55 protein-coding genes (1 of these 55 cut by a window edge) are annotated in these 56,307 nt (G+C 62.8%); 29 read left to right on the forward strand and 26 right to left on the reverse strand.

Annotated features, from left to right (window positions below; genetic code table 11):
• Positions 1-12: 12 nt before the first annotated feature.
• From ATC00_RS25400 to ATC00_RS25410, 4 genes are all read right to left on the reverse strand, one after another.
• Positions 13-1,305 carry an amidohydrolase family protein gene (locus tag ATC00_RS25400; protein WP_064254890.1) on the reverse strand — a complete coding sequence of 431 codons (1,293 nt, stop codon included), beginning with the start codon at positions 1,303-1,305 and terminating at the stop codon, positions 13-15.
• A 226-nt stretch (positions 1,306-1,531) separates the two neighbouring features.
• Positions 1,532-1,675, reverse strand: a complete 144-nt coding sequence (locus ATC00_RS33090; protein WP_037380209.1) for a hypothetical protein — start codon at positions 1,673-1,675, stop codon at positions 1,532-1,534.
• Positions 1,676-1,772: 97 nt separating this feature from the next.
• On the reverse strand, positions 1,773-2,855 hold the full coding sequence (locus ATC00_RS25405; RefSeq protein ID WP_064254891.1) for an ROK family protein: 1,083 nt from the start codon (positions 2,853-2,855) through the stop codon (positions 1,773-1,775).
• Positions 2,856-3,190: 335 nt separating this feature from the next.
• Positions 3,191-4,222 (reverse strand): LacI family DNA-binding transcriptional regulator, encoded by a 1,032-nt coding sequence (locus tag ATC00_RS25410; protein ID WP_064254892.1) that lies wholly within the window; start codon positions 4,220-4,222, stop codon positions 3,191-3,193.
• Between the two features lie 157 nt (positions 4,223-4,379).
• Here ATC00_RS25410 and ATC00_RS25415 point away from each other — a divergent pair, with 157 nt between their 5' ends.
• The 15 genes from ATC00_RS25415 to ATC00_RS25485 all read left to right on the forward strand — a co-directional run bounded on the left by ATC00_RS25415 (position 4,380) and on the right by ATC00_RS25485 (position 18,290).
• The gene (locus ATC00_RS25415; RefSeq protein WP_064254965.1) at positions 4,380-5,465 is read left to right on the forward strand and encodes a fatty acid desaturase family protein; all 1,086 of its coding nucleotides are present in this window, start codon (positions 4,380-4,382) and stop codon (positions 5,463-5,465) included.
• Positions 5,466-5,514: 49 nt separating this feature from the next.
• Positions 5,515-5,832 carry a MocE family 2Fe-2S type ferredoxin gene (locus ATC00_RS25420; protein WP_018238317.1) on the forward strand — a complete coding sequence of 106 codons (318 nt, stop codon included), beginning with the start codon at positions 5,515-5,517 and terminating at the stop codon, positions 5,830-5,832.
• A gap of 38 nt (positions 5,833-5,870) precedes the next feature.
• Positions 5,871-7,097, forward strand: coding sequence for an NAD(P)/FAD-dependent oxidoreductase (locus tag ATC00_RS25425; protein ID WP_064254893.1), 1,227 nt, complete (start codon positions 5,871-5,873; stop codon positions 7,095-7,097).
• Between the two features lie 48 nt (positions 7,098-7,145).
• Positions 7,146-7,967: a 3-methyl-2-oxobutanoate hydroxymethyltransferase gene (locus ATC00_RS25430; RefSeq protein WP_064254894.1), complete on the forward strand. Its 822-nt coding sequence runs from the start codon at positions 7,146-7,148 to the stop codon at positions 7,965-7,967.
• Between the two features lie 142 nt (positions 7,968-8,109).
• A complete protein-coding gene (purU, locus tag ATC00_RS25435) occupies positions 8,110-8,994 on the forward strand; it encodes a formyltetrahydrofolate deformylase (RefSeq protein WP_037380733.1) in 885 nt (294 codons plus the stop codon).
• Between the two features lie 168 nt (positions 8,995-9,162).
• Complete coding sequence (locus ATC00_RS25440) at positions 9,163-9,765, forward strand: amino acid synthesis family protein (RefSeq protein ID WP_037380199.1); 603 nt, start codon at positions 9,163-9,165, stop codon at positions 9,763-9,765.
• Between the two features lie 23 nt (positions 9,766-9,788).
• Positions 9,789-10,616, forward strand: coding sequence for an alpha/beta fold hydrolase (locus tag ATC00_RS25445; protein WP_064254966.1), 828 nt, complete (start codon positions 9,789-9,791; stop codon positions 10,614-10,616).
• On the forward strand, positions 10,613-11,545 hold the full coding sequence (locus tag ATC00_RS25450; RefSeq protein WP_064254895.1) for a flavin reductase: 933 nt from the start codon (positions 10,613-10,615) through the stop codon (positions 11,543-11,545). Before ATC00_RS25445 ends, ATC00_RS25450 begins: the two co-directional genes overlap by 4 nt.
• 3 nt (positions 11,546-11,548) lie before the next feature.
• Entirely contained in the window at positions 11,549-12,589 is a 1,041-nt protein-coding gene (locus ATC00_RS25455; protein WP_064254896.1) for an LLM class flavin-dependent oxidoreductase, read from the forward strand.
• A gap of 5 nt (positions 12,590-12,594) precedes the next feature.
• Positions 12,595-14,058, forward strand: coding sequence for an aldehyde dehydrogenase (locus ATC00_RS25460; RefSeq protein ID WP_064254897.1), 1,464 nt, complete (start codon positions 12,595-12,597; stop codon positions 14,056-14,058).
• A gap of 5 nt (positions 14,059-14,063) precedes the next feature.
• The gene (locus tag ATC00_RS25465) at positions 14,064-14,390 is read left to right on the forward strand and encodes an NIPSNAP family protein (protein WP_064254898.1); all 327 of its coding nucleotides are present in this window, start codon (positions 14,064-14,066) and stop codon (positions 14,388-14,390) included.
• Between the two features lie 37 nt (positions 14,391-14,427).
• Complete coding sequence (locus ATC00_RS25470; RefSeq protein WP_064254899.1) at positions 14,428-15,438, forward strand: ABC transporter substrate-binding protein; 1,011 nt, start codon at positions 14,428-14,430, stop codon at positions 15,436-15,438.
• 95 nt (positions 15,439-15,533) lie between these two features.
• On the forward strand, positions 15,534-16,409 hold the full coding sequence (locus ATC00_RS25475; protein WP_064254900.1) for an ABC transporter permease: 876 nt from the start codon (positions 15,534-15,536) through the stop codon (positions 16,407-16,409).
• A 1-nt stretch (position 16,410) separates the two neighbouring features.
• Positions 16,411-17,211 (forward strand): ABC transporter permease, encoded by an 801-nt coding sequence (locus ATC00_RS25480; RefSeq protein ID WP_064254901.1) that lies wholly within the window; start codon positions 16,411-16,413, stop codon positions 17,209-17,211.
• Positions 17,208-18,290 carry an ABC transporter ATP-binding protein gene (locus ATC00_RS25485; RefSeq protein ID WP_064254902.1) on the forward strand — a complete coding sequence of 361 codons (1,083 nt, stop codon included), beginning with the start codon at positions 17,208-17,210 and terminating at the stop codon, positions 18,288-18,290. Before ATC00_RS25480 ends, ATC00_RS25485 begins: the two co-directional genes overlap by 4 nt.
• A gap of 213 nt (positions 18,291-18,503) precedes the next feature.
• Here the strand turns inward: ATC00_RS25485 and ATC00_RS33095 are convergent, their stop codons facing one another.
• The 4 genes from ATC00_RS33095 to ATC00_RS25500 all read right to left on the reverse strand — a co-directional run bounded on the left by ATC00_RS33095 (position 18,504) and on the right by ATC00_RS25500 (position 21,452).
• Positions 18,504-18,641: a hypothetical protein gene (locus tag ATC00_RS33095; RefSeq protein ID WP_153045282.1), complete on the reverse strand. Its 138-nt coding sequence runs from the start codon at positions 18,639-18,641 to the stop codon at positions 18,504-18,506.
• Between the two features lie 136 nt (positions 18,642-18,777).
• Positions 18,778-19,473, reverse strand: coding sequence for a GntR family transcriptional regulator (locus tag ATC00_RS25490; protein ID WP_064254903.1), 696 nt, complete (start codon positions 19,471-19,473; stop codon positions 18,778-18,780).
• 232 nt (positions 19,474-19,705) lie between these two features.
• Entirely contained in the window at positions 19,706-20,680 is a 975-nt protein-coding gene (locus tag ATC00_RS25495; RefSeq protein ID WP_064254967.1) for a mannonate dehydratase, read from the reverse strand.
• A gap of 73 nt (positions 20,681-20,753) precedes the next feature.
• Entirely contained in the window at positions 20,754-21,452 is a 699-nt protein-coding gene (locus tag ATC00_RS25500; protein ID WP_064254904.1) for a FadR/GntR family transcriptional regulator, read from the reverse strand.
• 136 nt (positions 21,453-21,588) lie between these two features.
• Here ATC00_RS25500 and ATC00_RS25505 point away from each other — a divergent pair, with 136 nt between their 5' ends.
• Genes ATC00_RS25505 through ATC00_RS25525 form a run of 5 tightly spaced genes read left to right on the forward strand, consistent with a single transcriptional unit; the run spans position 21,589 to position 26,720 of the window.
• Positions 21,589-23,178, forward strand: a complete 1,590-nt coding sequence (locus tag ATC00_RS25505) for an ABC transporter substrate-binding protein (RefSeq protein WP_064254905.1) — start codon at positions 21,589-21,591, stop codon at positions 23,176-23,178.
• A 21-nt stretch (positions 23,179-23,199) separates the two neighbouring features.
• On the forward strand, positions 23,200-24,228 hold the full coding sequence (locus ATC00_RS25510) for an ABC transporter permease (RefSeq protein ID WP_064254906.1): 1,029 nt from the start codon (positions 23,200-23,202) through the stop codon (positions 24,226-24,228).
• Between the two features lie 26 nt (positions 24,229-24,254).
• Positions 24,255-25,130 (forward strand): ABC transporter permease, encoded by an 876-nt coding sequence (locus ATC00_RS25515; RefSeq protein ID WP_412458428.1) that lies wholly within the window; start codon positions 24,255-24,257, stop codon positions 25,128-25,130.
• A complete protein-coding gene (locus ATC00_RS25520; protein ID WP_064254908.1) occupies positions 25,117-25,968 on the forward strand; it encodes an ABC transporter ATP-binding protein in 852 nt (283 codons plus the stop codon). Before ATC00_RS25515 ends, ATC00_RS25520 begins: the two co-directional genes overlap by 14 nt.
• Positions 25,965-26,720: an ABC transporter ATP-binding protein gene (locus ATC00_RS25525; RefSeq protein WP_064254909.1), complete on the forward strand. Its 756-nt coding sequence runs from the start codon at positions 25,965-25,967 to the stop codon at positions 26,718-26,720. The genes ATC00_RS25520 and ATC00_RS25525 overlap by 4 nt, the downstream gene beginning before the upstream one ends.
• Here ATC00_RS25525 and ATC00_RS25530 read toward each other — a convergent pair.
• Complete coding sequence (locus ATC00_RS25530) at positions 26,695-27,060, reverse strand: response regulator (protein ID WP_064254910.1); 366 nt, start codon at positions 27,058-27,060, stop codon at positions 26,695-26,697. The genes ATC00_RS25525 and ATC00_RS25530 overlap by 26 nt on opposite strands.
• The gene (locus ATC00_RS25535; protein ID WP_064254911.1) at positions 27,057-29,798 is read right to left on the reverse strand and encodes a PAS domain S-box protein; all 2,742 of its coding nucleotides are present in this window, start codon (positions 29,796-29,798) and stop codon (positions 27,057-27,059) included. Before ATC00_RS25535 ends, ATC00_RS25530 begins: the two co-directional genes overlap by 4 nt.
• A 176-nt stretch (positions 29,799-29,974) precedes the next feature.
• Here ATC00_RS25535 and eglC point away from each other — a divergent pair, with 176 nt between their 5' ends.
• Positions 29,975-31,372 carry an endo-1,3-1,4-beta-glycanase EglC gene (gene eglC, locus ATC00_RS25540; protein WP_064254968.1) on the forward strand — a complete coding sequence of 466 codons (1,398 nt, stop codon included), beginning with the start codon at positions 29,975-29,977 and terminating at the stop codon, positions 31,370-31,372.
• A 48-nt stretch (positions 31,373-31,420) separates the two neighbouring features.
• On the opposite strand, the gene ATC00_RS25545 is transcribed toward eglC, so the two are convergent.
• On the reverse strand, positions 31,421-32,410 hold the full coding sequence (locus ATC00_RS25545) for a sugar-binding protein (RefSeq protein WP_037380167.1): 990 nt from the start codon (positions 32,408-32,410) through the stop codon (positions 31,421-31,423).
• Positions 32,411-32,457: 47 nt separating this feature from the next.
• Positions 32,458-33,438 (reverse strand): NAD-dependent epimerase/dehydratase family protein, encoded by a 981-nt coding sequence (locus tag ATC00_RS25550; protein WP_064254912.1) that lies wholly within the window; start codon positions 33,436-33,438, stop codon positions 32,458-32,460.
• A 245-nt stretch (positions 33,439-33,683) separates the two neighbouring features.
• On the opposite strand from ATC00_RS25550, the gene ATC00_RS25555 reads away from it, so the two are divergent.
• Positions 33,684-34,427 (forward strand): ATP-binding cassette domain-containing protein, encoded by a 744-nt coding sequence (locus ATC00_RS25555; protein ID WP_037380731.1) that lies wholly within the window; start codon positions 33,684-33,686, stop codon positions 34,425-34,427.
• Positions 34,428-34,466: 39 nt separating this feature from the next.
• Positions 34,467-35,465, forward strand: coding sequence for an ABC transporter permease (locus ATC00_RS25560; protein ID WP_064254913.1), 999 nt, complete (start codon positions 34,467-34,469; stop codon positions 35,463-35,465).
• A 14-nt stretch (positions 35,466-35,479) separates the two neighbouring features.
• Here ATC00_RS25560 and ATC00_RS25565 read toward each other — a convergent pair whose 3' ends face one another.
• The 4 genes from ATC00_RS25565 to ATC00_RS25580 all read right to left on the reverse strand — a co-directional run bounded on the left by ATC00_RS25565 (position 35,480) and on the right by ATC00_RS25580 (position 39,860).
• Entirely contained in the window at positions 35,480-36,727 is a 1,248-nt protein-coding gene (locus tag ATC00_RS25565) for a S41 family peptidase (RefSeq protein WP_064254914.1), read from the reverse strand.
• Between the two features lie 114 nt (positions 36,728-36,841).
• Complete coding sequence (locus ATC00_RS25570) at positions 36,842-37,969, reverse strand: site-2 protease family protein (RefSeq protein WP_064254915.1); 1,128 nt, start codon at positions 37,967-37,969, stop codon at positions 36,842-36,844.
• A 231-nt stretch (positions 37,970-38,200) separates the two neighbouring features.
• Complete coding sequence (locus ATC00_RS25575; protein ID WP_064254916.1) at positions 38,201-38,503, reverse strand: hypothetical protein; 303 nt, start codon at positions 38,501-38,503, stop codon at positions 38,201-38,203.
• Positions 38,504-38,822: 319 nt separating this feature from the next.
• Positions 38,823-39,860 carry a LacI family DNA-binding transcriptional regulator gene (locus tag ATC00_RS25580; RefSeq protein WP_064254917.1) on the reverse strand — a complete coding sequence of 346 codons (1,038 nt, stop codon included), beginning with the start codon at positions 39,858-39,860 and terminating at the stop codon, positions 38,823-38,825.
• 172 nt (positions 39,861-40,032) lie between these two features.
• On the opposite strand from ATC00_RS25580, the gene ATC00_RS25585 reads away from it, so the two are divergent.
• From ATC00_RS25585 to ATC00_RS25610, 6 genes are all read left to right on the forward strand, one after another.
• Positions 40,033-41,025, forward strand: a complete 993-nt coding sequence (locus tag ATC00_RS25585) for a Gfo/Idh/MocA family protein (RefSeq protein WP_064254918.1) — start codon at positions 40,033-40,035, stop codon at positions 41,023-41,025.
• Between the two features lie 12 nt (positions 41,026-41,037).
• Positions 41,038-41,940, forward strand: a complete 903-nt coding sequence (locus tag ATC00_RS25590; RefSeq protein WP_064254919.1) for a sugar phosphate isomerase/epimerase family protein — start codon at positions 41,038-41,040, stop codon at positions 41,938-41,940.
• A gap of 67 nt (positions 41,941-42,007) precedes the next feature.
• Positions 42,008-43,240: an ABC transporter substrate-binding protein gene (locus tag ATC00_RS25595; RefSeq protein ID WP_064254920.1), complete on the forward strand. Its 1,233-nt coding sequence runs from the start codon at positions 42,008-42,010 to the stop codon at positions 43,238-43,240.
• A gap of 130 nt (positions 43,241-43,370) precedes the next feature.
• Positions 43,371-44,273: a carbohydrate ABC transporter permease gene (locus ATC00_RS25600; RefSeq protein ID WP_064254921.1), complete on the forward strand. Its 903-nt coding sequence runs from the start codon at positions 43,371-43,373 to the stop codon at positions 44,271-44,273.
• On the forward strand, positions 44,270-45,097 hold the full coding sequence (locus tag ATC00_RS25605) for a carbohydrate ABC transporter permease (RefSeq protein ID WP_064254922.1): 828 nt from the start codon (positions 44,270-44,272) through the stop codon (positions 45,095-45,097). Before ATC00_RS25600 ends, ATC00_RS25605 begins: the two co-directional genes overlap by 4 nt.
• The gene (locus tag ATC00_RS25610) at positions 45,094-46,245 is read left to right on the forward strand and encodes an ABC transporter ATP-binding protein (RefSeq protein WP_064254923.1); all 1,152 of its coding nucleotides are present in this window, start codon (positions 45,094-45,096) and stop codon (positions 46,243-46,245) included. The genes ATC00_RS25605 and ATC00_RS25610 overlap by 4 nt, the downstream gene beginning before the upstream one ends.
• 149 nt (positions 46,246-46,394) lie before the next feature.
• Here ATC00_RS25610 and ATC00_RS25615 read toward each other — a convergent pair whose 3' ends face one another.
• The 10 genes from ATC00_RS25615 to ATC00_RS25660 form a co-directional block, all read right to left on the reverse strand.
• Entirely contained in the window at positions 46,395-47,138 is a 744-nt protein-coding gene (locus tag ATC00_RS25615) for a FadR/GntR family transcriptional regulator (RefSeq protein ID WP_064254924.1), read from the reverse strand.
• A gap of 21 nt (positions 47,139-47,159) precedes the next feature.
• Positions 47,160-48,128, reverse strand: a complete 969-nt coding sequence (gene yjfF / locus ATC00_RS25620) for a galactofuranose ABC transporter, permease protein YjfF (protein ID WP_064254925.1) — start codon at positions 48,126-48,128, stop codon at positions 47,160-47,162.
• The gene (locus tag ATC00_RS25625; RefSeq protein WP_064254926.1) at positions 48,125-49,150 is read right to left on the reverse strand and encodes an ABC transporter permease; all 1,026 of its coding nucleotides are present in this window, start codon (positions 49,148-49,150) and stop codon (positions 48,125-48,127) included. The genes yjfF and ATC00_RS25625 overlap by 4 nt, the downstream gene beginning before the upstream one ends.
• Positions 49,147-50,664 carry a galactofuranose ABC transporter, ATP-binding protein YtfR gene (gene ytfR, locus ATC00_RS25630; protein ID WP_064254927.1) on the reverse strand — a complete coding sequence of 506 codons (1,518 nt, stop codon included), beginning with the start codon at positions 50,662-50,664 and terminating at the stop codon, positions 49,147-49,149. Before ytfR ends, ATC00_RS25625 begins: the two co-directional genes overlap by 4 nt.
• A gap of 155 nt (positions 50,665-50,819) precedes the next feature.
• A complete protein-coding gene (gene ytfQ / locus ATC00_RS25635; protein ID WP_064254928.1) occupies positions 50,820-51,782 on the reverse strand; it encodes a galactofuranose ABC transporter, galactofuranose-binding protein YtfQ in 963 nt (320 codons plus the stop codon).
• Between the two features lie 146 nt (positions 51,783-51,928).
• A complete protein-coding gene (locus tag ATC00_RS25640) occupies positions 51,929-52,975 on the reverse strand; it encodes a glutathione synthase (protein ID WP_064254929.1) in 1,047 nt (348 codons plus the stop codon).
• Between the two features lie 9 nt (positions 52,976-52,984).
• Positions 52,985-54,880, reverse strand: a complete 1,896-nt coding sequence (locus ATC00_RS25645; RefSeq protein WP_064254930.1) for a flavohemoglobin expression-modulating QEGLA motif protein — start codon at positions 54,878-54,880, stop codon at positions 52,985-52,987.
• Positions 54,877-55,704, reverse strand: coding sequence for an N-formylglutamate amidohydrolase (locus ATC00_RS25650; RefSeq protein ID WP_064254931.1), 828 nt, complete (start codon positions 55,702-55,704; stop codon positions 54,877-54,879). The genes ATC00_RS25645 and ATC00_RS25650 overlap by 4 nt, the downstream gene beginning before the upstream one ends.
• Before the next feature lie 106 nt (positions 55,705-55,810).
• Complete coding sequence (locus ATC00_RS25655) at positions 55,811-56,023, reverse strand: hypothetical protein (protein ID WP_037425578.1); 213 nt, start codon at positions 56,021-56,023, stop codon at positions 55,811-55,813.
• Positions 56,024-56,168: 145 nt separating this feature from the next.
• A protein-coding gene (locus ATC00_RS25660; RefSeq protein ID WP_064254969.1) for an AI-2E family transporter crosses the window boundary here: on the reverse strand, positions 56,169-56,307 show its final stretch. It continues 1,874 nt past the right edge of the window; only the last 139 of its 2,013 coding nucleotides appear in the window; its start codon lies off the right edge, out of view — the gene reads right to left on this strand; it ends in the stop codon at positions 56,169-56,171.

A 56,307-nucleotide genomic window follows, 5' to 3' on the forward strand; every position in this document is an offset into this window, starting at 1 on the left:
TCGCAGGAGACGTCAGTTCCCAAATGCTGGCGCGTAATCGGCGGCGTCGACGGCCGAAGGCCGCCCCTCAAGATGCAACGCACTCACCCGCGGCGGCGTGCGGGCGATGACCTTGCCGCGGCGGATAACCGCAAGGCGGTTCGGCTTCAGCCGCAAGGCTTCGAGCGGATCGCGCGCCTGGAGGATGACGAGGTCGGCATTGCACCCCTTGTCGAGGCCGTAGCCTTCGAGGCCCATTGTCTTGGCCGAATTGACGGTCAGCGCGTCGAAGATTTTCCGCTTGTCGTCGATGCCGGCCATCTGGGCGACGTGGATCGCCATATGCCCGACCTCCAGCATGTCGCCGGAGCCCATCGAGTACCATGGGTCCATGACGCAATCGTGGCCGAAGGAGACGTTGAGGCCGGCCTCCATCAGCTCGCGCACGCGCGTCAGGCCGCGACGCTTCGGATAGGTGTCGTGCCGGCCTTGCAGCATGATGTTGATCAGCGGATTGGGGATGACGTTGATCTCGGCCTCCGTCATCAGCGGGATGAGTTTCGAAACGTAGTAGTTGTCCATCGAATGCATCGAGGTGAGGTGCGATCCCGCCACCCGGCCCTTCAGACCGAAGCGGATCGTCTGCGCTGCCAGCGTTTCGATATGACGCGAGATCGGATCATCGGTCTCGTCGCAATGCATGTCGACGGGCAGTCCGCGTTCGGCGGCGATCCGGCAGAGCGCTTCCACCGATGCCGCCCCGTCGCTCATGGTGCGCTCGAAATGCGGAATTCCGCCGACGATGTCGACGCCCATGTCGAGCGCCCTGTTCAACGCGTCGACGGCGCCGGGCGAGCGGTAGTAGCCGTCCTGCGGGAAGGCGACGAGCTGCAGGTCGATATAGGGCGCGATCCTTTCGCGGACTTCGAGCAGCGCCTCGACGGTAACCAGCCGCGGATCGCTGATGTCCACGTGGCTGCGAATGGCGAGGAGCCCTTGCGAGACCGCTAGGTCGCAATAGCGCAGCGCCCTTTCGACCAGTGCTTCGCGCATCAGAGTGGGGCGCAGTTCGCCCCAGAGCGCGATTCCCTCGAGCAGGGTGCCGGAGCGGTTCATGCGCGGCAGCCCGAGCGATAGCGTCGCATCCATGTGAAAGTGCGGGTCGACGAAAGGCGGCGTGGCGAGCCGGCCGCTCGCGTCGATCTCCGCCTTGGCCGACGCTTCGATCTTCGCCGCCACCTCGGCGATCCTTTCGCCTCGGATGCCGATATCAAAGCCGGTGCGGCCGTCCGGCAGATTGGCGTTGCGAATGATCAGGTCGAACATGGCGGCTCCAGTGGATAAGATGAAAAACACCAGCGCCAGCTGCGGCGAGTCGGCAGCAGCATCATAGCTCGCGCTACGCTGTCATTGTAGGCGAGGAGGCCGCGCGCGAGGAGGTGCCGGAAGTCGCGCTTAGCGAGGCTGGCCTGCATCGGACGGTCGATTGCCGGCCAAAGCCGTCTTCGTGCGGGGACGGGATCGCCACACCACCGTTTGAGGCACAGGTAGGTCAGTTCTCCTCGACCGAAATACCCTGCTCGCCAATCTTGATCTCGACGCTTGGCTGGCTTTCTTCGCGGTAGACGTAGATGCCCAGTCCGATAGCGACGACCGCAAGAAGGGCGATGATGAGATAGAGGCCATTTCGGCTCATTCAGTGCGTTTCCTTCAAAGCGTTGACATGGCCGTAGCTAGGGAGACGTGGCGGGGAAGGCAACCACTGCGTGACGTGGCGCCCGAGCTGCCGCGGTTCAGGACGGTTCGCAGTTTTCAGCCTTGTTGCTGAAGTGGGCGTTGCCGAGACCGGTGCCGATCGTCAGAATTCCCCAGTCGGAAACGTCCTGCATGAAGGGTATCTGCGAGAGACCCTGAACCACGGCGTCGTTGTGCATGATGACGAAAGTTTCCTCCTCGCCGATTTGCGGAATGGCCTGCTTGAGCGCGACGGGCAGGTTGAAGTGCTCGCTCTCCCAGTTGCCGCCCGGCAAGTTCTGGCCGCCGCGCAGGATCGATCCATCATCATTGATTACTCCGGGGCAGGCGACGCCGATCACCGGTGCCGGCGCGAGGCCCGCCTTTTCCGCCTTGGCGGCAAGCTTCTCGATCATGGCGATGAGCCGCTCGATCGTCGCGCTCCGATTGGGCTTGTCGTCCGCATGCCGCCAGATATCCGAGTTCCAGACCGCGGCCTTCGAGAGGTAGGTCCCTTCCTTCAGGCGCAGCTCGACGATGCCCACGCGCACATTGGTGCCGCCGATGTCGATGGCAAGAATCGCCCTGTGGCCCTTGAGCATCCAGCCGGGCATCAGATGAGCGGCGCCGATGAGCCCCGCATCGTCCGGATGGTGGACAATGGGCGCGAGCTCGATCCTCAGACCCTCGGCTTTCAACAGCACCATTGCCCGGGCAATGGCTAGTTCACCGACGGCGCTCCCTCGGAAACCGCCGCCGATCACGACGCGCTCGGTATTCTTCCAGCTTTTCTGCTGCAGGAACTTCTCGAGCACGCCGGCAAGTTCGCCGGCAAATTCATCGACCGCTCCCATGACCAGGGCGGCCGCCTCCTTGTCGTCGCCGAGCAGGAATGCGTCGACCCGTTTTTTCGACAGGTCGCTGGTCGGCGTCTTACCGAGCGGGTCGTCACCGCCCTTGCGCACACGCTTGCGCCAGGCATCGAGCTTCTCCTGGAAGGCGAATTTGTTGGCCCTGTCGCCCAGGAAGCCGTCGCCGGAACGAAGTCCCATATTATAATCGTCGACAGTGACCGACGGTAGATCGTCAGCACCATGGATGAGCGGGACCCCATTTCGTTTTTCGTTCGCGGATCTGCCCACGCAACCTCCTTGTGAAGCTCGCCTGCATTGTCCGGTGGCGGCGTGACTTACAACGTGAGGGGCAGGGCGATGTTCCGAAGCCGCCGCTGTTGGGCTCTGGTCGGTCCGAAAGACGCGTTTTGGATTACATGCTGGTGATCGAGGCAAACCAGGGCGGCGGTAGGAACGTCGCCCCGCGGGGATCATACAACTAAGAAATCCGCTGATGTTTTCCGAGTTTTGGTGGTTTCCTCGCCTACTGGTTGTAATCTCCTAGCCTTTTACCGGACGGAAAAACAGTCACCTTGAGATCACTTAATCGGCAAATATCGATCGGAGGATCGCGCCCTTAAGAGCTAGATATTCTCCGGCGTGTAGATATCGAACGGCAAGATAGTCTGCCCTGGCACGCCGGCGGTGCCCCGGTCGATAGCACCAATCATCAGGTTGATCGTCTCACGCGCCAGCGTCTGGACCGGTGTCGCGACTGCCATGATCACCGCTTCGTCGGCTAGGGCGGCGCGCGATTCCGGTGTCAGCTCGTTGACGACGACGAGCAGCTTGCCGACAAGCTTCTCCTCTCGGATCGCCGAAATCGCCCCCTCCATGCCGCCGCCGCAGACGTAGAAGCCGAGAAGGTCGGGGTGACGTTTCAGGAGGTCGAGTGTCGCCTCGTGGGTAATCTCGGCGGTGTCGAGGTTGACCATCGTGTCCAGCACTTCGAACTCAGGTGCCTTTTCGCGAAAATAGGAGCGGAAGGCGATTTCGCGCAGTTCATGGCCGAGGAAGCGGTGGCTGCCGATGAACGCGGCGACCTTGCCGGGGCGTTTCGCCGCCTTGGCTATCATCCAGGCGGCGGTTCTTCCAACCTTTTGATTGTTGAGACCGAGATAGCCCTCGCGCACGCCGGACGCGAAATCGGACAGCAGCGAGAACGTCGGAATGCCGCGCTCTCTCAGTTCCTCGACCGCGGTAGTGACGGCCGGGTAGTCGGGGGCGACGAAGGCGATTGCCTGATTGCGCGCCGCCATTGTCTTGAGCTTTTCGGTAATCCCTGCCGGCGTCGAATTGGCGACGAAGTCGATCTGCGGGATGACCCGCGCGTTGGTCAGCGACAGCGCCGCATTCTCCATCTCCCGGGCGACCGCCTGATAGAAGGCTTGCTGCGGCTTCTGCAGGAGAAAACCCAGGCGGTATTGCGGCAGGTCCTCGAAAACCCGTTGCCGCAGCAGTCCGACGGCATGGTAGCCGATTTCCTTTGCCGCGTCATAGACGCGTCGTGCGGTTTCCTCGCGCACCGGGTGGCGTCCGTTCAGCACCCGGTCCACCGTCGCAACGCTAACCCCCGCGGCCCGCGCCAGATCCGCGATCGTCGGTCTGCTGCTCATCTCCGCCTCCCTGACAGCATTACCTCACGAATGAGGTCGCAGTTATGATGTGTTTTGAGAGAATATATCATGACTGCATTGAGAGCTGGCAAAAGTCAACTTATTCTCCTTGCATCAGATGAAGGCGCAATCGGAAGCGCTCTTCGGGAGGCAGGGAATGACGACAGGTCCGACGAAACGAGATTACAGCCTGCTGGGCCGCGATGCCCAAGCCGCGGTGGCCAACGGCCTCGCCGCCGCCGAGTGGTACCACACCGAAATTCCGCGCAAGCAGATGAAGGAACTGATGAAGCGCGAAGATGGTCCGGCCATTCGGGACACCGCGGTCTGGCTCGGCAGCATGCTTATTCTCGGTGCGCTTGGCATCTATTTTTGGGGCACCTGGTTCGCCGTTCCGTTTTTCCTCGCCTACGGCGTCCTCTACGGCTCGGCCTCCGACAGCCGCTGGCACGAATGCGGCCACGGCACCGCCTTCAAGACGATGTGGATGAACGACGCCGTCTACCAGATCGCCTGCTTCATGATCATGCGCAATCCGGTGACCTGGCGCTGGAGCCATACGCGCCACCATACCGACACGGTCATTGTCGGCCGCGACCCGGAAATCGCCGTCATGCGCCCCCCGGATCTGATCCGCCTCGTGCTCAACTTCTTCGGCCTCATCGATGTCTGGTATGCCATGATCGACATGCTGCGCAACGCTTTCGGGGTCATCAGCGCGGCGGAAAAGACCTTCATTCCGGAAATGGAGCGGCCGAAGGCGATCCTCGTCGCCCGCATCTGGCTCGCTATCTATCTGGCGACCATCGGCCTTTCGATCTTTCTGGCCTCCCTACTGCCCTTGATGCTGATCGGCCTGCCGCGGCTTTACGGCGCCTGGCATCACGTGCTCACCGGCCTGCTGCAGCATGGCGGTCTTGCCGACAACGTCATCGACCACCGGCTGAACAGCCGCACCGTCTACATGAATCCGGTAAGCCGCTTCATCTACTGGAACATGAACTACCATGTGGAGCATCACATGTTCCCGATGGTGCCCTATCACGCGCTGCCGAAGCTGCACGCTATGATCAAGCACGACCTGCCGGCGGCGAACCCGTCGATCCTCAGCGGCTATCGCGAGATGATCCCGGCCTTCCTCCGGCAGCTGCGCAACGAGGATTATTTCCTCAAGCGCGAACTGCCGCCGACGGCGAAACCCTATCGCGAAGAGTTTCATAGCGAGCCGGTTGCCGCCGAGTAAGCGCGACGAAGACCCGGCAATCAAAACACTTAATCGAATGGAGGAAACCATGAGCTCGAACTGGGTCGAGGTCTGTGCGGCCGACGAAATCGACGAGGAAGACGTCATTCGTTTCGACCATGAAGGCCGCACTTTCGCGGTTTATCGCAGCCCCGAAGACGAATATTTCGCCACGGACGGGCTCTGCACGCATGAGCAGATCCACCTCGCCGACGGGCTGGTGATGGACGACATCATCGAATGTCCGAAGCACAACGGCCGCTTCAACTACAAGACCGGCCAGGCCAAGGGTGCGCCCGTCTGCGTCAATCTCAGGACCTATCCGGTCAAGGTCGAGGCCGGCAGCGTCTTTATCGCGATTTCCTGAGGCCGCGGCCTGACGTTCAGGGGCGAGGGGAGGAGAATATGAGCCATATCGTTATCGTCGGCGCCGGCGAATGCGGCGCAAGGGCGGCCTTTGCCCTCCGGGAAAAGGGTTTTGAAGGCGAGATCACCCTGATCGGCGCCGAGCCGCATCTCCCCTATGAGCGCCCGCCGCTGTCCAAGGACGGGCTCGTCGCTGCCGAGCCGCCGAAATATGTGGCCGGCCCCGAACGCTACGAGGAGGCGCGCATCACCGTGGTGACAGGCGTCGCGGTCGAGGCGATCGACCGCCGGCGCAAGGCGGTGCTGCTCGGGGGCGGCCGCGCGATCGATTACGATAGGCTGCTGCTTGCAACCGGCGCCCGGCCACGCGCCCTTCCGGACATGAGCGAAAACGCCGCCCGCATCCGGATGCTCCGGACCCACGCCGACGCCTTGGCGATCCGCGGCGCCCTTGCGCCGGGGCGAAAGCTTGCCATCGTCGGCGGCGGCTTCATCGGCCTCGAACTGGCTGCAACCGCCCGCAAGATCGGCGCCGATGTCGTGCTCATCGAGGGCCTGCCGCGCGTCCTATCGCGCGGCGTGCCGCAGGAAATCGCGGACGTCGTTGCCGAGCGACATCGGCAAGAAGGTGTCGAAATCGTTTGCGGCGGGCGCATCGCCGCGCTCGAGGCGGATAATGGCGGCGCAAGGGTCCTTTTCGCCGACGGCACCAGCAGGCTCGCCGACCTGATCGTCGTCGGCATTGGCGCGGTCCCGAATACCGAACTCGCGGAGGCCGCCGGCCTTCTGATCGAAAACGGCATCGCGGTCGACGAGACGCTCCGGACGTCGGACCCCGACATCTATGCGGCCGGCGATTGCTGTTCCTTTCCGCTCACGCACTATGAAGGGCGGCGGGTGCGGCTCGAAGCCTGGCGCAACGCTCAGGATCAGGGGACGCTCGTTGCGGCCAATCTCACGGGTGCGGGCGAGCCTCTCACGAGCGTGCCGTGGTTCTGGTCGGATCAATACGAGCTGACCCTGCAGATCGCCGGCCTTGCCGAAGGCGCCGCGACGACGGTGCGGCGCGATCTCACGGATGGCGCCTTCATTCTCTTTCATCTCGATGGCGAAGGCCGGTTGATCGCCGCAAGCGGAATCGGCCCCGGCAATGCGGTCGCCCGCGACATACGCCTCGCCGAAATGCTGATCGCAGCCGGCAGCAGACCCGACCCGGCGGCGCTTTCCTCCCCCGAAACCAAGCTGAAGAAGCTGCTGGCGGCCTGACGGCCGCCGCAGTTCGCCCCCTTTAATAAGATTCATCCGGAGATTTCCATGAAACACCGTCGCCCGACCGTTGCCGATCTCTTGTCGATCAAGGGCAAGCGGCAACTCACCATGCTGCGCGTCGTGACGCTGGAGGAGGCGGAAGCTGCCGAAAAAGCCGGCATCGACCTCGTATCCGTTCCGCCGGCGCTGCTGGGACCCGAATTCCGCGAGGCGGCACCGACGGTCTTTGCCTTTCCCGGCCTCGAATATGGCGACTTTGTCACCGCCGAAGACTATCTGCGCGGCGCGTTCCAGGCGATGCGCGCGGGCGGCGATGCCGTCTATTGCGCCGCCGGCCTTTCGACGGTCAAGCGACTGCGCGAGGAAGGCATCCCTGTCTGCGGCCATGTGGGGCTGATCCCGTCCAAGGCCACCTGGACCGGCGGCTTTCGCGCCGTCGGCAAGACGGCAGCGAGCGCGCTCGAGATCTGGCGCCAGGTGAAGGCGCTCGAAGAGGCAGGCGCGTTCGCGGCCGAGATCGAGGTCGTGCCCGGAGAAGTGGCGGCCGCGATCTCCGAGCGCACGTCGCTCTTGATGCTCTCCATGGGAGCGGGCACCGGATGCGATGCCCAATATCTCTTTGCCGACGACGTGCTCGGGCAGAACCGCGGCCATTATCCCCGCCATGCCAAGGTCTATCGCGACTTTGCCGCCGAATTCGAGCGGCTGCAGCAGGAGCGTATCGCCGCCTTCCGCGAATATGCCGAGGATGTCCGCTCCGGTGCCTATCCGGAGAAGGCACATCTGGTCGGCATCGAGCCGATGGAGTTGGAGGAATTCCTCGGCAGGATCGATACGTCGGAGCGTGCGGCATTCCGCGCAAGATGATGGCGACAGCGCCGCTGCGTCGTTTCAGACGCAAAAAGGTCGCTGCAGCACTTTCAATTGCTGCAGGAATTATCCTTTAATTGGCTCGGTCTAAGGAAACGATGGGCGCAGCGCCCCAAGATGCGACAGCTAAGGACGAATGATGCACAGCTATGTCTTGACGGTAACCTGCCAATCCACCCGCGGCATCGTCGCGGCGCTATCCGCCTATCTCGCCGAACAGGGCTGCAACATCGTCGACAGCTCGCAATTCGACGACCTCGAAACCGGCCTTTTCTTCATGCGCATCTCCTTTATCTCGGAAGAGGGCGTCGGCCGTACTGCACTCGAGGAAGGGCTGAAACCGATCGCGGAGAAATTCGCCATGGAAACGGCGCTCCATGACCAGTCGGAGCGCACCAAGGTGCTGTTGATGGTGTCGCGTTTCGGTCATTGCCTGAACGACCTGCTTTACCGCTGGAAGATCGGGGCGCTGCCGATCGACATCGTCGGCGTGGTCTCCAATCACTTCGATTACCAGAAGGTGGTCGTCAACCACGACATTCCCTTCCACCACATCAAGGTGACGAAGGAGAACAAGCCGAAGGCTGAGGCGCAACTGCTGGAGTTCGTCGAGCAGACCGGCGCCGAGCTGATCGTGCTCGCCCGCTACATGCAGGTGCTGTCGGATGCGTTGTGCAAGCAGATGTCGGGGCGGATCATCAACATCCACCATTCCTTCCTGCCGTCGTTCAAGGGCGCCAACCCCTACAAGCAGGCCTATGAGCGCGGCGTCAAGCTGATCGGCGCGACGGCCCACTACGTCACCGCCGATCTCGACGAAGGCCCGATCATCGAGCAGGACATCGCCCGCATCACCCATGCGCAGTCGGCCGAGGACTATGTGTCGATCGGCCGCGACGTCGAGAGCCAGGTGCTGGCGCGCGCCGTGCATGCCCATATCCACCACCGCACCTTCATCAACGGCAACCGCGTCGTGGTGTTCCCGCCGAGCCCGGGGAGCTACGCGTCGGAGCGAATGGGCTGACGCAAGAAAAAACATCACCAATCGACGCGACCCCGTTCGGCAACGAGCGGGGTTTTTCTTTTCAGGCTGCTGGATCATCTCGCGTTTTCAGGTTTTCAAAAAACGCCGCTTGACTTCCCGGTATTATGGCATACCATACTATGTAATAAGATATTGAAGGAGGCGGCGATGCCCATCGAAATTCGCAAGACCCTGCTGCAGGTGGAGACGACACTGGTCGAAGGCGGCAAGTCTGCGCCGGTGCCGCTGAAGCTCTATTCGGCAATCGCCGTCGTGAAGAACCCTTGGGCGGGCGCGGGCTACGTCGACAATCTGAAGCCGGAAATTCACGCCGCTGCCCCGGTCCTCGGCGAGTTGCTGACGAAGATGATCATCGACGCCGTCGGCTCGGGCGAGGCGGTCGAGGCCTACGGCAAGTCTGCCATCGTCGGTCTCGATGGCGAGATCGAGCACGCCTCGGCGTTGATCCACACGCTCCGATTCGGCAATCATTACCGCCAGGCCGTCGGCGCCAAATCCTACCTTGCCTTCTGCAATACGCGTGGACCGGCAAACGCGCCCTTGATGATCCCGCTCATGGATAAGAACGACGAAGGGCGTCGCTCCCATTATCTCACCATCCAGACCGCCGTCCCCGATGCGCCGGCGGCAAACGAGATCGTCGTTGCGCTTGGCGCCTCGGTCGGTGGACGTCCGCATCACAGAATCGGCGACCGCTATCAGGATCTGAAGGATCTCGGTCAGGACGTTGCCAACCCGGCAGGCGTTTGACGTTTCTTTATTGGACCGTGACGATGCTTCAGTCAGAGCGAACGGAATTTGCAGGTCTGGGTGCCAGACGCGAGCGTACTGCGCATGGCGCCGCCTATGTGGAGACCGGCCATGGCGAACCGCTTGTCCTCATCCACGGAGTCGGCATGCGGCTCGAGGCCTGGGCACCGCAGGTCGCCGCCTTGTCCGACCGGTGGCGGGTCATCGCCGTCGACATGCCGGGCCATGGCAAGAGCGACAGGCTCGATCCGGGCGCGAGGCTCGAGGATTTCGTCGCCTGGCTGCGTGTCTTTTTTGATGACCTCAAGCTGGACCGCGTCAGTCTTGCCGGACATTCGATGGGCGCCTTGATCGCCGGTGGCGCGGCCGTGACCTTTGGTGCGTGCATCCGCCGGGTGGCGCTTCTGAATGGCGTATACTTGCGCGATGCCGATGCGAAGGCGGCGGTTGTCGCCCGGGCCGAGATGATCGGCAAGGGCGCTGTCGATGTCGACGGGCCGCTGAAGCGCTGGTTCGGCGACAGTAGCGAAACCGCTTCGGTCTATGAACTGACGCGAGGCTGGTTGCAGGCCGTCGATCCTGAAGGCTATGCGACGGCCTATAGCGCCTTTGCGAATGGCGATGCCATCTATGCGGCACGCTGGTCCGAGGTTGGTTGTCCGGCCCTGTTTCTGACCGGCTCGGAGGACCCGAACTCAACACCGGAAATGGCGCGCGCCATGGCCGCCGCAGCGCTTTGCGGCTGGGCGCGGATTATCGAAGGGCACCGCCACATGGTCAATCTGACGGCGCCGGACGCGGTCAATGCGATCCTCGAGGACTGGCTCTCAAAGGAAGGGGAGAAGTCATGACAACAGCTTCTTTCGACCCCCGCGCGTTGCGCGACGCTTTCGGTTCTTTCATGACCGGCGTGACAGTGGTCACGGCGAACGACGCGTCGGGACGGCCCATCGGTTTCACGGCGAACTCCTTCGCCTCTGTATCCATCGATCCGCCGCTCCTGCTCGTCTGTCTGGCGAAAACCTCCCGCAATTTCGCGACGATGACTACGGCCAAGGGTTTTGGCGTCAACGTTCTCTCCGAAAAGCAGATGACAGTCTCCAACACCTTCGCCAAACCGGTGGAGGACCGCTTCGCCGCGGTCGAATGGAAGAATGGACCGCATGGTGCGCCGATTCTTGCGGGCGTCAGCGCGTGGTTCGATTGTTCGACGAACGAGATCGTCGACGCCGGTGACCACGCCATCCTGATCGGTCGCGTCGAGGCCTTCGAGAACGGCGCCATGGCCGGACTCGGCTTCGCCCGCGGCAGCTACATCACGCCGGGCCTAGCCAGCAAGGCGGTCTCGGCCGCCGCCGAGGGTGTGCCGCTGATCGCCGCCGTCGTCGAGCGGGACGGCGCGGTCCTGTTGATTTCCGAGGCGGATGGCCGCTGGCGCCTGCCGCAGATGGAGCTCAAGGGCGGCGAGCCGCTGGCGGCGCTGCAAGATTATCTGACGGACGCGACGGGATTGGCGGTCGAGGTCGGCTTCCTCTACTCGGTCTACGACAACAAGGCGACCGGTCACCAGCATATCGTCTACCGCGCCGTTGCCGAGCCCGGCGACACCAAGGCGGGGCGGTTCGTCCCGATTGCGGACCTGCCGCTCGACGCGATGGACAACTCCGCCACGGCCGATCTCCTGAGGCGCTTTGCCGCCGAGAGCGCGCTCGGCAACTTCGGCGTTTACGTCGGGGATGAGAAACAGGGCAAGGTTCACCCCTATGCCAGAAAGGCCTGACCCATGAAATTCTCGCTTTTCGTGCATCTCGAGCGGCTCAATCCCGGACAGTCGGACGAGAGCCTCTATCGCGAGTTCATCCAGCTTTGTGAAATCGCCGACAAGGGCGGCATGCATGCGATCTGGACCGGTGAGCACCATGGCATGAGCTTCACGATCGCGCCCAATCCCTTCCTCAGCCTCGCCGATCTCGCGCGCCGCACCAAGAATGTCCGGCTCGGCACAGGCACGGTGATTGCGCCCTTCTGGCATCCCATCAAGCTCGCCGGGGAAGCGGCGATGACCGACATCATCAGCGACGGTCGGCTCGACATCGGCATTGCCCGCGGCGCCTATAGTTTCGAATACGAGCGGCTCGCCCCCGGATTGGACGCTTGGGGCGCCGGCCAGCGGATGCGCGAGCTCATCCCCGCCATCAAGGGCCTGTGGGAAGGCGACTACGCGCATGAGAGCGAGTTCTGGACCTTTCCGTCGACGACCTCGGCGCCGAAGCCGATGCAGGCGCCGCATCCGCCGATCTGGGTGGCGGCGCGCGATCCCAACAGCCATGAATTCGCGGTCGCCAATGGCTGCAACGTACAGGTCACACCGCTTTGGAACGGCGACGGCGAGATCGCCAGCCTGATGGAGCGTTTCGAGGCGGCCTGCGCCAAGAACCCGGAGATCAAGCGCCCGAAGATCATGCTGCTGCAGCACGCCTATGTCGGCACGGACGAGGCTGATCTCGAACAGGCCGCCAGGGAGATGAGCGTCTACTACAACTATTTCTTCGCCTGGTTCAAAAACGAAAAGCCTATCCGGCAGGGGCTGATCAAGACGATTTCCGAAGAGGAAATGGCTGAGAATGCGCTGATCTCGCCCGAGGTGATGCGCAAGAACCTCGCGGTCGGCACGGCCGATCAAGTCATCGCCCGCCTGAAGACCTATCAGGCGATGGGTTACGACGAATATTCCTTCTGGATCGATACCGGCATGAGCTTCGAGCGCAAGAAGGCCTCGCTTGAGCGCTTCATCGCCGACGTCATGCCGGCATTTGCGGAGTAGGGCACATGCAGCGCTTCCAGTGCTATATCGATGGCGAATTTGCAGACGGCGAAGCCCGCTTCGAAAGCATCGACCCGGCGACGGGTGCCGCCTGGGCGGAGATGCCGGAAGCGCGCGAAGCCGATGTCAATCGCGCTGTCGAGGCGGCCCATAGGGCCCTTTACGCGGGACCGTGGTCCAAGCTGACCGCCACCCAGCGAGGCAAGCTTCTTTACAAGCTTGCCGACCTCGTCGCCGAGAATGCCCAGAAACTGGCCGAACTGGAGACCCGGGACACGGGCAAGATCATCCGCGAGACCTCGGCGCAGATCGCCTATGTCGCGGAATATTATCGCTATTACGCCGGGATCGCCGACAAGATCGAGGGTTCCTATCTGCCGATCGACAAGCCGGACATGGATGTCTGGCTGCGCCGCGAACCGATCGGCGTCGTCGCCATGGTCGTGCCGTGGAACAGCCAGCTGTTCCTGTCGGCGGTGAAGATCGGCCCGGCGCTGGCGGCCGGCTGCACCATGGTGGTGAAGGCCTCGGAAGACGGGCCGGCGCCGCTCCTTGAATTTGCCCGGCTCATCTGCGAGGCGGGCTTCCCGGCCGGCGTCGTCAATATCATCACCGGCTTCGGCCCCGCCTGCGGTGCGGCGCTCAGCCGTCATCCGAAGGTCGATCATATCGCCTTTACCGGCGGGCCGGAGACGGCGCGTCATGTGGTACGCAATTCGGCGGAGAACCTCGCCTCGACCTCGCTTGAGCTCGGTGGCAAGTCGCCCTTCATCGTCTTTGCCGATGCCGATCTTGAGAGTGCGGCCAATGCCCAGGTCGCCGGTATCTTCGCGGCGACCGGCCAGAGCTGCGTCGCCGGCTCGCGGTTGATTGTCGAGACAAGCGTCAAGGACCGCTTCCTCGACATCCTCAAGGCAAAGGCCGAGGCGGTCCGGATCGGCAGCCCTCTCGACATGGCGACCGAGGTCGGGCCACTCGCGACTCGCCGTCAGCGAGACCATATCGAGGCGCTCGTCGACCGCTCGCTCGCCGTCGGCGCCAGATTGGTCACAGGCGGCCGGGCAGCCGAGGGCGCCGGCTACTACTATCGGCCGACAATTCTCGATTGCGACGGCAGTTCTTCGCCCTCGCTCGAAGAGGAATTCTTCGGGCCGGTCCTCTCGGTGGTTTCCTTCGACACCGAAGCGGAGGCGCTCGCCACCGCCAACAATACCCGCTACGGCCTTGCGGCCGGCCTCTTCACCCGCGATCTCACCCGCGCCCATCGCCTGATGAAAGGGATCCGCGCCGGGATCGTCTGGGTCAACACCTACCGGGCGGTCTCGCCGATCGCCCCCTTCGGCGGTTTCGGGCTCTCCGGCCACGGCCGCGAGGGCGGCATGGCGGCCGCGCTTGACTTTACACGGACGAAGACCGTGTGGCTGAGGACGTCAAACGAGCCGATCCCCGATCCTTTCGTGATGCGGTGACGGCGATGTTCTACGAAATCCGCACCTATCGGCTGAAGAACGGCGCCATCCCCGCCTACCTGAAGGTGGTCGAGGAAGAGGGCATCGCCATCCAGAAGAAGCATCTCGGTGAGCTCGTCGCCTATTTCTTCTCCGAGATCGGACCGATCAACGAGATTGTCCACATCTGGGCCTACCGGAGCCTCGACGATCGCGAGAGGTGCCGCGCCGCGCTCATGGAAGACCCGGACTGGCGGGCTTTCCTCCCCAAGATACGCGACCTGATAGAAGTCGCGGAGAACAAGATCATGAAGGCGGCGCGCTTTTCGCCGACAGGCGGCAGCGCGTCATAGAACAACCAAGCAAAACCGGGTCACGGAGCAAGGGAACATGAAGAAGATATTCGCTTTGGCGGCTGCGGCCGCAATTATCGCAACGGCTATGCCGGCAACAGCCGCCGATCTTGTCTTTTCGAGCTGGGGCGGCACGACGCAGGATGCGCAGAAAATCGCCTGGGCCGAAAAATTCACGGAGCAGACCGGCATCAATGTCCTCCAGGACGGGCCGACCGACTACGGCAAACTGAAGGCGATGGTCGAGGCGAACGCCGTCACCTGGGACGTCGTCGACGTTGAGGGCGACTACGCCGCCCAGGCCGGCAAGAACGGCCTGCTCGAAAAGCTCGACTTCTCCGTCATCGACAAATCGAAGCTCGATCCGCGCTTCGTCACCGACTATTCGGTCGGCAGCTTCTATTATTCCTTCGTCATCGGCTGCAACAAGGACGCGGTCGAGGCCTGCCCGAAGAGCTGGGCGGACCTCTTCGACATCGAGAAGTTCCCCGGCAAGCGCGCCTTCTACAAGTGGTCGGCCCCGGGCGTCATCGAGGCGGCGCTGCTTGCCGACGGCGTGCCCGCCGACAAGCTCTATCCGCTCGATCTTGACCGCGCCTTCAAGAAGCTCGACACGATCAAGCCGGAGATCATTTGGTGGACCGGCGGCGCGCAGTCGCAGCAGCTCCTCGCCTCCGCCGAGGCCCCCTTCGGCAGCCTCTGGAACGGCCGCATGACGGCGCTTGCCCAGAGCGGCATCAATGTCGAGACCTCCTGGGAGCAGAACATCACCGCCGCCGACTCCCTCGTCGTGCCGAAGGGCGCGAAGAACAAGGAAGCCGCGATGCAGTTCATCGCGCTTGCCACTTCGCCTCAGGCGCAGGCCGATCTCGCCAAGGCCACCGGCTACGCGCCGATCAACCTGGATTCGCCCAAGGTGATGGACCCGGAATTGGCGAAGACATTGCCGGATGCGCAGACAGCGAGCCAGGTCAATGCCGACATGAGCTACTGGGCAGAGAACCGCGACGCAATCGGCGAGCGCTGGTACGCCTGGCAGGCAGAGTAAATCAAGGAGGCGGGGAGGGCGCAGCCCGTACTCCCCGCCGATCCGGCGCAGGGCACGAGGAGGTCCCTCGCGCAGCTGAAATGGGAGAGACAGCTATGTTGTCGCGCACCGACGCGAGGGCGCCAGGATCGAAGGCGCCTGCATATCGCCTGCGACTCACCGACTTCGATCTGACCTTGCCGGCGCTCGGCCTGCTGGTCCTGTTCTTCGTCGTGCCGGTCGCCATCCTGTTGGCGCGGAGCGTCTCGGAGCCCGTGCCGGGCCTCGGCAACTATGCCGAACTGCTGGGCTCATCCACCTATCTCCGGATATTCGCAAATACCTTCATCGTTTCCGGCCTAGTCACGCTCGTGTCGCTGCTGATCGGCTTTCCCGTCGCCTGGGCGCTCGCCATCATGCCGAGCCGCCTCGCGTCTGTCGTCTTCGCCATCCTGCTTTTGTCGATGTGGACCAACCTGCTGGCGCGCACCTATGCCTGGATGGTGCTGTTGCAGCGGACCGGCGTCATCAACAAGATGCTCATCGCATTGGGCCTGATCGACAAGCCGCTTCCGCTCGTCAACAACCTGACGGGGGTGACGATCGGGATGACCTATATCATGCTGCCCTTCATCATCCTGCCGCTCTATGGCGTCATCCGCAAGATCGATCCGGCGATCCTGCAGGCGGCGGCGCTCTGCGGCGCCAATCGCTGGCAGGCGCTCGTGCGCGTGCTTCTGCCCTTGGCGATGCCCGGCATGGCGGCCGGCGCGCTCATGGTCTTCGTGATGTCGCTCGGCTACTTCGTCACTCCGGCGCTGCTCGGCGGCACGGCGAACATGATGCTTGCCGAACTCATCGCGCAGTTCGTCCAGTCTCTCGTCAATTGGGGCATGGGCGGCGCGGCGGCCCTGGTGTTGCTGGTCGTGACGCTGGCGCTCTATGCGGTGCAGCTCCGCTTCTTCGGCACCGACCGTATGGGAGGGCGCTGACATGCTCCTGAATTTCGACCGTCTCGGCTGGTGGAAGCTGGTCCTCATCGGCATCACCTTGCTGACAGCCGCCTTCCTGCTCTTGCCCATCCTGTTCATTGCGGCGCTCTCCTTCGGCTCGTCGCAATGGCTGATTTTTCCGCCGCCCGGCTGGACGCTGAAATGGTATCAGGAGCTGCTTGCCGATCCGCGCTGGCTGGAGTCCGCCTGGACGAGCTTCCAGATCGCGATCATCGTGACAGTGCTTTCGGTGCTGCTCGGTCTCGTCACCTCCTTCGGTCTGACCCGCGGGCGTTTCATGTTCCGCGAAGCGCTTAAGGCGCTGTTCCTGACGCCGATGATCCTGCCCGTCGTCGTTCTTGCCGTGGCGCTCTACGCCTTCTTCCTGCAGATCGGCCTCAATGGCACGCTGACCGGCTTCGTCATTTCGCATCTGGTGCTGGCGCTGCCCTTCTCGATCCTGTCGATCACCAATGCGCTCGAAGGGTTCGACAAATCGATCGAAGACGCCGCCGTTCTGTGCGGCGCCTCCCCGTTCGAGGCGAAGATCCGGGTGACGCTGCCGGCGATCAGCCACGGCATCTTCTCGGCGGCGATCTTCTCGTTCCTCACCTCCTGGGACGAAGTGGTCGTGGCGATCTTCATGGCGAGCCCAACGCTGCAGACGCTGCCCGTCAAGGTCTGGGCGACGTTGCGGCAGGATCTGACCCCGGTCGTTGCGGCCGCCTCCACCCTTCTCATCCTGCTCACCGTGCTTTTGATGGTGCTCGTCGCCCTGGTTCGCAAAGGATTGAAATCATGAGCAAACCCTTTCTGCAAATCCGCGGCATCCGCAAGGAATATGGACCCGTAACCGCCGTTCACGACGTCAATCTCGATGTGGCGCAGGGGGAATTCCTGACATTCCTCGGCCCTTCGGGATCAGGCAAGAGCACGACGCTCTACATTCTCGCCGGCTTCGAGGCCCCGACGCGCGGCGACATCCTGCTCAACGGGGAAACGCTGCTGTCGACGCCGTCGCACAAGCGCAATATCGGCATGGTGTTCCAGCGCTACACGCTGTTTCCGCATCTCACCGTCGGCGAGAACATCGCCTTTCCCCTGAAGGTCAGGCGGCTGCCGAAGGCCGAGATCGATGCCAAGGTGCGCGACATGCTGAAGCTCGTGCGGCTCGAAGGCTTCGAGGACCGCAAGCCGGCGCAGATGTCCGGCGGCCAGCAGCAGCGCGTCGCGCTGGCGCGGGCTCTTGCCTATGATCCTCCTGTGTTGCTGATGGACGAGCCGCTTTCGGCGCTCGACAAGAAACTGCGCGAGGAGATCCAGCACGAGATCCGCCGCATCCACCAGCAGACGGAAGTGACGATCCTCTATGTCACACACGACCAGGAGGAAGCGCTCAGGCTCTCCGACCGAATCGCCGTGTTTTCAAAGGGGGTGATCGACCAGATCGGCACCGGCCCGGAACTCTACGCCAATCCGGCAACCCGCTTCGTCGCCGAGTTCATCGGCGACAGCGATTTCCTGCCCTGCGATCTGGTGACGGCGGCAAACGGCAAAGCGGAGATCGCGCTCGCCGGTACGACGGTCATCCCCAACGTGCCGGTGCACGGCAAGCCGGTTGCCGGCGGCAAGGCGGCGCTGATGCTGCGGCCGGAACGCTTGCGCCTGATGCGATCGGCGCCGGGCGGCGCGACCGCAGTTCCCGTCACTATCAGCGACATCACCTTTCTCGGCAACAACATCCATGTCGCAACCGAGACCGCCAGGGGCGACGCGCTGGCCGTCCGCCTTCCCTTCGGTCACGAGGCGATTTCCAGCCTCAGCCGCGGCGACAGCGTCTGGCTCGGCTTCGATCCTGCGTCCGCCCACGTCTTCTGCTGAGCGGCGGACGCCCCGCTTTAGTCTTCAGATAGTTCTTCCGCTGTGGCCGCGACTGGTGCATTCCCCAGGGAATTATCGGCATATTTGAAAGCAAGTATGCTGATAACTGACGCGATGATAGCGATCAGGACGAGACGCATGAAGGTTTCCCGGCATCGTTGCAATGCCTAGCAACTCACCCGGAGACCCCGTTGTTCCAGCGCGAACGATGTCTCACCGGTAGTTGGTGGGAACCAGTGCCGCCCTGTTCGGCGGCGCCTCTACCTCCGTTCGATCGACAGCAAGGATGCTCATCACGAGAGAGACGAGGACGAGTATCAGCGCCATGAATGCGATGCCTGCCTTATCCATCCCCCATCATGATCGCGGGAATGCGAGCAAAACGGGGCGCCGGCGGCCAAGAATTGTACCGGTGCGCATCATAGTTAATTTCGTCTGAACGAACTGAGGCCTCTTTAATTTTGCGCCAGCTCTGGGCGACACCCTGTTACCGTGCTTTTGCGCCTTGCTGCTCCGCCAGGAGCGCCTCGGCGATCGCCGCCGCATTCGTGACATGGACATTTGCCGCCTCATAGGCCGCCGCGCCGTCGCCGGCTTTGATCGCGTCGATGATCTTCTGCATCTGGGCCGGACCCTGCTTGTCGCGGTCGGGCGTCTTGATCGTCATGGAGCGCAGATGATTGATCCTCGCGGTGATCGAATTGACGATGCCCCAGGCGACATGGCGGCCGGAATTCTCGAACAGGGTGCGGTAGAAATCCGTCGTGGCGCTGAGAACCGCCGCGAGCTCGTTGGCGGCATAGGCGGCCCGGATGCGCGCAAGGATACGTTCGAGCTCGGCCACGACCGCGGGGTCCTTTTGTATGGCGCAGGCCTTGGCGGCTATACCTTCGAGCACGCCGCGGATCTCATAGATCTGCCGGGCCTCCTCGGGGGTTGTCTCGGCGACGATCGGGCCGCGGTTCTGCTGGATGGCCACGAGGCCTTCGGATTCCAAGTGCCGCAGCACCTCACGGACGATCGTACGGCTGACGCCGAGCTGGTCGCACAGGTCGCGTTCGACAAGCCGTTCGCCGGCCCTGAAATGCATGTTGACGATAGCGTCGCGCATCTTTTCCAGGGCAAGCTCGCGCAGGGTCTTCTCCGGTCGGAGTACTCGCATCGGCTGTTCAGACGCGCTCATGGGGCTGCTTCCTTTCCGCCAGCACCTGTGGCAACTGCGCGATCTCGATCCAGTCCTTGGTGGCACGTGTCGAGCCGCATATTATGGGATACCATAATATCACTGGTGAACGCATCTGTCAGCAGGATACACATCGACATACGTCCGGAAAACAGTGTCTAACCTGTTTGCCGGTCGGAAGGATAGCCACGCGAATGCCGTCCAACAGCTACCTTGGGCGGCAAGGTGCCGCTCACCTGGCGGAAAGCGACTCGATGAGCGCGGCGATGTAGCCATAGCAGAAGGCGAAGGCAACGCCGGTCGGGTCGCGGCCGCTGATCGTCGGGACGTGGTCGGGCATCACCATGTATTGGTATCCGACCTCGTGATAGATCTTCAGCGAGCGCACCATGTCCATGTCGCCCTCGTCGGGGAAGGTTTCCATGAAGGAAAGCTTGCCGCCGCGGATGTTGCGGAAGTGCAGATTGAAGATCTTGCCGCGCGTGCCGAACCAGCGGATGATCTCGTCGATCTCCTCGCGCGGATTGTCGAGCATCTCGCCGATCGAACCCTGGCAAAAATTCAGGCCGTGATAGGGGCTCTCGTGCATCTGCACGAATTTTTTGAGGCCCTCGACGGTGCCGAGCACGCGCGTCACGCCGCGGTAGCCGGGCGGCGCGTAGGGATCGTGGGGATGGCAGGCGATGCGCACGCGATTGCTCGTCGCAACAGGCACCACCCGCTCCAGGAAATAGTCGATCCGCTCCCAGTTCTCGTCCTCCGACAGAACGCCGGCAAGGCCCGGCGCAGCGCTCCGGTCGACCCGCTCCCAGCGAAAGGCCTCGTTCATCGAGCCGCCGCGGCCGCGTTCCATCTCGCTGCGGGGAATGCCGATCAGGTTCAGATTGTACTTGGCCGCCGGAATGCCGGCGCGGGCGCAGTTCTCGATCATCCGGCAGACCGCGTCGATCTGGCGATCGCGCTCCGGTCCGGCCAGCAGGATATCGGGATAGGAGGCTTTCTCGATCGGCTTCGAGGGAAGGGGAAGCTGGATCATGTCGAGCACCAGGCCGAAGCTCTCGACGTGGTCGCGATGCCGTTCCAAATCCTCCAGGGTCCAGCTTGCCGGATCGCCCGGCGGATCGGCCGAGATATTCTTGACGCCAAGTTGGGCGTAGACGCGGTAATCCTCGTCGTCGCGCGCTGCGACCTGCGTTCCTACATACATGGACAGCTCCTTCTGAATGCCTTCAGCCCATTTCATATGACATAATATGAATTCCGGGGACCTGTCGAGCGGATTATTGCTCGGCGAGGCGCCGGTAGCGACGCTGGCTGGCGATGATATGTTTGCGCATCGCCTGCCTAGCGCGTTCCGGATCCTGGTCGGCAATGGCTGCGAGGATCTCGACATGTTCCGCCTGGACGCCGAGCAAATAATCTCTGTCGGCAGCCTCCGGCAATGTCGTGAACTGGCTGCGGGGAATGGCGCGCGGCCCGAATTGGCGCATGACATCGAGGTAGAAGCGGTTGTTGGTGGCTGCGGCGATGGCCATATGGAACTCGAAATCGGCCTCGACGGTCGGCTTCCCCTCCACAATCAGCTGCGCCATTTTTCTATTGGCCGCGCCGATCGCCGCTTCCTGCTCGGCCGTCCTGCGATACGCGGCGATTGCCGCGGCTTCGCTCTCGCAAGCCAGCCGGAACTCGAGAAGCTCGAGCGTCTCCGGGATGCTCCTGATCTCCACCGGGCTCAGCGCAAAGCGCTGGCTTGCCTTCGGGTCGCTGACAAAAACGCCCTTGCCCTGGATGGGGCGGACGTAGCCTGCGGCGCGCAGGTCGGCGATTGCCTCGCGGACCACCGTGCGGCTCACGCCGAAGCTTGCCTCCAATTGTGGCTCGGTCGGCAATTGGTCGCCTTCCTTCAGCCTGCCGGCTTCGATCTGCCGGCGCAGTTCGTCGATTACCTGTTGCGCCAGTCTCTGTCGTCCGCCCGCCATCGTCCCCTCATCAAAGTGCCCGCTTTCGCGGTCTCGCCCGGAAAGCTCTTGCCAACGCCGCCGAATGCCGCTAATTCATACTATGACATACGGACGACGTAATATGTCTCCTATAATAGGTCAGGGAGGAGTTTCAATGAAGCATTTTTCGAAGGGCCTCATCGCAGGGGCCGCCGCAATCGTTTTGAGCTTTTCTGCAACAGGCGTAAACGCCGCTACTCCCGACGACCAATTGGTCATCGGCACATCGCTCGCCCAGGTTCTGTCGCTCGATCCGCAACAGGCGACCGAGGCGAAGGCGGTCGAGATCATGTCCAATCTTTACGACCGGCTGGTGAAGACGGAAAACCGCAAAATCGCGCCGCAGCTCGCCGAAAGCTGGGAGATCGATGACAAGGGCATCACCTTTCACCTGCGCGAAGCGACCTTCGCCTCCGGCAATCCGGTTACCGCCGATGATGTCGTCTATTCGCTTGGGCGGCTGCTCAAGCTCGATCAGGCCTCGGCTGCCAATTTCAAGCGCATCGGTTACAAGGCCGATAATGTAGACAGGCTCGTCAGGGCAGTGGATCCGCGGACGGTGCGGATCGACCTCTCCGGCGAAACCACGGCGGAGCTGCTCCTCTACCGGCTGGCGATGTGCGTCGCGAGCGTCGTCGACAGCGTCGAGGTCAAGAAGCACGTCCAGGACAATGACTACGGCAATGCCTGGCTGCGCACGAATTCGGCAGGTTCCGGCCCCTTCACGCTGAAGCGCTGGACGCCGAACGAGATGGTCATCATCGAGGCGAACGACGCGTATGCCGGCGGCGCACCGCACATGCGTCGTGTCATCGTGCGGCACGTGCCGGAAAGCCAGGTGGCGCGCCTCATGCTCGAGCGCAACGACATTGATGTCGCCAGCGCGCTGAGCGCGGCGGACCTGAAGACCTTCGAGGGCCAGCAAGGTTTCGAGGTCCAGCGGGTGCCGACCGGCGGTTTCTACGTTCTGTCGATGAATGCCGGCAACGAGTATCTCGCCAATCCCAAGGTGCGCGAGGCGATCGCCTACAGCATTGACTACAAGGGCATCGAGCAGACGATCATGGGCCCCTATGGCCGGGTCCGCAACGTGCCGGTCCCTGAGGATTATGAATATGCCATCCCCAATCCGGATTGGCATTTCGATGCGACGAAGGCCAAGGCGCTGCTGGCGGAAGCGGGGTATCCCAACGGCTTTTCGCTGACGCTGAAGACCATCGCGCAGACGCCACGCATCGACCTGGCGACCGCCATCCAGGGCTCGCTCGGCCAGGTCGGGATCAAGGTCGACATCCAGCAGGGCAACGGCTCAGACATCATCGCCGATCACCGGGCGCGCAATTTCGACCTGCTCATACCCCAGACCGGCGCCTATATGCCGAACGTGCTCGGTTCCATGGAACAGTTCTCCAGCAATCCGGACAATTCCAAGGAAGCGAACAATGCCGGCAATTTCGTCTGGCGCTCGGCCTGGGACATTCCGGAGCTGACGGCGCTGACCGCCAAGGCCTCGCTCGAGCCGGACGCGAAGAAGCGCGGCGAGATCTATGTCGAGATGCAGGAAAAGTTCGTGGAGCAGAAGCCGGCTGTGCTGCCGCTTTTCGAACGCTTCGAGCCAATCGTCGTCAATGCGCGCGTCAAGGACTATGTCGGTCATCCCAATCAGCTGACGCGCCTCGAAGGCGTCACCAAGGCGTCCGATTAAGGGCGGCGTCGGGACACGGCCATGAAGGAACTCACCGCAAGCGAGCTGGCACGGCGCGTCCTCCACCTCGTCGTCAGCCTGTTCATCCTGCTAACGGTCACCTTCGTCATTGGCCGTGTCCTCCCGGCTGATCCGGTCGGCGCCATCGTCGGCGAGCTGGCGGATCCGGCCGCCTACGAAGCGATGCGGGCGCGGCTCGGCCTCGACCTACCGATCTACCGGCAGTTCGTCATCTACCTGCAAGGCCTTTTCCGGGGCGATTTCGGCCAGGCGATCCTCACCGGCAACTCGGTCGCCAGCGACATGCTGCAGGCCTTTCCGGCCACCTTCGAGCTGGCGACGCTGGCGATTATCATTTCCGCCGTCGTCGGCGTGCCGCTGGGGCTCGCCGCCGCGCTGTTCCGAGACAGTTTCGTCGACAAGTTCGCCCGCGTCGTGGCTCTCGTCGGCCACTCCATCCCGGTCTTCTGGTTCGGTATCGTCGGGCTGGTGATCTTCTATGCGGCGCTCGACTGGGTCGGCGGCCCGGGCCGGATCGACGTCTTCTATGAGGGCATGGTCGAGCCGGTGACGGGCATGTTGCTCGTCGACAGCCTCCTTGCCGGAGAAACCGAGATTTTCTGGAACGCGCTGTCGCACATCATCCTGCCGGCCGCCATCCTCGCCTATATGGCCATGGCCTATATCACCCGCATGACGCGCAGCTTCACGCTGGAACAGTTGAGCCAGGACTACGTGATTGCGGCGCGTGCCAAGGGTGCGGGGCCTGCCCGCACGGTCACCCATCACGTCCTGCCGAACATCGCCGTCCAGTTGATCACCGTGCTTGCGATTTCCTATGGCAACCTGCTCGAAGGAGCGGTGGTGACCGAGATCGTCTTCTCCTGGCCGGGCATCGGCCAATACATGACGAACGCCCTGATGATCGGCGACATGAACGCGGTGCTCGCGGCAACCATCATCGTCGGCTTCGTCTTCATGCTACTCAACTTCATTGCGGACATCGCCTATGCGATCCTTGATCCGCGGACCCGGGAGGCGGCGCGATGAGTGACGCTATCAGGACCGATTCCGAAATGCTGCAGTCGCCAGGTCTCACGGAACGTATGCTTTCGGCGCTCCGCCGCGCGGCCGGCAAGCTTGCCGAGGAGCCGCTTGGTCTTGCCGGCTTCGCGATCATCGGCTTGCTCCTGCTGGTAGCCGCCTTCGCACCGCTGATCGCCCCATATGACCCGACCGCCCAGTCGCTCTCGAACGCGCTGCAGCCGCCGAGCCTGGCGCATCTCGCCGGCACCGACGAGTTCGGGCGGGACATCTTCAGCCGGCTCCTCTACGGCTCGCGCATTACCATCCAGACGATCTTCTTCGTCTCGATCATCGTCGGCCCAATCGGACTGGTCATCGGCGTCGTCTCCGGTTTCTTCGGCGGGCGCACCGATGCGATCCTGATGCGCGCCACCGACATTGTGCTTTCCTTCCCGTCGCTGATCCTGGCGCTTGCCTTTGCGGCGGCGCTCGGTGCCAGCCTTTCGACAGCGATCATCGCGATTTCGCTCACCGCCTGGCCGCCGATCGCCCGTCTCGCCCGGGCCGAGGCGCTGGTGGTTCGTAATGCCGACTATGTCGCGGCCGCGCGGCTCTACGGGGCAAGCCGGCTTCGCATCCTCTTCCTGTACATCGCCCCGATGTGCATCCCCTCGGTTATCGTCCGCCTGACGCTCAACATGGCCGGCATCATCCTGACGGCCGCGTCGCTCGGCTTCCTCGGCCTCGGCGCCCAGCCGCCGGCGCCGGAATGGGGTGCGATGATCTCGAGCGGCCGCAAGTTCATGCTCGATTTCTGGTGGGTGGCGGTGATGCCCGGCATTGCAATCCTCTTGACCAGCCTCGCCTTCAACATCGTTGGAGATACGCTCCGCGACATCATGGACCCACGCCATGCCCGATCGTGACGCTTCGCCGATCCTTTCCATCCGCGACCTGAACGTTCGCTTCGGCCGAGACGCGGTCGCCGCCGTCACCGATGTCAGCTTCGACATCGGCCGCGAGCGCGTCGGCATCGTCGGCGAATCGGGTTCCGGCAAGTCGACGACCGGCCGGGCGATCATGCGGCTGCTGCCGGCGAAGGCCGGTGTCACCGCAAAGACCATGGTCTTCTGCGGCGAGGAGCTCCTCGGCAAGTCGGAGCGGCAGATGGACCGGTTGCGGGGACAGGAGATGGCGCTGATCATGCAGGATCCCCGCTATTCTCTGAATCCCGTCCTGTCGATCGGCAAGCAGATCGCCGAGTCGGCGCGGCTGCATCTCGGTCTCAAAGGCAAGCAGGCTCTGAGCGCGGCGCGCGACATGCTGATCCGGGTACGGATCAGCGATCCGGACCGGGTGATGGGGCAGTATCCGCACCAGATCTCGGGCGGCATGGGCCAGCGGGTGATGATCGCGATGATGCTGATAGCGCGGCCCAAACTCGTCATTGCCGACGAACCCACTTCGGCGCTGGACGTCAGCGTCCGCAAGGACGTTCTCAATCTGCTTGACGAGCTGGTGCGTGAGAACAATTCAGGCCTCATCCTCATCAGCCACGACATCCGCATGGTCGCCAGCTTCTGTGACCGGATTATCGTCATGTATCGCGGCAGGATCGCCGAGGAACTGACCAGCCTGGACAAGGCGCAGCATTCCTATACGCGCGCCCTCATCGCGGCGATGCCGGACGCGCGCCATCCGGTGAGGCGGCTTGCCGTCATGGACCGCCAGGCGCTCGAAAACATCGGGGGGAGGGTGGGGTGATCAGGGTCGAGAATCTCGATGTGGCCTTCGGCCATGGCCAGAGCCGCCACCATGTCGTGCGCGACGTCAGTTTTGCCGTGGAGTGGGGCGAGACGCTCGGCATCGTCGGCGAGTCCGGCTGCGGCAAGTCCACGCTGCTACGCTCGCTGGCAGGCCTCGAAGGCGGCTGGACGGGGCGCATCTGGTTTGACGGGCGCGAAGTCGGAAGGCTTCGAGGGCGCGAGGAGCTCAAGCTGGCGCAAATGGTGTTTCAGGACCCGTATGGTTCGCTGCACCCGCGCCACCGGATCGGCACGGCGCTCGCCGAGCCCTTGAAGGCGATGGGCCATCGCGACGATCGGGAGCGGGTGCTGCGGGCCTTGCGGCAGGTCGGGCTGCCCGCGGATTTCGCCAATCGTTTCCCGCACGAGCTCTCGGGCGGACAGCGTCAGCGCGTGGCGATCGCGCGGGCGCTGATTTTGTCTCCGCCTATCCTGCTGCTCGACGAACCGACATCGGCTCTCGACGTGTCGATCCAGGCCGAGGTCCTCAACCTCCTGGCGGATCAGCGCGACGAGCGGAGCCTGACATTCGTGCTGGTCAGCCATGATCTCGCCGTCGTCGCCCATATGTGCGATCGGGTCCTGGTGATGAAGGACGGGACATTCGTCGACGAATTGACGAAAAACGACCTGCAGCGCGGCGTCGCCCATGATGCCTATGCGCGTGAGCTGTTCGACGCGAGCTTCATGCAGCAGCTACAAGGCTCCTGATTCTCCTAACGAGCTCGGCGCCGTCGAACGGCTTGCTGAGGCGCGGCAGCGCGCGGAATCGCTCCGGCAGATCCGATGACGCATAGCCAGTCAGCAGCAGGACCGGCACCTGGCGCTCGAGCAGTTCGTCGACGAGCGGGTAGACGAGCTCGCCGCGCAGATTCAGGTCGAGCGTCGCCACGTCGAAACTCTCCGCGCGCGAGGCCGCGATCGACGTGCTGAGGCTGGTGAAAGGCCCGACCACCAGATAACCGGCCGCGATAAGATCGTCCTCGATTTGCAGTGCCACAAGAAATTCGTCTTCTACGACGAAGACCCGATATGGCTGCGTGGCTGTCATGGAGAAGGTTCGCGAGGGTAGGGAATGTCGATCATGCATACCAGGCCTTGCGACGCGAATTCGAGCTGGACTTCGCCGCCGAGGTCGGAGGCGAGCACGCGTTCGAGCAGCAGGCGGCCGAAACCATTGCGCTTGGGAGCAAGGACGGGAGGGCCGCCCGATTCACTCCAGCGGATATGGAGCCGATCGGTTTCCCGGTCCACCGACCATTCGATGCCGACGCCGCCGGTTTTCACCGAAAGCGCACCATGCTTCGCGGCGTTGGTGGCAAGTTCGTGGGCCGCCATGCCGAGCGTCAGGGCGTATTTCGGTGGCAGCATCATCGGCGGGCCGGAGAGCGTCACGTTATTCCTGCCGTCGTCGTGATAGGGGGCCAGTTCGTCCAACAGCACGGTTTCCAACGAGACCCCCGACCAGCTTGCTTCGGCCAGACGTGTATGGGTTTGGGCGAGCGCCCTGATGCGCGCATCGAACGAGCGATGCGCCTCGTGGATATCCGGGCTGACCGAAAAGGACTGGCGCGCGATCGAGCTTACGATTGCAAGCGTGTTCTTGACCCGGTGGCTGAGCTCGGCGACGAGGAGGTTGCGCTGCGCTTCGGCTTCCTTACGCTCGGTGATGTCCATGCAAACGCCGGCCAACTTGCCGGGCATTGCGGCACCCAGGGTCGAGAACTGCCCGAACGCTTCCATCCAGCGGATCCTTCCGTCGGGAAGCCTGATTCGGTAGACGACGTGATAATCCTCGCGCGTCTCCATCGCCCTGGCGATTTCCAGCTCGACAAGGAGGAGATCGTCGGGATGGATGTCGCGCTTGAAATCCTCAAACGTGCCGCCGAATGTTCCCGGCTCGAGATGATGGAGCGCCTCGAGGCCCGGCGACCAGATGATCTTGCCGGTGGCGATGTTCCATTCCCAGGCGCCCATCCGTCCCGCGCCGAGGGCGATCTGCAGCCGGCGTTCGCTCTCCTGCAGTGCTTCCTCGGCCTGCTTGCGCGCGGTAATGTCCACTGATGCGGCCACGGCGCCGATCACCTGGCCGGCGGCGTCCCGTAGTGGCGTTGCGTTGCCGAAGAGGTGACGCGATGTCCCGTCTTCGAAGCGGACTTCTTCCTCGAAATTCGGCACCATTTCGCCGCGCGCCGCGCGCTGCACCGGGAGCTCCTCGGGCGATAGCTCCTTACCTGCCGAAAAGACGCAGAAATTATCGGGCCGCTCATCGCTCGATGCCGAAAGCGACAGGTTGGAGTCCGGTGCCTGGCGGAGAAGCTCATAGGCGGCTCGGTTGCCGCTGATGATACGGCAATCGGGCGTACGTGCGATCCAGATCGAAGCCGGTACGGCCTCCATGATGGCCATCAACTCGGCTGCGCGTGCCCTCTCGCTTGCCTCGTTGCGACGCAGCTGCTCTTCGGCCAGACGCCGCGCCTCGTCGGCGCGCATGCGCTGAATGCTGAATCCGAGCTGGCGGGCGATCGTCAATGCCACGTCGATCTCGTTGTCGGTGAAAGCATGCGGCAGATCATAATAGGTCATGAACTTGCCGATGAGCCTGCCGTCGGCGACAAGCGGGATGAAGCCAAGCGCATGGATACCTTCAGCCTCGATGACCGGCCTGAGAGCGGCCAGCGCGTCGGCTTGCGCAACATCTTGGAGGAAGATTGGCTGCGGATCCCGCTCCCCGCCGGTCCAGGGAGAATGACCGTCTACCGCGCTTCGATATTCTGGCGACAGGCCGCGCCAGGCGACGAAATGCATCTTTGCAGAACTGTCGGTTGCCGAATTGTCGAAAATCAGAATGGAGGCCCGGTGGCAGCAGAGCGCGCCCTGGATGGCATCGAGCGCCGCCTCATACACCTCCGAGATGTCCTGGGCCCGGTGCAGCCGCTCGGTGAGGCGGTAAAGCGCTGCTTGTTCGCGCAGACGAGCGGCGAGCGCCGCGGCGCCCCGTCTTTGTTCGGTAATGTCGCGGGCAATCTTGGACGCACCGATGATGCGCCCAAAAGCGTCTCGAACCGGCGAGACGGTCAGCGATATATCGATGAGCCTGCCGTCCTTGCGGCGGCGCGTCGTCTGGTAGTGATCGATACGCTCGCCGCTGCGGATGCGCCTGAGGATATTGGGCTCCTCATTCTCATAGCCGGGCGGCATGAGAATGGTGATCGACTTGCCCACCACCTCGTCGACCCGATACCCGAACAGCCGCTCGGCACCCTTGTTCCAACTCGTTATGATGCCGTTCAGATCTTTGGCAACGATGGCGTCGTCCGAGGATTCGACAATGGCCGCCAGATAGCGGGAATCCTTTTCCGCGCTCTTGCGGTCGGTAATGTCGACGAGGAGATTGACTGCGCCGGTAAGTTCACCGGACTCGTCGAAGATCGGTGTGGGATGCGGGAGCAGCAACGCGGTCGAGCCGTCCGGTCGAACCGCCAGCAGTTCCTGGCCCCGGATCGGCTGTCGCCCTTTCAGAGCCATGGCCATCGGGCATTCGTCGTGCCGCAGGGGCGCGCCGTCGGGGTGCCGAAGCTTCCAGCTGACGCACCAGCGGTCCCGGCCGATCTCCGGCTGGCGCCCGGCGAGGCTGGCTGCGGCCGGGTTGCAATAGGTGATGTAGCCTTCCGCATCGGTGGTGTAGACGGCGACGGCAAGCGCATCGAGTGCCGCTCGAAAATCCGGTGACCCCAACACACTCAGATCGCCCAAATCGAATTTGGGCAGAGTCTCCGCACTGCACATCTGTTCCCTCCGCACGTCGCATAACACCAGACAACGCCACTGATCGGAGCTTTGTTCCAGAATGACCCCAAAGTGTTAGGGGTGTAGCGCCCGGACTGCGGTGTTAGGGTCGTCGCCGGAGGGTGTAGCCCTTGGGCTTCGCGGAGGAGGAGGTCACTCAAAACTGGAGACATATGATGAGCAGAACTGTGCTGAACGCCGTGGGCAAGCCGCTCTACTATAGCGGAAGCTCGACGGCCTGGTTTTCCGCCACCGGATCGGGGCCGACACTCTATGGCACCGCCGGCAATGATTCCATTTGGGGCGACAGTTCCGTCAACGTCACCATGATCGGCGGGAAGGGTGACGATATCTATTATCTCTATTCGGGGATCAACCGGGCCCAAGAGGCCGCCGGCGAAGGCGTCGACACGATCAACACCTGGATGAGCTATACGCTGCCGGCGAATTTCGAGAACCTGACCGTCACGGGCAACGGCCGGTTCGCCTTCGGAAACGACGCCGACAATATCATCAAGGGTGGCTCGGGCAGCCAGACGCTTGACGGCGACGGCGGCAACGATGTCCTGATCGGCGCGGGCGGGGCCGACACCTTCGTGTTCGCGCGCGGCAACGGAAGCGACCTTGTCACCGACTTCAACTTCGACGACACCGTGCGCCTCGACGGCTACGGGTTTACCTCTTTCCAGCAGGTTCTGGACAATGCTAGCCAGGAGGGAGCCAATCTGCGGCTTGCCTTGGCAGACGGCGAGAGTTTGGTGTTCGCCAATACCACCGTCGACCAGTTGCAGGCGCACCAGTTCAGGCTCAGCCTGGACCGCTCCGTGCTGACGCAGACATTTTCGGACGAGTTCAACACGCTTCAGCTGCAAAATGGCACGAGCGGCGTCTGGGAACCCAAATTCTGGTGGGCGCCGGAAAAGGGAAGCACGCTTACCGGAAACGGCGAACTGCAGTGGTACATCAATCCGAGCTATCAGCCGACCGCTTCGGCCAACCCGTTTTCCGTCAACAACGGCATTCTGACAATTACCGCCAAGCCCGCGTCGGAGGCAATTCAGGCCGAAATCAACGGCTATGACTACACATCCGGCCTATTGACGACCCATTCGTCCTTTGCCCAGACCTACGGCTATTTCGAGATCCGCGCCGACATGCCGGACGACCAGGGCGTCTGGCCGGCCTTCTGGCTGCTGCCGGCCGATGGCTCCTGGCCGCCGGAACTCGACGTCGTCGAAATGCGTGGCCAGGATCCGAATACCGTTATCGCCACCGTTCATTCCAACGAGACCGGTTCGCAGACCAGTATTGCGAGCGCAGTGAAGGTTGCTGACGCCAGCGGCTTTCACAAATACGGGGTGCTTTGGACGGAAGACGAGATCGTCTGGTACTTCGACGATGCGGCAATCGCACGTGCCGACACGCCGTCAGACATGCACGACCCGATGTATATGCTCGTCAACCTGGCAGTCGGGGGCATCGCCGGCACGCCGAGCGACGGGCTCGTCGACGGGTCGCAGATGAAGATCGACTATATCAGGGCCTATCAGTTGGACGCCGACTGGCAGATCTAGGCGAGGCGGACAGGGAGGCGGGCGCCAGGTCCGCCTCCCTCGCGCATACTATTTCTGGATGCAGGTATCCGCGGTGTCCTTGGTGCATTCGTCGAGACCGGTGAAGACCGGATCTTCGACTGGCTTGCCGGCGATAAGGTCCATCATCACCGAGGGCGCCTTGTATCCCATCTCGAAGGGCCGCTGCCCGACGAGGGCGGTCACCAGTCCCTCCTTGGCGATCGCCACTTCCTCGCCGATCGTGTCGGCAGCGCCGATCACGAACTCGTTCTTGGCGATCTTGTCGGCCATCGGCTTGAACAGGTCGCGGTAAGGCTGCGGTGCGCCGAACAGCGGCCACCCGCCCATGATGCCGAAGGCATCGAGGTCGGGATTGGCGGCCAGGATATCGGTCATCGCCTGGACGCCCTTGGCGCCGTCGTCGTTGGTAAAGACCGGGCACCCGGCAACTTCGGTCCAACCGCCTTCGCCCTTGAGCTCCGCCAGCCCTTTTTGACCGGTCAGCGCATCACGCATGCCCTGGGCACGGCGCAGAATATTGTCGGCGCCGGGATTGCCTTCGATGGTGCAGATCTTGCCGCCATTCGGCTTGCCCTTCTTGATGTACTCACCGATGCGGAAGCCCATCAGGTAATTGTCCGTGCCGAGATAGGTTTTGCGCAGAGCCGAATCTTCGGCCGCGAGATCCGCGTCGAGTGTCATGACCGGAACTGTCGGATTTGCGGTCTTGAGCGTCTGGGCAATGAGCTTGGCGTTCGAGGGCGAGATGGCGATCGCTGCGGTATCCGCCTTGCCCAGCATGTCTTGGACGATCTGCGCCTCTCCGGCCTCGTCGGATGTCGAGGCAGGGCCGGTGTAGAAGCATTCATACTCCGAATCCGGGTTTTCCTTGTTCCACTTCTGGCAGCCCTGGTTGATCGCCTCGAAGAACGGATTGTCGAGGCCTTTCACGACAATGACAAGCTGCTTCTTCTGGGCCAAAGCGGTACCGGCGGTGAGCGCCAGCACGGCTGCAGCAAGCAATAATGCCTTCCTCATGCTTTCCTCCCTTGAAACGCGCGGACACCTCGTGTCCGCGACACCAGTCAGCCGGGATACCAGACGATGCGCGGATCCTCCTCCGAGCGCTCGTACTGCCAGGCAGAGTCTATAAGCTTCTCGAGACCGTAGTCGGGTCGCCAACCCAGCAGGTATTTGGCCTTGCTGTTGTCCATCCAGTTGGAATGGAAGCGGCTCGGGATGTCGACGGAGGCAAGGCCGCGTGTGCGGGCGAGATAGGCGGCGAGTTCGCCGTAATCGACCGGCCGATCCATAGAGATGTTGAAGAGTTGGCGCACCGCGCGGGGATGATCGATCGCCGCCAGCGTCGCCGAGACCAGATCGTCGACATGAACGAAGTTGCGCTTCAGCGGCTGTCCGTCGGCGTCGCGCAGCAGCGGCACGGTTCCTTCGCTCGCGTAGCGCCTGGCGTCGACCTCGGGAACGAGGTCCTTCCAGACCGGCCCGCCGAAGACATCGTCGCCGAAGGAGAGGGAGTACTTGAAGTCGTCCTTCTCCATGATCCAGGGCGCGCGCAGGCAGCAGGTATTCAAACCGTACTGGATGCCGTATTGCTCCAGCATCACCTCTTCAAGGACCTTCGACAGCGCGTAGCAGCCTGGATAGGCGCTATGCGGCGTCGCCTCGGTGACGGGGCCGTCGTGACGATAGTGGAAATGGCCGATACCGGCATCGCCGCCGAGCAGGATGAACTGCCGGGCGGTCTCGCTCACCCGGAATTCCTCGAGCAGCCAGAACAGCCCCTTGACCGTCACGTCCATGACGCTGTCGGGGGTCTCCTTGCAGGTGGCGAGGTGGACGACATGCGTTACCGCGACGAGCGCTCGGGCGGCGACGTCGCGCTCGGCGATCGTTCCGCGAACCACTTCGACACGGTCAGTCTCGGCACACAGGCGGTTGTGGCAAAGCGCACGGATGCGCGCCTTGGAAAAACGCGGATCGTCAAGCAGCCCAGCGATGAGATGCTGTCCGACCTTGCCCGTTGCCCCGGTGACAAGGATCAGCATGCTCTCCTCCTGCTGATAGCTAATATCTGCGCGCTTCGCGCGTCAACGAATATTTGTAATACAATATGAGTTCGCGCGCATATACGTCTTTATTTGTAGGACGATTGATTGACGCTGTTCTGCGCATTTGCGTAAATGGAGATCGCATACCCAGGGGGAGGAGACCCGGGCGGCGGCGGCACATAGGCTTCATCCAAATCGAAGTATGCGCGGGGCGCTGCTTCGGCCACAGGTATCGGGAGGCTATCGTGGCGGTTCTCGAACTCGCCAATGTTTCCAAGCATTTCGGCGCCATCCAGGCGGTCAACGACGTTTCCTTTTCGCTTCAGGCAGGCGAGGTCGTCGGCCTCATGGGCGACAACGGCGCCGGCAAGTCGACGCTCGTCAAGATGATCGCCGGCAACTTCCGGCCGAGCCACGGTACGATGCGCATGAACGGGTCCGATCTCGTCATGCATCGCCCCGTCGAAGCTCGCCAGCACGGCATCGAGATCGTCTATCAGGACCTGGCGCTATGTGACAACCTGACGGCAGCGGCGAACGTCTTCCTCGGGCGGGAATTGCGGCGCGGCGTCGGTCCGTTGCGCATCCTCGACTATAAATCCATGTATCGGCGTGCCGGCGAGATATTCAAGGAACTGAAGTCGGAAACCCGACCGCGCGATCTCGTCAAGCAGATGTCCGGCGGTCAGCGGCAGGCCGTGGCGATCGCCCGCACCATGCTTTCGGAAGCGAAGATCGTGCTGATGGACGAGCCGACGGCGGCAATTTCCGTGCGCCAGGTGGCGGAAGTGCTGAATCTCATCCGCCATTTGCGCGACCGCGGCATCGCCGTGGTGCTGATCAGCCACCGCATGCCGGACGTCTTCGACGTTGCCGATCGGGTCATTGTCATGCGGCGCGGCCGGAAGGTCGCCGACAAGCCGATTGCGGCGAGTTCGCCAGAAGAGGTCACGGGTCTGATCACCGGGGCGATCGAACAGGTATAACGAGGCCCAGGAAAAGCGAAGGAAAAGCGAAGGTCGGTCATGGCAATTACCTTGGATCGGGCGATCGGGCAGAGGCAGCAGGGCTGGGTCAACTCGGTTCTGTCCAGCCAGACGTTCTGGGTGCTGATCGCCGTCATTCTGGCCTGCCTCTTCCTGTCGGTCGCGACGGATACCTTCGCGACACCGAAGAACCTCTACAACATCACCCGCAATTTCACCTTCGTGGCAATCATCGCGCTGGGCATGACGCTGGTGATCATCACGGGCGGCATCGACCTCTCGGTCGGATCGGTGCTGTGTCTCTGCAGCATGGTGCTCGCGGTGGTCATGAATGCCGGCTACAGCATCGAGGTCGGGATTGCCGCCTCGGTCGGAACGGCCCTGGTGATTGGGGGTTTCAACGGGGTCATGATCGCCTATCTCGGCTTTCCGCCTTTCGTCATCACGCTCGGCATGCTGTCGATCGCACGGAGCCTGGCGATGGTCGCCTCCAACAACACCGTCGTCTTCCAATTCGGACCGGATCACGACATGCTCCTGGCGCTTGGGGGCGGTGCTTGGTTCTTCGGCATTGCCAATCCGGTGATCTATATGATCGTGCTGGCGCTGCTCACCGGTTTCGTGCTGCGCTGGACGAAGTTCGGCCGCTACGTCTTCGCGATCGGCGGCAACGAGCACGCCGCGACGCTGACCGGCGTTCCGGTACGCCGGATCAAGGTTACCGTCTATATGATTTCGGCGCTCTCGGCGGGCGTTGCCGGCATCATCCAGACCGGCTGGCTCGGCGCAGTCACCACGAACATCGGCGCCGGCATGGAGCTGCAGGTAATCGCCGCGGCGGTCATCGGCGGCGCCAACCTGGCCGGGGGCGTCGGTACCGCTTCCGGCGCGCTGATCGGTGCGGCGCTGATCGAGGTGATCCGCAACAGCCTCGGGCTCCTCGGCATCAACGCCTTCTGGCAGGGAACCTTCATCGGCGGCGCGACGGTGCTTGCCGTCCTGTTCGACCGCATCCGCAGTTTCCGCCAGAGCGAGTAGGGCGGCCGGGCCGTTCAGCCCTTGGCGAGAATGCGCTGCATTTCCATCATGGCGGCGTCGAGTTGCGGATCGCGCCCCGCCGCATAGGGCAGGCTGAAGGGCACCGCTATGTCCGGTTCGACGCCGCGGCCTTCCAGCCGCAGACCTTCGTCGATGACCGCATCGGAGACCGCCACTTCCAGAAGGCTGTCGTCGGGAAGAAGAAAGGCCCGCCCTGCGAGCAGGGCACCGGCCGTGCGTGAGCCGACGAGCGGTATGCCATTCACCTTCAGGGCATGGGCGAAGAGTTCGAGGCCGCTTCTCGACCCTTCATCGATGATCGCCACCACCGGTCGCCGCCAGCGAACGGTTCCGAACATGTCCTTGCCGTCCCGCGAGATCAGCCGGAATGTCGGCACCCCGCCGACGAAAAGGCCCGCCGCATCCGGCGGGCCGCCGCCCCATCGACCGCGCAGGTCGACGATGACGCCGTCGGCGTCCTTGAGGCGACCGCCGGCGAGTTCACGGGCGACTATATCGAGACCGTCGCGGGTCGACAGGGTCCAGAGCCGCAGGTAGCCGATCCGCCGCCCCTCCCGTTCTGTGACCGCGATGCTCGTCTCTATCGCCTTTTCAAAGGTGCGCAGCGGCTGCAGCCGCTCGACGGCAACCGTTAGGGTGATTGGCAGTGCGTCGCGGTGCCGGCGCAGCCGGACGTCGACGGTTCGGCCGATCCTGTCGCGGAAGGATGCAATCTCGCGGTAAGGCAGGCCGTCCACGGAGAGGATCTCGTCGCCGAGCCTGATGCCTGCCCGGGCGGCGGGCGCCCCGTCATAGACATCGCTGACGAAGCGCTGTGCGCCTTCGAGGCGCGTGACCATGCCGATCCCGGCATAACGAACTTCGCCATCCGGCGGGAACAGGCGTTTGATGTCGTTGCGGATGGCGAAGCGGAATATGTCGGCCAGTTCGTAATAATCGATCCTGTCGGCGGTGAAGCGGCCGGTATGCGACACGCCGAGGCTGGCGAGTACGCTGTCGACCGCCGCATCAACGCGATCGTCCGAGCTCTTTGCGGTCAGTTTGCCGCGCTCATCCGTGACCTGGCGGCGGACCGCGGCATTGAAGCGGTCAAGCCCGGATGTGTCATAGAAATTGTCGACGACCAACTCGACGGCCCGGTCGAAAACGGGATGGCCGGAACGGGGCAGATCCAGCGCGAAACCGTGGCCGGGCACGAGCAAGAGCAGGAACGCGAAGAGCAGGGAGCGACACGTCTTCATCGTCGAGGAACCATGTTTCGGTCATGCCCAACACTATCCGCAAAGCAGCGGCCGGATCGAGACGCCTCTCAACAACATTCCGTGAAGCAAAAATGGTCCTAGCCGCCGCGAAGTTCAGCTTCGGCTCTCGGGATTGCCATGCCGCAAATGCCCGAAGCGGAAACGGCCGGCTGCGGCCGCGCGCACCATCATCATCTCGCCGATGGTCTCATGGGTCATCAGCCCTACCAGGCGGTCCATGCTGTCGACGACCGCGACGGCAGGGGAGCTCGCCTCCTGCATAAGTCGGAGGCTTTCGTCGAGGCGCTTGCGATGGTGGATCCTCGGCACGTTACGGCGCATTGCCAGAACGACGGGCGTTGTTGCGCCCTTTTCCTTCAATGTACGGATCATATCGTCCCGGGTGAGCAGGCCCTCGAAATGGCCGGAGGCATCGACGACGGGGAACTCGCGCTGCGTCGTCGCAAGCAGGGCTTCGATAGCCTCGTCGATGCTCGCCGTGCGGTCGAGCGTCGTGAATTCGGTAATCATCACGTCGCTCACCAGAACGCTGCCGGAAACCTCCCGGATCTGTGCGTTCTGTGCTTCCGCTGTCGCGGCCAGATAGACGAAGATTGCGATGAAGATCAGCAGCGGATTGTAGAACAGGCCGACGAAACCGAAAACGAAGGCGAGCCCCTGGCCGATCATCGCGGCGATCTGGGTGGCACGCGGCCAGCTCAAGCGCGAGGCAAGCGCGGCGCGCAGGACGCGGCCGCCATCCATCGGAAAAGCCGGGATCATGTTGAAAAGCACCAGAAACACATTCACCCCGGCGAGCCGCGCCAGAAAGCTCATATGCGGGTCCTCGATCCCGGCGATCTGCTCCATGCCGATCGAGGTCCTGAGCACAAGAATGAGGACGCCGGCGATCGCCACGTTGACGAGCGGGCCGGCGATCGCAATCACGAACTCCGCCCCGGGCTCTTCCGGCATGCGCTCGAGCCGGGCGACGCCGCCGATCGGAAGCAGCGTGATGTCCGGCGTCCTGATGCCAAAATGGCGCGCCGCGGCAATGTGCCCGAATTCGTGCAGCACGACGCAGCCGAAGACAGCCAAAACGAAGGCGATTCCTTCAAGCGCGGCCGGCGTACCGCCGATCCTGTAGTGCATCAGCCAGATCCAGACGAGCAGCAGCGCAAAGGTCACGTGCACGCGGAGCGCGGTGCCGGCAATCGTCCCAATCCTGAATGACCAAGCCATGCGCGATGCGCTCCTGCCGCCCGGGATCGACGGTTACTGAGTGTATGCTGCCAGCGGCGGCTTGGACATCGCCTTGATTGTCCACCGGGCGGCGGGGCAAACTCGAATGTACAATCAATGACCGGCAGGTTCGTTCCCTGCGGCTGCCGAAGCGTCGTTTCCGCGTGTGAGTGATCGCGATCGATCTCTGTCTGACGCCGCTTAGACGCGTGGATGCTCCTGGTTCCGGGCCTAATAGGCCCTCGCCGGGACAAAAAGACAGATCGTTCTTCCGCGGTCTTCGCCCGCCGCCGAGCACCAGTGATACTCGCCGTCCGGGGATATGCGCACTCTTCGGTCGGAATAGGGGAGGACTTCGCCGGTGGCGTTTATGATGTAGCCTTGCGGACGTTCGCTTACGGCCGTCTGGTTGACGTGACGGCAGTCGAAGTTCGAACAGCAGGAGTTCGGATATTTCCAGCCGCTGGGCGCGTCATGGGAGTAAGCAAAGGTGGTTGTAGACAATCCGACGAGCAAAAAGAAAATTCCGCGCATTGCGATCTCCTTCTCCAGCAGGATGTCGAGAGAACGCGTTACATTCGAAATCCGCTCTAACCACTTGAAATCGAATTTCTTTTATGGACTCTCGATCGAGCCCATGCGAAACATTGCGATCGACGAGGAACGGTCGCCAATTCTCCAACGAGAGACACGAGTCAGAACCGACAGCGTTCACTGATGCTTACAAACGGCGGGATCATCTAAATGATCCACATCAGCGCCGTACATTTCAAATCCGGCGAATTGACGTCTCGGCGATGCATTTGGTGCCAAGAGCCACCCTTGATTGTGACCGGGGCAGGCGGCCGCCCACTCAGGGCTGGTGGATGTGGAGGGCGTCGCTGGCGCCTTCGACAAGCTCCATCGGCCAGAGCTTGTTCGCTGTCCCATGCGGGTAATGCTCCCGGAAGACCGGCATGGTCGAGAGCAGCGTTTCGGCCAGGGCGACGCCGAGATCGCGCAGCGAAAGCCGGAAGCAGGTGAGGGAGGGCGAGAGGAATTGGGCATGCGGGCTGTAGCGTCCAATGACCGCGATATCGCGTCCGGGCTTCACGCCTGCCTCGGACAACGCCCGGTAAAAGCCGATGGCTATCGTTTCATTGATCAGCACGATGGCGGTCGGACGCTCATCGAGTGAGAGAAGCTCGCGGCCGACCTGGTATCCGCCGGCTTCGTTGGGGGTGGACCGAAAGATCAGCTCCTCCTCAAGCGCCAGGCCGTGCGAGGCCAGCGCCTCGCGGCAGCGCTCGACGAAGACGTAGCCGAGGTTGACGTCGTCATGCGGACGTGTGACGGCAATACGGCGATGGCCGCGCGCCACCAGCCGGTCGATGGAAGCCTGCGCCATCCCCTCGAAATCGAGATCAAGCCATGGCTGGCCGGCATCGGTTAGGGTTCGGCCAAGGGTGACGAAGGGAATATTGCGCTCCGACAGAAGCTCGACACGGGCATCGTGCCGTTGCGTCGCCGAGAGGATCACCCCGTCGGCAAAGCCGCGGGCGACCACCCGGCTGAGATAGTCGGCGGGATCCTCCTCAGATGAGCAGAGGAGCGCAACCAGATCGAGCTTGTGCCTGCCGAAAACCGCCTGCACGCCGTCGAAGACGCTCATGAAGAACGTGTCGCCCTGACCGGTGATCTCCGTGCCGGTCTGCATCATGAAGCCGATGATGTTGGTCGTGCCCTGGCGCAGGCTTCGCCCCGACTGGTTCGGCACATAGCCGAGCTCCTTGGCCGCCGCCAGCACCCGACGACGTGTCTCCTCGTTGACATCCGGGCGACCGTTCAGTGCTCGGGAAACTGTTCCAATCGATATGTCGAGATGCTGCGCAAGCCGCCGAATGCCCTTCATTGTCGGAGTGTTTCCTCCTCTGCCCGCTCGTCGTTCCCGATTCCCTATTGACATGTTTCGGAAACTCCGCATAGTTCCGTAAACGTTTACGGACGCCGAAACAAGGCGAAATCGTCATCGTTTGGGAGGAGAAACCGTGATCTTGCGCGCAGTTCTATGCGGGTGCGGAGCCATGGCCAGGGGCTGGGTGAGGGCGATCGCCGCCACTCCGGATCTCCGGTCGCAGATCCGGTTGGTCGGGCTTGTCGACGTCAAGCCGGAGGTCGCGACCGCGCTTGCCGCCGAGTTCGATCTCAAGGATGTCGTCATCGGCTCGGATCTTGACGCGGTTCTCGCCGAAACGAAGCCGGACATCCTCTTCGACGTCGTCGTACCTGCTGCGCGACGCGAAGTCGTCGCGACCGGCTTCCGCCACGGCTGCCACGTGCTCAGCGAGAAGCCGATGGCCACCTCGATCGAGGCCGGCCGTGAGTTAGTTCGGCTCGCCGACGAGGCAGGCAAGCTGCATGCGGTCGTGCAGAACCGCCGCTTCATCTCCGGCGTGCGCCGCATCCGCCGTTTCGTGGAAGAGGGCGCGCTTGGAGAACTGACCGGCATTCACTGCGACTTCTTCATCGGCGCGCATTTCGGCGGCTTTCGCGAAGAGATGGATCACGTGCTGCTTCTGGACATGGCGATCCACACTTTCGATGCGGCCCGCTTCATCGCCGACAAGAAGCCGATCGCCGTCTATTGCCATGAGGAGAACCCGCGCGGCTCCTGGTACCGTCACGGCGCGGCCGCTATGGCGATCTTCGAGCTCTCGGATAAGGTCACCTTCACCTATCGCGGCTCCTGGTGCGCCGAGGGCGCCAATACGAGCTGGGAGAGCGCGTGGCGTATCACCGGGACTCGCGGGACCCTGCTTTGGGATGGCGCCGAAAGCTTCCGTGCCCATACGGTTTCCGGCGGCGACGGCTTCCTGCGCGAACCGCTCCCGCTCGAAATCCCGGAGCCCGCCGACCCGCGGCAAACGCATGGGCATGCGAGCGTAATTGCCGATTTCGTCGCGGCCATCCGCAGCGGGCAAAAGCCGGAGACGGCAAGCGACGACAATATCAACAGCCTTGCCATGGTGTTCGCAGCGATCGAGAGCGCCCGCACCCGGCAGCGCGTGACAATCTGAGCGAGGCAATCGATGAGCAACCCAGCCAAGTCCATCCGCATCGGCACCATGGTCAGCGCCACCAAGGGCGGAGCAGCAAAACGCATTTCGGAGATCGCCGATCTCGGCTTCGAGAGCTTCGAGCCGTTCTTTTGGCAGACGACCAACGGGCAGAACCTCGCCGAACTCGGCAAGCGCTGCCGCGAGGCGATCGGCGACCGCGACATCACGATCTCGACGCTCGGCATGTTCGGCAATCCGCTCGAGGAGACCGACATCGACCTGCAGACGCTTGAGGGCTGGAAAGACTGCATCGACAACGCTCACCATTTCGGAGCGACCTGCGTCGCAGGCTTTACGGGGCGCATTCGCAATCGGCCGCTCACCGACAGCCTGCCGCGATACCGGAAGGTCTGGCGAGAGCTCGCCGCGCGAGCCGCCGACAAGGGCGTGAAGATCGCCTTCGAAAACTGCGCCATGGACGGCAACTGGGAGACGGGCGACTGGAACATCGCCCACAATCCCGACGCCTGGGAACTGATCTTCAACGAGACGCCGGACGATCACATCGGGCTCGAATGGGAGCCCTGTCACCAGATGGTTTACCTGATCGAGCCGCTGCCGCAGATCCGCAAATGGGCGAGCAAGATTTTCCACGTGCACGGCAAGGACGCGACGATCCGCTGGGACGTCATCCGCGAGCACGGCATTTTCGGCAAGGAGAAGTTCGTGTTCATGCGCACGCCGGGGTTCGGCGACAGCAATTGGACCGACATCATCTCCGAGCTCCGGCTCGCCGGCTGGTCCGGCTCGATCGACATCGAGGGCTGGCACGACCCGGTCTACCACGACGCGCTGGAGATGACCGGCCAGGTGCACGCGCTCAACTACCTGAAGACCTGCCGAGGAGGTGACTTCGTCGCCGATCCTGCCTGAGGCGAGACATACCCGACGGACGGCATGGAGGATGCCGGCCGCGGGCAACCATTGAGAGGAGGACTCCATGGGTATCAGCAGATATGCAATGTTGGGCGCGTTCGCCCTTGCCAGCCTTTCCTTGCCGGTCCTGTCGGCAAATGCGGAGGACGTGACGATCAGCGTCTGGTCGCTCGACAGGGACATCCAGCCGGCCCCGAACTTGATCAATGATTTCAACAAGCTCAATACGGGAATTAAAGTCGAATATCGGCAGATCCAGTTTGATGACGTCGTCAGCGAGGCGATGCGCGCCTATTCGACGGGCCAGGCACCGGACATCATCGCCGTCGACAATCCGGAGCACGCGCTGTTTTCCTCGCGCGGCGCCTTTCTCGATCTCAGTGACATGATCGCGAAGTCCACGGTGGTCAAGCCGGAGAACTACTTCCCGGGGCCGCTTGCCTCCGTAACGTGGGACCGCAAGTATTACGGTATCCCGAAGGCGACCAATACGATCGCGCTCTACTACAACAAGGACATGTTCAAGGCGAAGGGCCTCGATCCCGACAAGCCACCCCAGACCTGGGACGAACTGGTCGAGGCGGCGCGCAAGCTCACGGACCCGGCCGCGAATGTCTACGGCCTCGCCTTCTCCGCGAAGGCGAACGAGGAGGGAACCTTCCAGTTCCTGCCCTGGGCCCAGATGGCCGGCGGCGGCTATGACAACATCAATTCCGACGGCGCAGTGAAGGCGCTCGATACCTGGAAGACCATCCTCGACGAGAAACTTGCTTCCCCCGATACGCTTACACGCGGTCAATGGGATTCGACCGGTACGTTCAACTCCGGCAATGCGGCCATGGCGATTTCCGGTCCCTGGGAGCTTGACCGCATGATCAAGGAGGCGAAATTCGATTGGGGCGTGGCGCTGCTGCCGGTGCCGCAAGCGAGCGCCGAACGCTCCTCTGCCATGGGTGACTTCAACTGGGCGATCTTCTCGAGCACCAAGCATCCGGAAGAAGCTTTCAAGGTGCTGGAATACTTCGTCTCGCAGGATGACAGGATGTTCAAGGATTTCGGGCAGTTGCCGGCCCGTTCCGATATCGCCATTCCGCCGACCGGCGAACCGCTCAAGGACGCGGCGCTCAAGGTCTTCCTTGAACAGTTGAAATACGCCAAGCCGCGCGGTCCGCATCCTGAGTGGCCGAAGATCTCCAAGGCGATCCAGGACGCCATCCAGGCGGCCCTGACCGGCCAGATGAACTCCAAGGACGCACTCGATCAGGCGGCCGAAAAGATTAGGTCGGTTCTGGGCTGAGTAGCGCCCGCCGCTCCCACGGGCGGCGGCGCATTCGTCGGCGGGTCATTGGATCTGCCTCGAGTTTCCTCCCGAGAGAGGCGGTCTAGGACTTCGGCCGAGATCGCCTCCCGGGATGGGGGAAAAGCCAATGAAGAGAATACTAGCCAGTGTTACGGACGGAAAAGGCTTCGACATCGGCCTCGTTCTGCTGCCGCTCGCCTTCCTGTTCGTCATGTCCGGACTGCCGCTCGTCTACAACGTCGTGATGAGTTTTCAGGAAGTGGACATGTTTAGCCTGGGCACCTTCGCCCGGCCTTTCGTCGGCTTCAAGAATTACGTCGACCTGTTCGCGCAGCCCGAAACCCGGCCCATCCTCGTCAATACCGCGCTTTTCGTCAGCGCTTCGATCGCCGGCCAGTTCCTCATCGGCTTCGGCCTCGCCCTGTTCTTCTGGATGAATTTTCCGGGAGCGTCCTGGATGCGCGGCCTCTTTCTCGTCTCCTGGGTGATGCCCGGTCTGGTCGTCGGCGCTGTCTGGAACTGGATTCTCTCCGGCGATTTCGGCGTGCTCAACTTCTTCCTGCGGGAGATAGGCGTCATCGAGGGCAATATCTTCTGGCGCTCCGATCCGCATTATTCGCTCTGGGCGGTGATCATCGCCAATATCTGGCTCGGCACCTCCTTCAACATGATCCTGCTTTCGGTCGGTTTGTCGGGCATCCCCAAGGATCTCTTCGAAGCGGCCGAGCTAGATGGAGCGAACGCATTGCAGCGCTTCTTCACGATCACCCTGCCGATGATGCGTTCGACGATCGGCGCCATCATCGCGCTCGGCCTGATCTTCACTCTTCAGCAATTCGATCTCTTCGCAGGCATTACCTCGGGCGGGCCGAACAACTCCTCGAACGTCACGCAGTATTGGGCCTGGGACCTTTCATTCCGGCAGTACGATTTTGCCAAGGGGGCGACGATCTCTGTGATCATGATCGTCTTCGTGATGCTCGCTTCCATTGTCTATGTGCGCTCCACCCGCCACGAGGTCCGAGGATGAGCGATACCTTCCGCAATCGGCTGATGTTTGCCGTCGCGCTGGTGTTGGCAGCCATCTACCTCTTTCCGCTCTACTGGATGTACACCACTGCGCTGAAAACCGGTTCGGCCATGTTCGCAACACCGCCGAAATTCCTGCCGAGCGATCCCCAATGGAACATCTACGCGGACGTCTGGCAAAGCCGCAACATGGGGCGCTATCTGTGGAACTCGCTGGTCATCGCCTTCGGCGCCGTTTCGCTGATCGCGGTGCTCGGCGTCGGCTGCGCCTATGTGCTGGCGCGCTACCGCAATGTCTGGGTGGAAATCGGCCTGTTCCTGATCCTGATGCTCCAGGTGCTGCCCGCCTCGCTTATGGTGACGCCGATCTTTGTCGGCTTCTCGCAATTCGGCCTGCTCGACACGCCGCGGTTTGCCGTCATCCTGGCGATCGCTGCGAAAAGCATGCCCTTCTTCGTCGTGCTCGTCCGGGCGACGTTCATGAGTGTTCCGATGGAGCTCGAAGAGGCGGCGCTGGTCGACGGCAATTCGCGCATCGGCGCGTTCTTCAACATCGTCCTGCCGCTTGCCAGAAACGGCATCCTGGTCAGCGCCATCCTGATCTTCATGCAGGCGTTCGGCGAGTTCGTCTATTCGAAATCGATGATCCAGGCGGTGGAATTGCAGCCGGCGAGCGTCGGGCTCAACTCCTTCATGGGGCCGAACACCAATGAATGGAACAACATCATGGCCTATGCGACGATCTATGTGACGCCCATTCTGGCCGCCTTCGTCCTCTTGCAACGCCGCATCGTTTCCGGCCTCACCTCGGGAGCCCTCAAGTGACCCTCCAGATCGAGCTCAATGGCGTCAACAAATATTATGGTGCCTTCCATGCGCTGAAGGACATCAATCTCGCGATAGAGGAGGGCACCTTCGTCGCCCTCGTCGGCCCGTCCGGCTGCGGCAAGTCCACCCTGCTACGCTCGCTCGCCGGCCTCGAGAAGATCAGCACAGGCGAGATGAAGATCGCCGGCCAGCGGATGAACGACGTTCCGCCACGCAAGCGCGACGTCGCGATGGTGTTCCAGTCCTACGCGCTCTACCCGCACATGACGGTCGAGGAGAACCTCACCTACAGCCTGCGTATTCGCGGCGTGAAGAAGGCCGAAGCCCGCAAGGCGGCCGAAGAGGTGGCGGCGACGACGGGCCTTTCGCACCTGATGAAGCGCTACCCGCGGGAGCTGTCCGGGGGCCAGCGCCAGCGCGTGGCGATGAGCCGCGCCATCATCCGCCATCCGAAGGCTTTCCTGTTCGATGAGCCGCTTTCGAACCTCGACGCAGCCCTTCGCGTCCACATGCGCAAGGAGATCCGGGCACTGCACGACCGGCTCCACGCCACGTCCGTCTATGTGACGCACGACCAGATCGAGGCGATGACCATGGCCGACCACGTCGTTGTCATGCGCGATGGCGTCATCGAGCAGCAGGGGCGACCGCTCGATCTTTATGACAGGCCTGCCAACCGGTTCGTTGCCGGTTTCATAGGCTCGCCGGCGATGAACTTCATCCCGGCCATCGTCGGGGAGGGTGGGGCGGACGCAATCCTCGATTTCGGCAGGACGCGGGCGAGATTGTCGCTTGCCGCTCGCCTGGCGCCCGGCCTTTCAGTCACCGTCGGCATCCGCCCGGAGCATGTCAGGATCGTTGCAGCCGGCGAAGGGGCCTTCGACATACCGGTCGGCATCGTCGAATCGACCGGCTCGGCCACCTATGTCACCGCCGCGACGCAGCCCGAATTGACTGTGGTCGAGACCGGGCGCGGAGAGGTAAAGGGCGGCGACGTCATCGGGTTGGCTATCGATCCGCAGCAACTGCATCTTTTCGAAGTCGACACGGGGAAGCGGATCGAGGGCGAAGGCGGGCGCGCGAACCTCCGATTTTTGCCGCGCGCTGCCCCTCATCCCGCTGCCGCAACCTTCTCCCCGTTGTGACGGGGACAAGGGAAAGCCGCGCCGCCCGGTGTCCACAGCACCTTTTGAAGAGAGGGCGATTGTACGCGTGCCGCGAGTCTCCTTCGCCCAGCCTGCGGGGAGAAGGTGACCGGCAGGCGGGATGAGGGGCCACCAGCCATCTCTGGAATTTACTCCAGGCTATCCTGCGCCCTGAGGTCCAGGATCAGCCGTTCCTGGCCAATCCGGATGACGTGCTCCATGGCGATGCGTGCGCCTTCCTCGTTGCGGCGGCCGATTTCCTCGACGATGCGAATATGCGCCATGGCGACCCGGTCGATTTCGGCGTCATCGGCTGACGGGCTGGTGAGCCGGAAGACGCCGACCAGTGCGGCTTCAATCAGGCTCCCGACCGATCGCATGAAAGGATTGAGCGAGGCCTCCAGTAGCCGCAGGTGAAATTCGAGGTCTGCCTTCGCCAGTGTCCGGCCGCTGTGACCCGCATCCCCCATGGCCACGGCAAGCCGCATCATCCAGGCGATATCGGCATCCGTTGCGCGGCGGGCCGCCAAGCTTGCCGCATAGGGCTCGAGCGCAAGGCGCACCTCGCTGACATGGCGAAGGAACTCTTCGTCGACGCCGGCGCTGAAATGCCAGGTGAGCACGTCGCCGTCGAACAGGTTCCAGTTGGCCCGCGGCATGACGCGCGTGCCAATCCGCGCTCGGGCCACGACGAGGCCCTTGGCGGCCAGCGTCTTCATCGCTTCGCGCAGGACCGTGCGGGAGACGTTGAAGCGTGCCGCGAGTTCAGTGTCGCCGGGTAGCGTCTCGCCGACGGCGAAGTGACCGGAGATGATCGCCTGGCCAAGCTCGTCGACCACGAGCCGATGGCTGGTCCGCTTGCCCGGTTGGTGGCCGAAACCCGACGACGGCATTTCAGTCGGCCCTCCACCTCGTCATGCGTGCTGCCGCTCAGGGCGGGAGAGGCGGATGATCCCCTTTTGCAGAAGGATGAAGGCGAAGAGCAGCAGGCCGATCAGGATCTTGGTCCACCAGCTCGAAAGCGTACCGTCGAAGGTAATGTAGGTCTGGATGAGGCCCTGGATGAAGATGCCGACCAGCGTTCCGGCAACGAAACCGGAGCCGCCGGTCAACAGCGTTCCGCCGATGACGACCGCAGTGATGGCATCGAGTTCGACGCCGACGGCGGCAAGGGAATAGCCTGCCGAGGTGTAGAGCGAGAAGACGATGCCGGAGAGACCGGCTAGCAGCCCGGACAGCGCATAGATCCTGACGGTCGTGCTGGCGACCGGAACGCCCATGAGCTTGGCCGTCGCCGTGCCGCCGCCGAGCGCGTAGACATTGGTCCCGAAGCGGGTGCGGTGGGCAATGAGGATACCGACCGCGAAGACAAGCAGCATCAGGCCGCCGATCAGGGTGATCCGTCCGCCGCCCGGCAGCTTAAAGTAGAAGCTCTTCAGCGTCGCATAGAACGGGTGCTTGATCGGGATGGAATCAATGGACAGCACGAAGGCCATGCCGCGGGCGAGGAACATTCCGGCAAGGGTGACGATGAAGGCCGGCATTTCGAGATGATGGATGATCGCGCCCATCAGCGCCCCGAAGAGCGTCGTGATCGCGAGCACCAGGGCGAAAGCGGCAAGCGGGTGGATGCTGGTCTGTTCGAGCACAACCGCCAGGAAGACGCCGGTGAAGGCGATCACCGCGCCGACCGAGAGGTCGATGCCACCGGAGAGAATGACGAAGGTCATTCCGACGGCGGCAATGCCGAGGAAGGCGTTGTCGGTCAGCAGATTGCCGATCACCCGCGTCGAAAGCATGTTCGGGTATTGAGCGACACAGAGCGCGTAGCTCAGAAGGAAGATGAGGATTGTCGCCGTAAGCGGAAGATATTTCTGCTTCATTTTGCTTCTCGCTCGGTCGGTCTGCCGGCTGCGCGTGGCATGCTCACGAAGGTGAAGACGGCCCGGAAACGCGGCGACTGGAGCACCAGGATGAAGACGATGATCGCCGCCTTGATGATCAGGTTGAATTCCGGCGGGAAGCCAGACAGGAGGATACCGGTGTTGATCGCCTGGATGATGATCGCGCCGAGCACCGATGCGGCGATGCTGAAACGGCCGCCGAGCAGCGATGTCCCACCCACCACGACCGCGAGGATCGCGTCGAGCTCCAGCCAGAGCCCGGCATTGTTCGCGTCGGCCCCCTTGATGTCGGCGGCGGCGATGACGCCGGCGATCGCCGCGCATAGGCCGGAAAGAACATAAGCCGCGATCAGCAGCACCGGCGTGAAGACGCCCGAGAGCGTGCTCGCCTCCCTGTTGACGCCGACTGCTTCGACCAGCATGCCGAGCGCCGTCTGCCGGACGACGAGCGCGACGAGAATGCCAAAGACTAGCCAGATGACGACCGGCATCGGCAGGCCGAGGAAGGAGCCGCTACCGATGAAGATGAGGCCGGGATCGTTGAACGTGAGGATGGCGCCCTCGGTGATGAGCTGGGCAATGCCGCGTCCGGCGACCATCAGCACGAGGGTGGCGATGATCGGCTGGATATCGAGGACGGCGACCAGAATGCCGTTCCAAACCCCGCAGAGCACGCCGACGGCAAGGGTGACGAGCAGCGTTTCGGCCAGCGAATGGCCGGAGGTGATCAGCGAGGCGGAGACCGCGCCGCAGATCGCCATCACGGCGCCGACCGAGAGATCGATGCCCTTGGTGGCGATGACCACCGTCATGCCGATCGCCAGCAGCACCACGGGCGCGCCGCGATTGAGGATATCGATGAGGCTGCCGTAAAGTCGGCCATTCTGGATCTGCAGGTTGAGGAAACCTGGAAAAATGATTGAAATCGCAGCGATAATGATTGCCAGCGCGATCAATTGCGGCAGCAGCCTGCCAAGATAGGTCCGCACGGTCGATGTCACGATGCCTCCCGCTCGTTTGCCGCTGCGATCGCTTCGACGATCTGATGCGCTGAAATACGGTCTCCGCCGAGCTCGGCGACGTGACTGCGGTCGCGCAGCACCACGACACGCGAGCTATAGGCGACCAGCTCCTCGATTTCGGAGGAGATGACGATCAGCGACAGGCCTTTTTCGCGCAGGCTTTCGATCAGCCTGACGATCTCGGCATGCGCGCCGACATCGATGCCGCGCGTCGGTTCGTCGAGGATCAGGAATTCTGGTTCGGTCGCAAGCCAGCGGGCGAGGATCGCCTTTTGCTGGTTGCCGCCGGATAAGAGCTTGATCGGCTTCTCGCGGTCGGCGGTGCGGATATCGAGCGCCCGAATATACTGGTCGGCCAACCGGTTCTGTTCGGCGCGCGAGAGCGGCCGCGTCCAGCCGCGTCTTGCCTGCAGGGCGAGCACTATGTTTTCGCGCACCGACAGATCACCGACGATACCGGCCGTCTTGCGGTCTTCCGGGCAGAAACCGAACTTGTGGCGGATGGCCGCCCGCGGCGACGACAGATCGACCGTCTGGCCGTCGATCTCGGCGGTGCCGCTGTCGGCGCGGTGGGCGCCGAAAAGCACTTCGGCCGTCTCGGTGCGTCCCGAGCCGAGCAGGCCGGCGATGCCGACCACCTCGCCGGCCCGGACGTCGAGATCGAAAGGATTGATACGGCCGCGGCGGCCATAGTTCCGGAACCGGTAGCGCATCCGGCCCTCGGCGGTCTCGATGCGCGCAGCATGAATCTCGGCTGCGAGCTCACGGCCGATCATCATGGCGATCAGGTCGCGCCGGTTGAGCTCCGACGTCTCGCGGGTACCGACGAGATGACCGTTGCGCAGCACGGTGATGCGGTCGGAGATCTCGTAGACCTGCTCAAGGAAATGGGTGATGAAGATGATGCCGAGCCCGCGCGCCTTCAGGCGCCGGACGATGCGGAAGAGCATAGCGACCTCGTGCGCGTCGAGGCTCGCCGTTGGCTCGTCCAGGATCAGCACCTTGCCGGACAGATGGACTGCGCGGGCGATCGCCACGACCTGCTGGATCGCCACCGAATAGCTTGCGAGGTCGCGCGTCACGTCGAGGTCGAGCTCGTACTCGGCAAGCAGTTCGCGGGCCTTAAGGTTCATGGTGCGCGTGTCGACCATGCCGAAGCGGCGCGGCTGGCGGCCGAGAAAGAGGTTTTCGGCGACGCTCAGGTTCGGCAGGAGGTTGACCTCCTGGTAAACGGTGCCGATGCCGAGTCGTTGGGCGTCAAAGGTATCGCGGGGATCAATCTCTTCGCCATCGAGCAGGATGCTGCCGCCGTCCCGCCGATAGGCGCCGGTCAGGCACTTGATGAGCGTCGATTTGCCGGCACCGTTTTCACCGAGCAACGCATGAACCTCGCCGCGCCTGAGGTGAAAATCGACCTTGTCGAGAGCCTTCGTTCCGGGAAAGCCCTTCTCGATCCGGACGGCCGAGAGAATATTGTCGTTGCTGGTCTGCATGAAACTGTCTCTGCACTGGAAGACAGCGTAACGCCCGTTTCGGGACGTCACGCGCCATTCCTCGCCAAGGATCAGGCGTTCTTTCCGCGGAGACCGGTGAGGCGCCACGGAACATTGCGGCCCGCGCGAACGTAGCGCGCGGGCCGCAAGCGAGATCAGTAGCCGAGGCCCTTCTTTTCCTCATAGACCTTCATCGGGTCGTCGGCCTGGGTGTAGAGCTTCGATTCCGTCTGGATCCACTTCGCCGGTTCCTTGCCATCCTTCAGATAGGTGGCAAGCACGTCGAAGGCGGGGCCGGCCATGTTCGGCGTCAGCTCGACCGTGGCGTTTGCTTCGCCGGCGGCCATGGCCTGGAAGATGTCGGGCACGGCGTCGATCGAGACGACGAGGATGTCCTTGCCGGGCTTCAGGCCGGCCTCCTTGATCGCCTGGATGGCGCCGACGGCCATGTCGTCGTTATGGGCATAGAGCGCGCAGATGTTCTTGCCGCCGTCTTCAGCCTTCAGGAAGCTTTCCATCACTTCCTTGCCCTTCGTACGGGTGAAGTCACCGGTCTGGCTGCGGACGATCTTCAGATTGTCCTTTCCGGCGAGTGCCGCTTCGAAGCCCTTCTTGCGGTCGATGGCCGGCGAGGAGCCTGTCGTACCCTGGAGCTCGACGACGTTGCAGGACTTGCCCGCCACCGTATCGACGAGCCACTTGCCGGCGACATTGCCCTCGTGGACGAGATCGGAGGTCACCGCCGTCAGATAGAGTTCCTTCGGCGCGTCGACCGTGCGGTCGAGCAGTATCACCGGAATTTCCGCGTCCTTGGCTTCCTGCAGGACTTCGTCCCAACCGGTTGCGACCACCGGTGCGAGAAGGATGGCGTTGACGCCCTGGGCGATAAAGGAGCGGATCGCCTTGATCTGGTTTTCCTGCTTCTGCTGCGCATCCGCGAATTTCAGATCGATGCCGCGCTGTTCGGCCTGCTGCTTGGTCAGCGTGGTCTCGGCAGCGCGCCAGCCGGACTCCGATCCGATCTGGGAAAAGCCGACGACGAGATCGGCGGCAGATGCGCTGCCGAAAGTGCAGGCAGCAAGGATCGTTGCACTAGCAAGTGCCTTCACGAATTTCATGATTTCCTCCCAAAGAAAGCTGCTCTCCGTGCAGCTGTCGAGAAAAAATCATATAATATTACTTTTGTAAACTAACATTTCCGCACCTTCGGGTTCAATCCACCGAAATTCATCCCAAAATCGTGCGGGAGGGCTCTGGTACCTTGTTACAGTGTGGCCAGAGTGCGATTGGGGAGTGCGCCCTGATAGAGTTGCTGCAGCCGCACCTTCTCCTCCAACGCCACGATGATGTCCTCGCCGAAGTCCACCCCGTGAGCCGCTTCGATTTCGGGAAGTCCGCCAGGGGTAAAGACATTGGCCTCCAAGACCCGATCGCCGACGATATCGAGGCCGACCAGGAACATGCCGTCCTCGATCAGTTTGGGCCGCAACTTTTCGGCGATGGCGAGAATTTCCGGTGTGACGGTCGCCGGTTCGGCAGTGCCGCTGGCGTGCAGGTTCGAGCGGACATCGCCCTTTGCCGGTACGCGTCGGAAGGCGGCATAGACGCCTTTGCGCTCGAGCGGCCGCCCATTCATCAGGAAAAGCCGAATGTCGCCGCCGACCGCATCCGGAAGGTAGTTCTGCGCGATCAGATATCCGGTCCCGCTTGCCGCCTCGAAGATCTGGTTGAGATTGGCCTCGTCCTTGGATCGTATCTTGAACACATTCTTGCCCCCGGATCCCTGCAGCGGCTTCAGAATCACGCCGTCCGGGTGGTCGTCGATGAAGGCACGAATTTCCTCGATGCTCCTGGAGATCATCGTCGTCGGTCGCACCACCTCCGGGAAGCCCTGGAAGTAGAGCTTGTTCTGCGCCAGCGCCAGGCCATCCGGATCGTTGACGACGATTACGCCCCGGGCCGCGGCAAGCCGTCCGAAATTGGTCCCGACATAGACCGCCCAGGGGCGCCGGTCGGCGTCCTCGGAGGGGTCGTTTCTAAGGAAGAGCACCTGCACCTCGCTTATCTCCATGGTACTGACCTTTTCCTGCGCGCTTCTGAGGCTCGCGAGCAGAGTTTCCGGCTTCTTCGGTTTCGAACCGGTCAGGGTCGTCGCGCGGATGAGCAGGCTGTCGTCCGGGCGAAGTACGAAGTCTCCGGGCGTGACATAGCAAACCTCGTGGCCGCGCGAGAGCGCAGCCAGAGCCAGCGACGTCGTCGTATAAAACGTCGCCTCGCCCTCGATGGAGTTGACGAAAAAGGCGATGCGCATGGGCGTCTCCTAGCTGTCCAAGAGGTCGAGCGGGGACATTCCCGATCGCGCTCTCTCAAGTCGCGCCGGGGTTTGCGGATGGTCGATGAACATGGGACGCACCGCCGGGCCCCCTAGCAGTCCGCGGGCACTGAGCTCCTGCATGACCCTGAAATGCGAGGCCGCGATCTTTCCCATCCAGAAGGGTTCGAGAGCTCCGCCATCGGCCAAATGGTGAAGCAGTTGCAGGAGCCCTCGCAAATAGATGGCGTCCTTGACCAGGCCGCCGCCGCGGTAGACGCGCAACACCACGTTGAAGGCATCCGCCTCCGGCAGGCTGCGTTCTCGCGCGAGCAGCCGAAAAGTGTCCGGTAGCGACGCCCCGTCGAGCATGGCGCCACAGGCAACGACGCGCGCAGCGATCAGGCGTAGCCGTTCGCTGGTCATGCCGCCGGACAGATATTCTGCGAAGACCGCCAGCCCCTCCTGCATGCCCTCGTATCCGGCAAGACCCGAGCGAAACAGGCGCAGCCCCTGGGCGGAGCCGTTGAAATAGGTCAGGAGATGAACGCCGATCTCGTGGCTGAGGATCGCTTCGACGCGATCGATCGGCATCAGCGTGCTGCGCGAGATTAGCAATCGCCGGCCCGAGACGAGCAGGCCGGAGGGCAGGTCATCCCGCACTTCGACGCGCGCCTCGAAGTCGCTGCAGCGGCGCTGATATTCGGCGATCATTTCGCGCGCGCGTCTTTCGACGAAGTGGCAGTCCGCCGGTGCTCGGATCGCAGATGCGGAATGGCGGCACTTCTTTGCGCCACTGTCGCTGACGGCGAGGATAGCCTCGGCCACCCGCAGGAGCTCGGCCTCCACGGGGCCGTAAAGGGCCCGACCGAATTCGATGAACTTTGTCGTTTCCCGTGCGGAAAGGATCGAGAGTTGCAGATCAAGCTCCTGCTGCTTCTCCCGGTACAATTGATAGAGCACCGGATCCTCGAGGTGCTCGAAGGGGATGGAAAAGAGCTTCCGCTTGGCCGCTTCCACCTGCAGGGTCAACGGTCGATAGAGGAAGCGCGGCGCACGATCGAAACCGCTGGCAGCAAACTCGCTCCAGGCGGCCTCCGCGTTGATCGGCGTGACGGCAAGCAGGAAGTCGAAAGTCGAGGCCACCTCGTCGATGCAGCGGTCGGTGCGCACGACGGCGTCGACAAAGGCCTTCCGCCCCAGCGCGCGATGGGTGGAGGCGGTCAGGCTCCCCGTCGAAGTGGCGAAAGCCGCAAAGGCATGCAGGCCGGCATCGAAGATCGTTGCGATCAGACGCTCGCGCAGCTCCGGGTAGATGTTGCCCGACTCCTGCTGCCGATAGACCGGCGCAAAGCGCACGCGCATCAACGGAAAGGCCATGTCGAGCGCACCGGCCGCAGTTCGCCCGTCGGGCCAGTTGTGGACTTCGACTCGCGGTGTGCGGAACTTGACCTGGATCGCCTCGATGGCGGCGATGAAGGCACGTGCGGCTGCACGGATGGGGCCTGCTTTTTCCGCGGTAACTTCGATTGTGAAGGGCGGCAGAAACGGTTCCTTGTCGGTGAGCAACTCGTCAGAGGCAAGTTCCCCCATTTCGAGCACCATGAAGGCACCGAAGCGGCGCTCGAGAAGCGCCCCGACGGCCGAGACGATCAGTTCGGCGGTCGGGCCGTCTGGCGCGAGAAGATAGGAAGCGTTCGCCTGGGTGATTTCGCGCGCGACGGGAGCGTGGTCGACGTCCGAGATATGGACGCAGAGAAAGGGGAGGGGGCGATCGATATGAAGGCGGCCGCCGTCCGGCAGTTCCTTCCTCACCGCCTTGCCCGCTTCGATTGCCGCGAGCGCTTCGGTCAGCCAATCCGGCTGCCTCGATTTCACAGCGACGGGTGCGCTTGCCGACTTCATCGCTCCGCCTCCAAGGCTTCGGCGAGCACGGGCAGCGTCGAAGCGAGCAGTTGCCGGAGCGCGCCAAGCGTTTCGGCGAACGGTTCTCCGGTCCATTCCTCCATGAAGATCTTCTTGAACTCGACGGCAATGGCGCAGCCCGTCTGCGGGAACTGTTCGTGGATGAAGCGCGCCTGGTAGCCGCGGCCCTGAAAGGCGATGTTTTCCCGGACGTCGAGGCGGCCGCCGGGGAAGTCGAAGGACCGGACAGCTTCTACGAAGCGATCGACAACCGGGGCCCATTTTTTCCGGTCCATGGAAAAGGTGCCGATATTGACGTCCGGCGCTTCAGCCGCCAGCGTCGGCTTTGCCTGGCGGCCGGCGCGGCGGTGGTTGTAACTATGCACGTCGAGGACGACGAAGCGCCCGTGGCAGCGCTCGATGCCGCTGAGATAGGATTTCAGCATGGCGTAATATTCGTCGTGCATGGCCAGCGACGTTTCGGTGATTTCGCTCGGCAGTTCGCCCGTCCAGACGTTGAGACCCCAGGCCTGTTCCGGCCGCATGTAGATGGCGCCATCGCGCGGCCGGTTGAGATCGACCTCGAAACGAGACCGGTGAACGACGATCCGGTTCGGTACGTCGCGGACGATGAATTCGGTAAAGGGGTCCTCCTCGCGAAGGCGCTCCTCCTCGGTAAGCCCGCAGAGGCGCTTCGCGGCGTCGCGCATCGCATGACCGTTGTGGATGGCCGTCGCGACGACGGGCGACTGGCCGCGAAGCTGCGTCCACCATTCGCCGGCGCCAGCGAGCGTCAATTCGGTGACTTCCTGAGCGATGTTCATGTCCGTGGTTCCGCTGCCGCATCCACTAGCCGATGGATGCGGTTCTCCAGCTACAATCCCGAACGAAGTTTTTCGGTTCCAAGTGTTGGAGGAGGACCAGACTTCTTCACGCGCGATTGATCGTGGGCAAGAAGAGCTCTACTTCCCGCTGCCGCTCAGGGCTGAGCGTTTCCACATTGGTCTTCCAGAATGCCTCGGCCTCGTCCGGCTCTGGCTCCCAGTTCCGGATCGACGTCACGTTGTCGTCGATCACCACACGGCGGTGGCCGCCGAGGCGCAGATATTCGTCTGCCAGCTTGCGCGCATTCATCTGTTCCATGGCCTTGCTCCAGGTTCTTCCCGGTTCAGAACTCCAGCGCCGTCGGAACGTTCCCGGCCTTTGGACGCTCTCCGGATACAGCTATGAAGTTTATACGCTTTTTGCTCTGCGGATGCGAGTTTCTGCTCGCCTCGTCCGCGGGCCTCTATCCCGCATCCCGGTCGGCGAGAGCGGCTTGCTCCGCAGTCGAACCTCGCCGCCTGCGTGCCTGGTGGCGGCGGGCGATCTTTGCGCGTACGGCCTTCAATGGCCGCGCCACCTCCTCCGAAAGCGCCTCACGGACG

Origin of the sequence: Sinorhizobium americanum (assembly GCF_001651855.1) — a bacterium.
GTDB lineage: Bacteria > Pseudomonadota > Alphaproteobacteria > Rhizobiales > Rhizobiaceae > Sinorhizobium > Sinorhizobium americanum.

Excerpts from the sequence above, each read along its gene's own strand:
- ATC00_RS25505 (WP_064254905.1), top strand. The coding sequence starts at position 21,589 with ATGAAGCATTTTTCGAAGGGCCTCATCGCAGGGGCCGCCGCAATCGTT.
- ATC00_RS25400 (WP_064254890.1), bottom strand. The coding sequence starts at position 1,305 with ATGTTCGACCTGATCATTCGCAACGCCAATCTGCCGGACGGCCGCACC.
- ATC00_RS25570 (WP_064254915.1), bottom strand. The coding sequence starts at position 37,969 with ATGGCTTGGTCATTCAGGATTGGGACGATTGCCGGCACCGCGCTCCGC.
- ATC00_RS25415 (WP_064254965.1), top strand. The coding sequence starts at position 4,380 with ATGACGACAGGTCCGACGAAACGAGATTACAGCCTGCTGGGCCGCGAT.
- ATC00_RS25530 (WP_064254910.1), bottom strand. The coding sequence starts at position 27,060 with ATGACAGCCACGCAGCCATATCGGGTCTTCGTCGTAGAAGACGAATTT.
- ATC00_RS25460 (WP_064254897.1), top strand. The coding sequence starts at position 12,595 with ATGCAGCGCTTCCAGTGCTATATCGATGGCGAATTTGCAGACGGCGAA.
- ATC00_RS25510 (WP_064254906.1), top strand. The coding sequence starts at position 23,200 with ATGAAGGAACTCACCGCAAGCGAGCTGGCACGGCGCGTCCTCCACCTC.
- ATC00_RS25655 (WP_037425578.1), bottom strand. The coding sequence starts at position 56,023 with ATGGAACAGATGAATGCGCGCAAGCTGGCAGACGAATATCTGCGCCTC.
- ATC00_RS25500 (WP_064254904.1), bottom strand. The coding sequence starts at position 21,452 with ATGGCGGGCGGACGACAGAGACTGGCGCAACAGGTAATCGACGAACTG.
- ATC00_RS25455 (WP_064254896.1), top strand. The coding sequence starts at position 11,549 with ATGAAATTCTCGCTTTTCGTGCATCTCGAGCGGCTCAATCCCGGACAG.
- ATC00_RS25595 (WP_064254920.1), top strand. The coding sequence starts at position 42,008 with ATGGGTATCAGCAGATATGCAATGTTGGGCGCGTTCGCCCTTGCCAGC.
- ATC00_RS25485 (WP_064254902.1), top strand. The coding sequence starts at position 17,208 with ATGAGCAAACCCTTTCTGCAAATCCGCGGCATCCGCAAGGAATATGGA.
- ATC00_RS25605 (WP_064254922.1), top strand. The coding sequence starts at position 44,270 with ATGAGCGATACCTTCCGCAATCGGCTGATGTTTGCCGTCGCGCTGGTG.
- ATC00_RS25590 (WP_064254919.1), top strand. The coding sequence starts at position 41,038 with ATGAGCAACCCAGCCAAGTCCATCCGCATCGGCACCATGGTCAGCGCC.
- yjfF (WP_064254925.1), bottom strand. The coding sequence starts at position 48,128 with ATGAAGCAGAAATATCTTCCGCTTACGGCGACAATCCTCATCTTCCTT.
- ATC00_RS25580 (WP_064254917.1), bottom strand. The coding sequence starts at position 39,860 with ATGAAGGGCATTCGGCGGCTTGCGCAGCATCTCGACATATCGATTGGA.
- ATC00_RS25650 (WP_064254931.1), bottom strand. The coding sequence starts at position 55,704 with ATGAACATCGCTCAGGAAGTCACCGAATTGACGCTCGCTGGCGCCGGC.
- ATC00_RS33095 (WP_153045282.1), bottom strand. The coding sequence starts at position 18,641 with ATGGATAAGGCAGGCATCGCATTCATGGCGCTGATACTCGTCCTCGTC.
- ATC00_RS25565 (WP_064254914.1), bottom strand. The coding sequence starts at position 36,727 with ATGAAGACGTGTCGCTCCCTGCTCTTCGCGTTCCTGCTCTTGCTCGTG.
- ATC00_RS25615 (WP_064254924.1), bottom strand. The coding sequence starts at position 47,138 with ATGCCGTCGTCGGGTTTCGGCCACCAACCGGGCAAGCGGACCAGCCAT.
- ATC00_RS25585 (WP_064254918.1), top strand. The coding sequence starts at position 40,033 with ATGGCCAGGGGCTGGGTGAGGGCGATCGCCGCCACTCCGGATCTCCGG.
- ATC00_RS33090 (WP_037380209.1), bottom strand. The coding sequence starts at position 1,675 with ATGAGCCGAAATGGCCTCTATCTCATCATCGCCCTTCTTGCGGTCGTC.
- ATC00_RS25430 (WP_064254894.1), top strand. The coding sequence starts at position 7,146 with ATGAAACACCGTCGCCCGACCGTTGCCGATCTCTTGTCGATCAAGGGC.
- ATC00_RS25640 (WP_064254929.1), bottom strand. The coding sequence starts at position 52,975 with ATGCGCATCGCCTTTTTCGTCAACTCCATCGAGGGCGAGGCGACGTTT.
- ATC00_RS25645 (WP_064254930.1), bottom strand. The coding sequence starts at position 54,880 with ATGAAGTCGGCAAGCGCACCCGTCGCTGTGAAATCGAGGCAGCCGGAT.
- ATC00_RS25450 (WP_064254895.1), top strand. The coding sequence starts at position 10,613 with ATGACAACAGCTTCTTTCGACCCCCGCGCGTTGCGCGACGCTTTCGGT.
- ytfQ (WP_064254928.1), bottom strand. The coding sequence starts at position 51,782 with ATGAAATTCGTGAAGGCACTTGCTAGTGCAACGATCCTTGCTGCCTGC.
- ATC00_RS25575 (WP_064254916.1), bottom strand. The coding sequence starts at position 38,503 with ATGCGCGGAATTTTCTTTTTGCTCGTCGGATTGTCTACAACCACCTTT.
- ATC00_RS25470 (WP_064254899.1), top strand. The coding sequence starts at position 14,428 with ATGAAGAAGATATTCGCTTTGGCGGCTGCGGCCGCAATTATCGCAACG.
- ATC00_RS25560 (WP_064254913.1), top strand. The coding sequence starts at position 34,467 with ATGGCAATTACCTTGGATCGGGCGATCGGGCAGAGGCAGCAGGGCTGG.
- ATC00_RS25445 (WP_064254966.1), top strand. The coding sequence starts at position 9,789 with ATGCTTCAGTCAGAGCGAACGGAATTTGCAGGTCTGGGTGCCAGACGC.
- ATC00_RS25520 (WP_064254908.1), top strand. The coding sequence starts at position 25,117 with ATGCCCGATCGTGACGCTTCGCCGATCCTTTCCATCCGCGACCTGAAC.
- ATC00_RS25550 (WP_064254912.1), bottom strand. The coding sequence starts at position 33,438 with ATGCTGATCCTTGTCACCGGGGCAACGGGCAAGGTCGGACAGCATCTC.
- ATC00_RS25490 (WP_064254903.1), bottom strand. The coding sequence starts at position 19,473 with ATGAGCGCGTCTGAACAGCCGATGCGAGTACTCCGACCGGAGAAGACC.
- ATC00_RS25425 (WP_064254893.1), top strand. The coding sequence starts at position 5,871 with ATGAGCCATATCGTTATCGTCGGCGCCGGCGAATGCGGCGCAAGGGCG.
- ATC00_RS25515 (WP_412458428.1), top strand. The coding sequence starts at position 24,255 with ATGCTGCAGTCGCCAGGTCTCACGGAACGTATGCTTTCGGCGCTCCGC.
- ATC00_RS25410 (WP_064254892.1), bottom strand. The coding sequence starts at position 4,222 with ATGAGCAGCAGACCGACGATCGCGGATCTGGCGCGGGCCGCGGGGGTT.
- eglC (WP_064254968.1), top strand. The coding sequence starts at position 29,975 with ATGAGCAGAACTGTGCTGAACGCCGTGGGCAAGCCGCTCTACTATAGC.
- ATC00_RS25600 (WP_064254921.1), top strand. The coding sequence starts at position 43,371 with ATGAAGAGAATACTAGCCAGTGTTACGGACGGAAAAGGCTTCGACATC.
- purU (WP_037380733.1), top strand. The coding sequence starts at position 8,110 with ATGCACAGCTATGTCTTGACGGTAACCTGCCAATCCACCCGCGGCATC.
- ATC00_RS25475 (WP_064254900.1), top strand. The coding sequence starts at position 15,534 with ATGTTGTCGCGCACCGACGCGAGGGCGCCAGGATCGAAGGCGCCTGCA.
- ATC00_RS25420 (WP_018238317.1), top strand. The coding sequence starts at position 5,515 with ATGAGCTCGAACTGGGTCGAGGTCTGTGCGGCCGACGAAATCGACGAG.
- ATC00_RS25465 (WP_064254898.1), top strand. The coding sequence starts at position 14,064 with ATGTTCTACGAAATCCGCACCTATCGGCTGAAGAACGGCGCCATCCCC.
- ATC00_RS25545 (WP_037380167.1), bottom strand. The coding sequence starts at position 32,410 with ATGAGGAAGGCATTATTGCTTGCTGCAGCCGTGCTGGCGCTCACCGCC.
- ytfR (WP_064254927.1), bottom strand. The coding sequence starts at position 50,664 with ATGCAGACCAGCAACGACAATATTCTCTCGGCCGTCCGGATCGAGAAG.
- ATC00_RS25495 (WP_064254967.1), bottom strand. The coding sequence starts at position 20,680 with ATGTATGTAGGAACGCAGGTCGCAGCGCGCGACGACGAGGATTACCGC.
- ATC00_RS25535 (WP_064254911.1), bottom strand. The coding sequence starts at position 29,798 with ATGTGCAGTGCGGAGACTCTGCCCAAATTCGATTTGGGCGATCTGAGT.
- ATC00_RS25440 (WP_037380199.1), top strand. The coding sequence starts at position 9,163 with ATGCCCATCGAAATTCGCAAGACCCTGCTGCAGGTGGAGACGACACTG.
- ATC00_RS25480 (WP_064254901.1), top strand. The coding sequence starts at position 16,411 with ATGCTCCTGAATTTCGACCGTCTCGGCTGGTGGAAGCTGGTCCTCATC.